General features: G+C 65.5%; 52 protein-coding genes, 2 pseudogenes and 1 riboswitch (1 of these 55 running past the window's edge). Of the genes and pseudogenes, 22 read left to right on the top strand and 32 right to left on the bottom strand.

The annotated features are described in order from the left end of the window. Positions 1-95 precede the first annotated feature (95 nt). On the top strand, positions 96-602 hold the full coding sequence (locus LMA02_RS17440) for an adenylate kinase (RefSeq protein WP_228908899.1): 507 nt from the start codon (positions 96-98) through the stop codon (positions 600-602). 94 nt (positions 603-696) lie between these two features. Here LMA02_RS17440 and LMA02_RS17435 read toward each other — a convergent pair whose 3' ends face one another. Both LMA02_RS17435 and LMA02_RS17430 read right to left on the bottom strand, forming a co-directional pair. Continuing rightward, positions 697-1509 (bottom strand): hypothetical protein, encoded by an 813-nt coding sequence (locus LMA02_RS17435; RefSeq protein WP_228910045.1) that lies wholly within the window; start codon positions 1507-1509, stop codon positions 697-699. 254 nt (positions 1510-1763) lie between these two features. Further along, positions 1764-2579: an AraC family transcriptional regulator gene (locus tag LMA02_RS17430; protein ID WP_228910044.1), complete on the bottom strand. Its 816-nt coding sequence runs from the start codon at positions 2577-2579 to the stop codon at positions 1764-1766. Between the two features lie 120 nt (positions 2580-2699). Between LMA02_RS17430 and LMA02_RS17425 the strand changes: the two genes are divergently transcribed. Beyond that, positions 2700-3359 carry a glutathione S-transferase family protein gene (locus tag LMA02_RS17425; RefSeq protein WP_228908898.1) on the top strand — a complete coding sequence of 220 codons (660 nt, stop codon included), beginning with the start codon at positions 2700-2702 and terminating at the stop codon, positions 3357-3359. A gap of 78 nt (positions 3360-3437) precedes the next feature. Here LMA02_RS17425 and LMA02_RS17420 read toward each other — a convergent pair whose 3' ends face one another. The 10 genes from LMA02_RS17420 to LMA02_RS17375 form a co-directional block, all read right to left on the bottom strand. Beyond that, complete coding sequence (locus LMA02_RS17420; RefSeq protein WP_166721631.1) at positions 3438-4526, bottom strand: porin; 1089 nt, start codon at positions 4524-4526, stop codon at positions 3438-3440. 244 nt (positions 4527-4770) lie between these two features. Beyond that, entirely contained in the window at positions 4771-5106 is a 336-nt protein-coding gene (locus LMA02_RS17415) for a Rieske (2Fe-2S) protein (protein WP_006759991.1), read from the bottom strand. A 3-nt stretch (positions 5107-5109) separates the two neighbouring features. Further along, on the bottom strand, positions 5110-5421 hold the full coding sequence (locus LMA02_RS17410) for a YciI family protein (RefSeq protein WP_012365279.1): 312 nt from the start codon (positions 5419-5421) through the stop codon (positions 5110-5112). A 5-nt stretch (positions 5422-5426) separates the two neighbouring features. Further along, the gene (locus LMA02_RS17405; protein WP_228908897.1) at positions 5427-6299 is read right to left on the bottom strand and encodes an intradiol ring-cleavage dioxygenase; all 873 of its coding nucleotides are present in this window, start codon (positions 6297-6299) and stop codon (positions 5427-5429) included. A gap of 28 nt (positions 6300-6327) precedes the next feature. Next, the gene (locus tag LMA02_RS17400) at positions 6328-7395 is read right to left on the bottom strand and encodes a maleylacetate reductase (protein ID WP_228908896.1); all 1068 of its coding nucleotides are present in this window, start codon (positions 7393-7395) and stop codon (positions 6328-6330) included. Positions 7396-7402: 7 nt separating this feature from the next. Beyond that, the gene (locus tag LMA02_RS17395; protein ID WP_228908895.1) at positions 7403-8869 is read right to left on the bottom strand and encodes an aldehyde dehydrogenase family protein; all 1467 of its coding nucleotides are present in this window, start codon (positions 8867-8869) and stop codon (positions 7403-7405) included. 32 nt (positions 8870-8901) lie between these two features. Then, a complete protein-coding gene (locus LMA02_RS17390) occupies positions 8902-9921 on the bottom strand; it encodes a hypothetical protein (RefSeq protein ID WP_011660141.1) in 1020 nt (339 codons plus the stop codon). A gap of 43 nt (positions 9922-9964) precedes the next feature. Beyond that, positions 9965-10459 carry a hydroxyquinol 1,2-dioxygenase gene (locus LMA02_RS17385; RefSeq protein WP_228908894.1) on the bottom strand — a complete coding sequence of 165 codons (495 nt, stop codon included), beginning with the start codon at positions 10457-10459 and terminating at the stop codon, positions 9965-9967. Positions 10460-10573: 114 nt separating this feature from the next. Beyond that, complete coding sequence (locus LMA02_RS17380; RefSeq protein WP_006752302.1) at positions 10574-11503, bottom strand: LysR family transcriptional regulator; 930 nt, start codon at positions 11501-11503, stop codon at positions 10574-10576. 146 nt (positions 11504-11649) lie between these two features. Further along, positions 11650-12900 (bottom strand): MFS transporter, encoded by a 1251-nt coding sequence (locus tag LMA02_RS17375; protein WP_105831700.1) that lies wholly within the window; start codon positions 12898-12900, stop codon positions 11650-11652. Between the two features lie 748 nt (positions 12901-13648). Here LMA02_RS17375 and LMA02_RS17370 point away from each other — a divergent pair. From LMA02_RS17370 to LMA02_RS17340, 7 genes are all read left to right on the top strand, one after another. Further along, positions 13649-16417, top strand: a complete 2769-nt coding sequence (locus tag LMA02_RS17370) for a type VI secretion system Vgr family protein (protein WP_228908893.1) — start codon at positions 13649-13651, stop codon at positions 16415-16417. Positions 16418-16436: 19 nt separating this feature from the next. Continuing rightward, complete coding sequence (locus LMA02_RS17365; RefSeq protein WP_228908892.1) at positions 16437-18749, top strand: hypothetical protein; 2313 nt, start codon at positions 16437-16439, stop codon at positions 18747-18749. Then, the gene (locus LMA02_RS17360; protein WP_228908891.1) at positions 18746-20227 is read left to right on the top strand and encodes a virulence factor; all 1482 of its coding nucleotides are present in this window, start codon (positions 18746-18748) and stop codon (positions 20225-20227) included. Before LMA02_RS17365 ends, LMA02_RS17360 begins: the two co-directional genes overlap by 4 nt. Positions 20228-20307: 80 nt before the next feature. Beyond that, positions 20308-21789, top strand: a complete 1482-nt coding sequence (locus tag LMA02_RS17355) for a virulence factor (RefSeq protein ID WP_228908890.1) — start codon at positions 20308-20310, stop codon at positions 21787-21789. A gap of 71 nt (positions 21790-21860) precedes the next feature. After that, positions 21861-22118 (top strand): PAAR domain-containing protein, encoded by a 258-nt coding sequence (locus tag LMA02_RS17350; protein WP_006761954.1) that lies wholly within the window; start codon positions 21861-21863, stop codon positions 22116-22118. A gap of 18 nt (positions 22119-22136) precedes the next feature. Next, on the top strand, positions 22137-22451 hold the full coding sequence (locus LMA02_RS17345; RefSeq protein WP_228891702.1) for a TrfB-related DNA-binding protein: 315 nt from the start codon (positions 22137-22139) through the stop codon (positions 22449-22451). A 265-nt stretch (positions 22452-22716) separates the two neighbouring features. Continuing rightward, positions 22717-24201, top strand: a complete 1485-nt coding sequence (locus LMA02_RS17340) for an aminotransferase class V-fold PLP-dependent enzyme (RefSeq protein ID WP_228908889.1) — start codon at positions 22717-22719, stop codon at positions 24199-24201. Between the two features lie 64 nt (positions 24202-24265). Here the strand turns inward: LMA02_RS17340 and LMA02_RS17335 are convergent. Then, positions 24266-24585 (bottom strand): annotated as a pseudogene (locus tag LMA02_RS17335) (thiamine biosynthesis protein ThiJ); the annotation flags it as partial. A gap of 235 nt (positions 24586-24820) precedes the next feature. Here LMA02_RS17335 and LMA02_RS17330 point away from each other — a divergent pair. Continuing rightward, positions 24821-26353, top strand: a complete 1533-nt coding sequence (locus tag LMA02_RS17330) for an amino acid permease (RefSeq protein WP_228908888.1) — start codon at positions 24821-24823, stop codon at positions 26351-26353. A gap of 148 nt (positions 26354-26501) precedes the next feature. Here LMA02_RS17330 and glyA read toward each other — a convergent pair whose 3' ends face one another. The 3 genes from glyA to LMA02_RS17315 all read right to left on the bottom strand — a co-directional run bounded on the left by glyA (position 26502) and on the right by LMA02_RS17315 (position 30129). Then, positions 26502-27749 (bottom strand): serine hydroxymethyltransferase, encoded by a 1248-nt coding sequence (glyA, locus tag LMA02_RS17325; RefSeq protein WP_228908887.1) that lies wholly within the window; start codon positions 27747-27749, stop codon positions 26502-26504. A gap of 319 nt (positions 27750-28068) precedes the next feature. Further along, positions 28069-28848, bottom strand: a complete 780-nt coding sequence (locus LMA02_RS17320; protein ID WP_228908886.1) for an SDR family NAD(P)-dependent oxidoreductase — start codon at positions 28846-28848, stop codon at positions 28069-28071. Positions 28849-28881: 33 nt separating this feature from the next. Then, the gene (locus LMA02_RS17315) at positions 28882-30129 is read right to left on the bottom strand and encodes a D-arabinono-1,4-lactone oxidase (RefSeq protein WP_228908885.1); all 1248 of its coding nucleotides are present in this window, start codon (positions 30127-30129) and stop codon (positions 28882-28884) included. A gap of 237 nt (positions 30130-30366) precedes the next feature. On the opposite strand from LMA02_RS17315, the gene LMA02_RS17310 reads away from it, so the two are divergent. Then, a complete protein-coding gene (locus LMA02_RS17310) occupies positions 30367-31371 on the top strand; it encodes a helix-turn-helix domain-containing protein (RefSeq protein WP_228908884.1) in 1005 nt (334 codons plus the stop codon). Positions 31372-31556: 185 nt separating this feature from the next. On the opposite strand, the gene LMA02_RS17305 is transcribed toward LMA02_RS17310, so the two are convergent. The 10 genes from LMA02_RS17305 to LMA02_RS17260 all read right to left on the bottom strand — a co-directional run bounded on the left by LMA02_RS17305 (position 31557) and on the right by LMA02_RS17260 (position 42110). Then, positions 31557-31985 (bottom strand): hypothetical protein, encoded by a 429-nt coding sequence (locus LMA02_RS17305; RefSeq protein ID WP_011660125.1) that lies wholly within the window; start codon positions 31983-31985, stop codon positions 31557-31559. Between the two features lie 44 nt (positions 31986-32029). Further along, the gene (locus LMA02_RS17300; RefSeq protein ID WP_228908883.1) at positions 32030-33880 is read right to left on the bottom strand and encodes a S10 family serine carboxypeptidase-like protein; all 1851 of its coding nucleotides are present in this window, start codon (positions 33878-33880) and stop codon (positions 32030-32032) included. Between the two features lie 799 nt (positions 33881-34679). Further along, positions 34680-36494 carry an ExeM/NucH family extracellular endonuclease gene (locus LMA02_RS17295; RefSeq protein WP_228908882.1) on the bottom strand — a complete coding sequence of 605 codons (1815 nt, stop codon included), beginning with the start codon at positions 36492-36494 and terminating at the stop codon, positions 34680-34682. A 217-nt stretch (positions 36495-36711) separates the two neighbouring features. After that, the gene (locus tag LMA02_RS17290; RefSeq protein ID WP_228908881.1) at positions 36712-37653 is read right to left on the bottom strand and encodes a CopD family protein; all 942 of its coding nucleotides are present in this window, start codon (positions 37651-37653) and stop codon (positions 36712-36714) included. After that, complete coding sequence (gene copC / locus LMA02_RS17285) at positions 37650-38045, bottom strand: copper homeostasis periplasmic binding protein CopC (protein ID WP_228908880.1); 396 nt, start codon at positions 38043-38045, stop codon at positions 37650-37652. Before copC ends, LMA02_RS17290 begins: the two co-directional genes overlap by 4 nt. A gap of 14 nt (positions 38046-38059) precedes the next feature. Then, positions 38060-38407 (bottom strand): copper-binding protein, encoded by a 348-nt coding sequence (locus LMA02_RS17280; protein WP_228910043.1) that lies wholly within the window; start codon positions 38405-38407, stop codon positions 38060-38062. Between the two features lie 81 nt (positions 38408-38488). Continuing rightward, a complete protein-coding gene (locus tag LMA02_RS17275) occupies positions 38489-39784 on the bottom strand; it encodes a multicopper oxidase family protein (RefSeq protein WP_105833707.1) in 1296 nt (431 codons plus the stop codon). A 1-nt stretch (position 39785) separates the two neighbouring features. After that, entirely contained in the window at positions 39786-41324 is a 1539-nt protein-coding gene (locus tag LMA02_RS17270; protein WP_228908879.1) for a TolC family protein, read from the bottom strand. Then, the gene (locus LMA02_RS17265; protein WP_228908878.1) at positions 41321-41629 is read right to left on the bottom strand and encodes a hypothetical protein; all 309 of its coding nucleotides are present in this window, start codon (positions 41627-41629) and stop codon (positions 41321-41323) included. The genes LMA02_RS17270 and LMA02_RS17265 overlap by 4 nt, the downstream gene beginning before the upstream one ends. Positions 41630-41723: 94 nt before the next feature. Next, the gene (locus LMA02_RS17260) at positions 41724-42110 is read right to left on the bottom strand and encodes a hypothetical protein (protein ID WP_228908877.1); all 387 of its coding nucleotides are present in this window, start codon (positions 42108-42110) and stop codon (positions 41724-41726) included. A 278-nt stretch (positions 42111-42388) separates the two neighbouring features. On the opposite strand from LMA02_RS17260, the gene LMA02_RS17255 reads away from it, so the two are divergent. From LMA02_RS17255 to LMA02_RS17230, 6 genes are all read left to right on the top strand, one after another. Beyond that, positions 42389-43060 (top strand): heavy metal response regulator transcription factor, encoded by a 672-nt coding sequence (locus tag LMA02_RS17255; RefSeq protein WP_175722883.1) that lies wholly within the window; start codon positions 42389-42391, stop codon positions 43058-43060. After that, entirely contained in the window at positions 43057-44466 is a 1410-nt protein-coding gene (locus tag LMA02_RS17250) for a heavy metal sensor histidine kinase (protein WP_228908876.1), read from the top strand. The genes LMA02_RS17255 and LMA02_RS17250 overlap by 4 nt, the downstream gene beginning before the upstream one ends. A gap of 133 nt (positions 44467-44599) precedes the next feature. Continuing rightward, a riboswitch (yybP-ykoY riboswitch) is annotated at positions 44600-44776 on the top strand. An 82-nt stretch (positions 44777-44858) separates the two neighbouring features. Continuing rightward, positions 44859-45869: a sodium:calcium antiporter gene (locus LMA02_RS17245; protein ID WP_228908875.1), complete on the top strand. Its 1011-nt coding sequence runs from the start codon at positions 44859-44861 to the stop codon at positions 45867-45869. 148 nt (positions 45870-46017) lie between these two features. Next, entirely contained in the window at positions 46018-46386 is a 369-nt protein-coding gene (locus LMA02_RS17240) for a hypothetical protein (protein WP_228908874.1), read from the top strand. A gap of 48 nt (positions 46387-46434) precedes the next feature. Next, positions 46435-47295 carry an XAC2610-related protein gene (locus tag LMA02_RS17235; protein ID WP_228908873.1) on the top strand — a complete coding sequence of 287 codons (861 nt, stop codon included), beginning with the start codon at positions 46435-46437 and terminating at the stop codon, positions 47293-47295. 196 nt (positions 47296-47491) lie between these two features. Next, positions 47492-48895, top strand: a complete 1404-nt coding sequence (locus tag LMA02_RS17230; RefSeq protein ID WP_228908872.1) for an MFS transporter — start codon at positions 47492-47494, stop codon at positions 48893-48895. A 22-nt stretch (positions 48896-48917) separates the two neighbouring features. On the opposite strand, the pseudogene LMA02_RS17225 reads toward LMA02_RS17230, so the two are convergent. Continuing rightward, positions 48918-49181 (bottom strand): annotated as a pseudogene (locus LMA02_RS17225) (LysR family transcriptional regulator); the annotation flags it as partial. Between the two features lie 208 nt (positions 49182-49389). Here LMA02_RS17225 and LMA02_RS17220 point away from each other — a divergent pair. Beyond that, a complete protein-coding gene (locus LMA02_RS17220; protein WP_228908871.1) occupies positions 49390-50226 on the top strand; it encodes a helix-turn-helix transcriptional regulator in 837 nt (278 codons plus the stop codon). Positions 50227-50320: 94 nt separating this feature from the next. Here LMA02_RS17220 and LMA02_RS17215 read toward each other — a convergent pair whose 3' ends face one another. After that, positions 50321-50725 carry a nuclear transport factor 2 family protein gene (locus LMA02_RS17215; RefSeq protein ID WP_228908870.1) on the bottom strand — a complete coding sequence of 135 codons (405 nt, stop codon included), beginning with the start codon at positions 50723-50725 and terminating at the stop codon, positions 50321-50323. 156 nt (positions 50726-50881) lie between these two features. After that, positions 50882-51694, bottom strand: a complete 813-nt coding sequence (locus LMA02_RS17210) for a class I SAM-dependent methyltransferase (RefSeq protein ID WP_228908869.1) — start codon at positions 51692-51694, stop codon at positions 50882-50884. Positions 51695-52030: 336 nt separating this feature from the next. Here LMA02_RS17210 and LMA02_RS17205 point away from each other — a divergent pair, with 336 nt between their 5' ends. Both LMA02_RS17205 and LMA02_RS17200 read left to right on the top strand, forming a co-directional pair. Continuing rightward, positions 52031-52516 carry a hypothetical protein gene (locus LMA02_RS17205; protein ID WP_228908868.1) on the top strand — a complete coding sequence of 162 codons (486 nt, stop codon included), beginning with the start codon at positions 52031-52033 and terminating at the stop codon, positions 52514-52516. A gap of 109 nt (positions 52517-52625) precedes the next feature. After that, entirely contained in the window at positions 52626-53978 is a 1353-nt protein-coding gene (locus LMA02_RS17200) for a DUF2325 domain-containing protein (RefSeq protein WP_228908867.1), read from the top strand. A 33-nt stretch (positions 53979-54011) separates the two neighbouring features. On the opposite strand, the gene LMA02_RS17195 is transcribed toward LMA02_RS17200, so the two are convergent. Next, the gene (locus tag LMA02_RS17195) at positions 54012-54335 is read right to left on the bottom strand and encodes a winged helix-turn-helix domain-containing protein (RefSeq protein ID WP_175748219.1); all 324 of its coding nucleotides are present in this window, start codon (positions 54333-54335) and stop codon (positions 54012-54014) included. A gap of 602 nt (positions 54336-54937) precedes the next feature. On the opposite strand from LMA02_RS17195, the gene LMA02_RS17190 reads away from it, so the two are divergent. Continuing rightward, complete coding sequence (locus LMA02_RS17190) at positions 54938-55528, top strand: GNAT family N-acetyltransferase (protein ID WP_228908865.1); 591 nt, start codon at positions 54938-54940, stop codon at positions 55526-55528. 42 nt (positions 55529-55570) lie between these two features. On the opposite strand, the gene tam is transcribed toward LMA02_RS17190, so the two are convergent. After that, entirely contained in the window at positions 55571-56359 is a 789-nt protein-coding gene (gene tam, locus LMA02_RS17185) for a trans-aconitate 2-methyltransferase (protein WP_228908864.1), read from the bottom strand. Positions 56360-56481: 122 nt separating this feature from the next. Here tam and LMA02_RS17180 point away from each other — a divergent pair, with 122 nt between their 5' ends. Beyond that, positions 56482-57378, top strand: coding sequence for a LysR family transcriptional regulator (locus LMA02_RS17180; protein WP_228908863.1), 897 nt, complete (start codon positions 56482-56484; stop codon positions 57376-57378). 16 nt (positions 57379-57394) lie between these two features. Here the strand turns inward: LMA02_RS17180 and LMA02_RS17175 are convergent, their stop codons facing one another. After that, positions 57395-57671, bottom strand: partial view of a GNAT family N-acetyltransferase gene (locus LMA02_RS17175; protein WP_228908862.1) — the 3' portion only. 158 nt of this gene lie beyond the right edge of the window; the window shows 277 of its 435 coding nt (coding positions 159-435); the start codon falls outside the window, past its right edge; it ends in the stop codon at positions 57395-57397.

Genomic DNA, 57671 nt, shown 5'->3' with positions numbered 1-57671 from the left:
GCCGAGCTTGCGCTCCGAGCCGTCGCCGATCAATTGAGCTGCGGCACATGACGATCACGAGATTAGCCGTTAGACCCCACGAGACGAGCCCCCGTATGGATCTGCACAGAACGCTGATAGTGGGAAATTCGGGCTCCGGAAAAAGCTGGCTCGCCGAACGAATCGCGAATCGCTTGGCGGCGCCCTGTGTCGACCTGGATTCGATTCATTGGCTTCCGGGCGGATACAGCGTTGCTCGGGAGCGCAACGATGCCCTTCAATTACTGCGAGATGCCGCGAAAGCTGATCGATGGGTCATCGAAGGCATTTACGGTTCGCTCGTCAATGAGATCCGCGACGACTCCACCGCGCTGATCTGGTTGTGCCTCGACGAAGCGGAATGCGTTGAGAATATTCGTCAACGCGGTATTCGTCGAGGAGGAGACGCGGCGTCATTCGCCGCGTTGCTGGATTGGGCCTCGTCGTATCGAAGTCGTCAGGGATCGAGTTCGTACGTTGGCCACCAGAAATTGTTTGAGGAATACGGGGCCGACAAGCGGATTCTTCAATCACGCGATGACGTACTGGCCTTCCTCCATCGTTGGGACGCGCAGTCTTCCTAGACTCCGCGGTGCGTCAATCGGCGCTCCAAGTCACCGCGGCGAGTCAAGACGGCGTCGGATCTCGCGCGTGAAATGCACTTGATCGCAATACCCCCTACTTCGACAAACTCAACTTCTTCAACACCACCACCCCACTCGCCGGACTCACCAGCGAGATGGATTCGACATCCAGATACAACCTGGAAGTCCTCGTCGTGATGTCGGTCGGCTCGTCGTTGCTCGGCTCGGCGTGCTCGACGTGCTCCGTCAGATACGGCCGGACCAGTCGCCCGGAAATAGCGAACGCGAACTGGCCATGCGTTTGCGCGTACGCGGCGGGTGAAAGGTTCACGCGGCCACGAACGGTGGACTTCCCGCCTTTTCCGGTATCGAGCTCGATGATGTCGATCTGCTGGATATAGCCTTTTGCCTTCGCCTCGGCCGCGATCGCGAGCCCTCGCCCGCGCTTCCCGGTGATGTGCTTTCTGAGCAGGATGCCCGTGCGGCCTTCGCCGTCGCTGTCGACCAGGTCGACGTCCACCTTCAACACATGCTTCTTCGACTGATACAGCAGCCCATACGACACCGGCACCAGGAAAGTCACCTCACGATCCAGATTGATCGCGGCCAGGTCGGCGTTCCGGCCATGCTGGTCGGCCCCGCCGGGGACCAGGCTGCGGACGCGATCGCTCAGGGACGGCGCCGCGCTTTTGATGTGCTGCTTCTGCAAGGCGTCCCGAATGGCAACCGGATCGTCGCCGACAATCGGCCGCGTGGGTGACGTGTCGGGCGACACGGCAGGCGCAGCGCTCGCCGTGTCGCCGACATTGGCGGCCTCTGCACGCGCCGCGACTTGCGCCAGCATGATCGCCACGGCCGCAACGCACACGACATTCCGACGACCCAACATGGATTTCCGGTAAAACACGACACACTCCTGATTATCTGGCTGACCGGCCGACCACGCGATCGGCAGGATGAAATGATGGGCAGCGCGCCAACCGTTCGAGCTCACGGAGCGCCTACGCGACACATCGTAGGTTCAATTGCAGCCCGGCGGCAGGCCATCTCGCCACACTATCGTATTGCCCGGACTACAACAATCCACGACTCGCGAGCAGCGGCGCGACGCGCGGCAGGCAATGACGTTCGGTTGCCCGTCACGCAGCCGCAACCGCCACCTCACTGCTGCCGATCTTCCCGCCGATACTCCGCCGGCGCCTTCCCCACCAGCTTGCGGAAATCGCGCGTGAAATGCGCCTGATCGAAATACCCGAGCGCATGCGCCAGCTCCGCGAGATCGACCGGCTCGCCGCCCGCGAGCTTGTCGGCGGCCTCATGCAACCGGTATCGACAGATCACCCACTTCGGCGTCACCCCCACATGGCTGGAAAAGAGCTGCTGCAGCGTGCGCTCGCTCAACCCCGCACGCTCGGCCAGATCACGCACCTGCGTCAGCGCGAGGTCCTGCTGCAGGATCTGCAAAATGGCATGAATGCGCTCGACCTGCGGATCCGGCGGCGGGAGCACGCGCAACAGCAGCGCCTCGGCCGCCGCCACCATCGCGGCATCATCCTCGGCGCCGAGCACGGCGTTTTCGGCTTCCGCATCGCCGCAGTCGAGCAGCGTCGACACCGGCACCACCTTGTCGGTCAGCACATGCACGGGTTTGCCGAGGAACGCGCGAAACGCACCGGGCCGAAACCGCATGCCGATCACCCGCCCCGTCCCGGCCAGCGTCGTCTCGAACGCCCCCGACACCACACCGAAGATCCCCGTGCGCCGCCGGTCGAACACCAGATTCACGCACGGATACGGCAGCGTGCGCTGCACGTACGGCGGCTGGTCGCGCAGATCCCATTCGACAACCCAGTGGTGATCGAGCACCCCGGCCAGTTCGGCACACGGGTAGTAGCGATTCAGGCGGAAGCGCTGGTTGAAGGCTTTCGGGCCGACGACGCCCTTGGGCGTGTCGGTCACGTTACGCAAGTCGGCCATGGTGACGAACGGGTGGAAGGATTGCGTAATGATGCACCGCCACAGCGGATTTTTCCAAGACGGCGGCCTGCAACCCACCTACATTGGAATCCTTGTCCCGAACGCCCACCGGAGCCCGCAATGCCGCAAGACCGTCACCTGACCCTGTTCCACTCGCCGCGCAGCCGATCGGCCGGCGCCCGCATGCTGCTGGAGGAACTGGGCGCCGACTATGACCTGCACGCGTTCGATCTCTCCGCCGGCAAGCATCACGAATCCGCTTACCTCGCCATCAATCCGATGGGCAAGGTGCCCGCACTGCGCCACGGCGACGTGATCGTCACCGAGCAGGCCGCCGTCTACCTGTACGCGGCGGAACTGTATCCGGAAGTCGGCCTGTCGCCAGCGCCGGGCGACTCGCAGCGCGGACCGTACCTGCGCTGGATGACGTTCTATGGTTCGTGCTTCGAGCCGGCGATCGTCGACCGCTCGATGAATCGTCCGCCCGCACCCTACTCGACGTCTCCCTACGGCGATTTCGATACCGTCATCAACACGCTCGACGCGCAACTGGCAAAGGGGCCGTACCTGCTGGGCGAGCGCTTCACGGCGGCCGATGTGCTGTGGGGCGCGGCGCTGAACTGGACCACGATGTTCAAGCTGATACCCGAGACGCCGCGCATACGCGCCTACATCGATCGCATCCTGGCACGCCCGGCCATCCAGTGCGCGCGAGCCGCAGATGCGGCGCTGGCGGCGGAGCAGGACAAAGCGAAGGAGACCGCCGCGACGGCGAGGTAGTCCGGTGCCGGGCGGACCTTGCCGCAAGCTCCGCCCCGACACCGGCCGACCCGCGCGCCGCGTCCGCCTCCGCCTCCGTCAAAACATCGTATGCAACCCGATCCGCGCCACCGCCTGGGTCGCTGAACTCGACGCGCCGTTCGGGTCGAGCACGCCGTTGATCTGCGCGTTCGCGCCGCTGTTCGCGCGTTGATAGTCCCCGGACACATAAACCATCGTCCGCTTCGACAGCAGGTATTGAAGCGCGACGCTGACCTGATGCGCGTGGTTGTCGTTCACGGCTTCGTTGCCCTTCATGTACATGTACTTCGCGCCGAGAAACACATCCGGCCTGATGCGCCACATGCCACCGGCTTCAGCCATCCACACACCGGCATCGTTGAACGAATTGTGGACGGTGGTCAGCAACGCCTTCGCGGTCACCGCGCCGAAGTCATAGTGCATCCCGACGCCCCAGTTGCGCACACTGGTCGACGGTGTACCGGGCGCCGGACCGTACTTCTCGTTCGTATAGGCCGCGCCGATACCGAAGGCCCCGACTTCGTAGTTCAACCCGGCGCTCACGGCGTTGTCCGCGCCGATGGAACCGGCCACGCCGCCGAACGCATACATCACGCCACCGGAGAAACCGGCAATCGTCGGCGAACTGTATTTCACCGAATTCGCCACCGGCTTGCTGCCCGCCGTTCGATCCCAATCGAATGCGCCGGTCGGATTGTTCGGCAGCGCAAGACGCTGGAACGGGCCATTCCTGAACCCGTACAGCCCGCTGATATCCATCGAAATCGCGTTCCCTTTTGCAAACAGGGAATCGACCATGAAGTCGTACTGGTTCCCGAGCGTGATGTTGCCGAAGCGGTCGCTCTCGATCCCGACGTATGCATTGCGGCCGAAGATCCCGGTGCCGATGATGCTGCCGTTCGCCATCGAGAACTGGTTCACGAGCGCGAACGTCGCGCGATATCCGCCGCCGAGATCTTCCGTGCCGCGCAAGCCGAACAGGTTCGGCGTGAAGATGCCGTCGTCGAACTTGACGTTCTTCCCGCCGCCCTCGTTGCTGACATACGAGATGCCGCTGTCGATCAGACCGAACAAGGTCACGCTGCTTTGCGCGTACGCGCCCTGCGCGATGACAAGCATCGCGGCTGCTCCAAACCTCAGTTTCATTGTGTCTCCGTCTTTTTTCTGTCAATGCGAACGGTCGCCCACTGTTTCGCGGTACTCGACCGATGTTTCGTGAAACAACGACTTCCCCAGCCCGGCGTTGCTTTCATCCGGGTCGGAAAAATAGCCAGTTATTTAGCTTTACTGATTGAAAAGAATGGATGAAATCCCGCTCATTCCCGATTTCATCCACCTTGATGCGATTACCCGATCACCCGAACACGGTTGGGCAATCCCACCTTCCGACTCAAGCGCCCCGACAGACCACCCACGCCGCCGAATCCACCTCGACAGCGACGGCTTCCAGCCCGGCCCCCGAGCACGGTCCATCGATACACACACCATCGTCGAACCGGAACAGCGCACTGTGATGCGCGCACATCAGCACCTGCGACCGGTAACAGGAAACGTTGCCCGGCACGAAATCGAGCGGAACCGAGAAATGCGGACAACGGTTCACGTACGCCCACACCTGCTCCCCACGCCGCACGACGATGACGGGTCGCCCGATGCCCGCCTCATCGACGACCCGCGCCCCGCCATCAGGCACCTCGGAGAAGCGACACAGTTGCGTGGCGCCCATGACTCACACTCTCCGCTCGGGATTGCCAAGGCTCCAGTCCCACGGACGCACCTCGACCCGCGAGAACAACCCCTCCTTCACGTACGGATCGTTGCCGACGAACTGCATCACCGCATCGATGTCGTCCGCCTCGATGACGAGCAGCGTGCCATTCATCGCATCGCCCTGCGGATCGAGCGTCGGCCCGCCGAGCCGCACATAGACGCCGTGCTGCGCGGCGGAACGCAGGTAGGTCCGATGCGTGGCGCGCACGCGGTCGCGCACGTCGCGCATCCCGGGCTGGTCGGTCGCAAACACCGCGAAAAATCGAGCCATGTCGGTCAGCTCCGGTCGAGCACGAAGTCATACGTCGCTTCGCGGTACGCGCCGCTCAACCCGAACCGGCGTGCCAGTTCATCGTCCGCCGCACGCGGCCGATAGGCGACCATCAGCGACGGCTTCACGCCGAACACGGCATCCGACTTCAGATACGCGTCCTCCTCGTCGAACAGATGCGTGACGAGCTTGCGGCAGCCCGGCGCGTCGATCATGAAGTGCAGGTGCGCGGGCCGCCACGGATGGCGTCCGGTGGCATCGAGCATCTTGCCGACCGGGCCGTCGGTCGGAATCGGATAGCTGACCGGCAGAATCGTCGTGATCGCATAACGGCCTTCGGCGTCCGTCCGGTAGCGGCCGCGCAGATTGCCGTGCGGCTGTGCCTTGTCCTGCCCGGAATACATGCCGTTGTCCGCGGTCTGCCACACGTCGAGCACGGCGCCCGACACCGGCGCACCGTCGGTGCCGAGCACACGACCCTGCACGACGACCGGCGTGCCGGGCGTGAATGCCATGTTCTCGCCGTACGCACGCTCGGGCATGCCCTCGATGTAGAACGGCCCGAACACGGTCGTTTCCGTCGCGCCGGTGGCGAAACGGTGGTTGATCGCATCGACCAGCATCGACACGCCCAGCGTGTCAGACAACAGGATGAATTCCTGGCGCACGACGTCGTCGCACATCTGCCCGGTTTCGGTCAGGAAGCGGATCGCGGTCATCCACTCGGCCTCGGTCAGCTCCGTTTCGCGGACAAACGCATGCAGGTGCCGCACGAGGCTCTGCATCAGCACGCGCAAGCGCGGGTTCGGCGTACCGTCGAAGCTGGCGACGACCTGCTCGGTCAGCCGGGTATCGCCGTCATGATGTTCATTCGTCACGTTCGTCTCCTTGGATGCGGCCGGCCGCTCACTGCGGCGCGTGCCCTTGCCACGCACGCTGAAGCAATTCGCGAATCGGCGCGCGCTCGATCGGCCGCGGGTTCGCGTAGGGGTTCCGGCAGGCGAGGTCGGCGGCTTCGTCGAGGCCCGCTTCCGGCATCCCGATATCGGCAAGCGCCGCCGACAGGCCGAGCTGCCGATTCAACCGGAACAACAGCGGGCCGGCGTCGGCCGCGTCAGTGCCGCCCAGCGCCCGCGCGACCCGGCGCAGCGCGTCGGGCGCCGCGGCATGGTTGTAGTGGGCGGTATGCGGCAACATCGCCGCGTGTGTCTGCGCGTGCGGCAAGTTGAAGGTGCCGCCGAGCGTATGACAGAGCTTGTGGTGCAGCGCCATGCCGACCGCGCCGAGACACGTGCCGGCAAGCCATGCGCCGTACAACGCGCGGCTGCGCATCTCGCGGTCGTCGGGCGCGCGCACGATCGCCGGCAGCGCCTCGCCGAGCGCACGAATCGACTCCTCGGCCATCAGGCTGATCACCGGGTTCGCATCTTCCGCATAGAGCGCTTCGACCGCATGCGCCATCGCGTTGACGCCGGACGCCGCCGAAATCCCCGGCGGCAGCGACAACGTCAGGGACGGGTCGTAGAGCACCGTACGCGGCAGCACGCGCGCATCGCGCCCGGTGCGCTTCAGCCGGCCTTCCGTGAGCCCGTAGATCGGCGTCATCTCCGAGCCCGCGTAGGTCGTCGGCACGGCGAGGATCGGCAGGGACGATTCGAGCGCAATCGCCTTGCCGAGCCCGATCGTCGAGCCGCCGCCGATCGCGATGCAGCAGTCCGCACCCAGCTCGGCCGCCCTCTCGCGCGCGGCACGGGCCACCTCGACCGGCACGTGCATCACGGCCTGCGCGCATACGCCGGCCGCCCGCTCGCCGAGCACGGCGCTGACCCGTTCGGCGAGCGGCTGCTGCTCGGGCGTCGACAGAATCAGCGCGCGGTGCGCGCCGAGCGCGGACAACTCGTCGGGCAGCCGCTCGAGCGCGCCCCATTCGAACACGACGCGCGACGGCGTTCCCTGATAGACGAAGCGCTCCATCTCGGCCTCAGCGCTTGAAGTGCGGCGGCACGTTGCCGTCGACGTTGACCCACACCGAGCGCGCTTCCGTGTAGTCGTGCATCGCCTCGAAACCCATCTCGCGGCCGTAGCCCGACTGACCGACGCCGCCGAACGGGCTGCCCGGATTGACGCGCTTGTAGCAATTGATCCAGCACATGCCCGCGTCGATGCGCGCCGCCATCCTGTGCGCGCGAGACAGATCGTTGGTCCAGAGGCCGCTGCCGAGCCCGTATTCGGTCGCGTTGGCGATCGACAGTGCTTCCTCGTCGCTGCCGAAGCGCAGCACGGTGACGAACGGGCCGAACACTTCCTCCTGTGCGACGCGATCCGCCGCGCTCTTCGCTTCGATGACCGTCGGGCGCACGTAGTAGCCGTTGGCGAGCGCCGCATCCTGCGGCACGCTGCCGCCCGTGAGCACACGGCCGCCCTGCTCGCGCGCGACGTCGACGAACGACAGCACGCGATCGAGGTGCTGCTTCGACGTGAGCGGCCCCATCTCGGTGTCCGGATCCAGCGGATTGCCGACACGGATCGACGACGCCAGCGACACGAAGCGCTCGAGGAATGCGTCGGCGATGCGTTCGTGCAGCACGAGACGCGAACCCGCGATACACGCCTGCCCCTGGTTGTGGAAGATCGCCCACGCGGCGCCGTTGATGGCGGCGTCGAGGTTCGCATCGTCGAACACGATGTTCGCGCCCTTGCCGCCCAGCTCCAGCTGCACGCGCTTCAGGTTGCCCTGCGATGCCTCGACGATCCGGCGGCCCGTCGCCGTCGAACCGGTGAACGCGATCTTCCCGACACCGGGATGTTCGGCGAGCCGCTGGCCCGCCGTATGCCCGTAACCGGGGACGATGTTGACGACGCCGGCCGGGAACCCGACCTCGGCCATCAGTTCGACGATACGCAGTGTCGACAGCGGCGTGATCTCCGACGGCTTGAGCACTACCGTGTTGCCCGCGGCCAGCGCCGGGCCCATCTTCCAGCTCGTGAACATCAGCGGGAAATTCCACGGCACGATCTGGCCGACGACGCCGATCGGCGCGCGCTGCACGTAGTTCAGGAAGCCGGTTTCGACCGGAATCACCGAGCCCTGCAGCTTGTCGGCCATCCCGCCGAAGTAGCGGAAGCATCCCGCCGTGCGCGGCACGTCGAGCGCGCGCGAATCGCGGATCGGGTGGCCGGTGTCCAGCGATTCGAGCTGCGCGAGTTCCTCCGCGTTGGCTTCGATCGCGTCGGCGAGACGCAGCAGCAGCCGGCCGCGTTCGGCCGCCGGCATGGCCGACCACTTCGGGAACGCGCGGGTGGCGGCGGCGACGGCCAGATCCACGTCCGCCGCGGTGGCGGCAGCGATTTTCGTGATCAGCGAGCCGTCGTGCGGATTGAGCACGTCGATCGTGCCACGCTCGACGGCGTCAACGAAGCGGCCGTCGATGAAGAGTTGGGTTTGCATGAATCGTCCTCGGTATCGCGCGCATGCGCTGCTTAGAACGCGATCGGATACGGCGCAAGCTCGCCGCTCTCGTATCGCTGCGGAAGGTCCGGCGTCGCGTTTTCCCAGACCAGCAGCATCGAACGCTTCGTCGAGTAGCCCTGGTGCCGGATGTCGGCAGGCATCGCGCAAATGTCGCCGGCCCGCATCGTGATGCGTGCGCGCGGCGCACCGGTGTTCTTGTCGCCGATGTCCCACACGATTTCGTCGGACAGTTGCAGGAACCATTCGACGCGGTCGTTGCCGTGGAACACCGGCAGGATGAATTCCTCGGTGGTCGGGCAGAACAGGCTGCGCCCGCATACGGAGGTGACCGACGGATTCCACGTCACGTCCGAGCGCGACAGGTACTTGAACAGGTTGAACGCGTGCAGCTCGCCTTCGAAGCCGGGCTTCACATGCACCTCCGGCTCGTCCTGGCCGACGTCGCGGAACGCGCGGTTGACCGGCAGTTCGTCGCGCAGCGGCGAGTCGCCTTCGAGGCCCGGCATGCGGCGCGTCGCGATGCGCGTGCGTTCGATCGCCGCGCCGTTCTCGCCATGCTTGCGGCCGAAGGCCGTGCCGGTTTCCTCGGGCGCCGCGAACGGGTCGAAGCCTTCGTTGGTCCAGTCGTGCAGCATCGCCTTGAAGGTCGCCATGATCGTCGGCGTTTCGAAGGTCTCGGTGTAGTCGACGCCGGCTTCCTTCAGGATTCCGTTGAATGTGCCGGCATAGACGTCCACCTTGCCGTAGTGATTGCGCGTGCCGAACACGTGATCGAAATTCACCCAGCCGTAGAAGAAGCCCCACGCCACGTCACGCATCATCGCGCGCAAAAACGCATCTGCGGGTATCGCATGCGTGCGCGTGCTGCCCTTCGCCGGCCAGCTGATTTTCACGAAGTACTCGTCGCGCTGGAACGCGAACGCGCCGAGGTGGAAGCGGCGGTAGCCGGTGACGGCATCGGCTTCGGTGGCTTGCACCAGATCGGCGGCAAAGCCGGCGGAAAGATCGAGGGTCTCGAGAGTGGCCATCACGTGTCTCCTGGAATAGTCGAATGGGGGGCGGTCGGATCGGTCAGTGCAGGCAGATGTCGGCCCACTTCTCGACGGACAGTTCGCCGAGCACGGTCTGCACGAGCGCGACGCCCGGCGTGCCGGCAGAAAACCGATACGCGCAGCCGGCCGGCAGCAGCGCCTGGTGCCCCTTGCGCAGGACGACGTAGCCCATCTCGCGGCCCGCCGGCTGCGTGCCGGCGCTCACGGTGCCGCGGCCGGTGGTCGGCGGGTTGTCGAGCTTGATGAATTCGATGCGGACTTCACCGTCCATCTGGATCGCGAACTCGTCGTGCGCGCAGGCAAACCACGGCGACTGGCCGTCGGTGCGCAGCACTTCGATCACGTATTCGAGGTTCTTGCCGGCGACGACCTTCTCGTAAGGGGCCGACTTCGATGCCACCTCGAACACGTTCGAGAAGGCGTAGTGCTGCGCGCTGCCGCTGGTGATTTCGATCTCGCCCTTGGTGTAGCCGTCGAGCGAGCCAAAGACGGTGTGGAATGCCGTGTCGGTCATTGCTGTCTCCTGAGTTGTACCGCTTGTTGGATTCAACTCTAGGGGCAAGGGCGCCCCTCAACAAGGCAACGGAGCGCGACTACGGCATTTGCGTTTCGCGAATAATCGCCCGGCTCAACGGACCCAGCCGCGCTCCAGCAGCGGACGGTCCCACGGCGACTCGTCGCCGATGTATTCGGCGAGGAATTCGACCAGCGCTTTCACCTTCAACGCCTGTCGCTGCGTGGCGGGATAGACGGCGGCGAAGCTCAGCGGCGCGATCTGGAAGTCGGTGAGGATGGGCACCAGCCGGCCCGCGACGAGCGCCTCGCTCGCGACCAGCGTGGGCAGGCACACGACGCCGCCGCCCGTCAGCGCATACTCGCGCAGCAGGTGCACGGAGTTCGAGCGGATCATGCCGGGCAATTCCATTTCGACGACCTCGTCGCCGCGCGTCATCGTCCAGCGGTTGCGTGATGGATAACCCGAATACAGCGCCGTCGTGTGCTGCAGCAATTCGCGCGGATGTTGTGGCGCACCATGCGCGTCGAGATACGCGGGCGACGCGCAGAAGAGGCGTCGGACCACGAACAGGCGCCGCTCGATCAGCGATTCGGAAATCGGCGGGAAGATCTGGAACGCGATGTCGAACCCTTCTTCGACAGGGTCCACCACACGGTCGTTGACGATGATGTCGAGCTGGATGCCCGGGTAGCGCCGATTGAATTCGGCGAGCGGCACGCCGAAGTGATCGAGCGCGAAACCGGGCAGCATCTGGATGCGCAGCCGCCCGGTCGGTGTCGCGCGCAGTTCGCGCATCTGGTCGGTCAGCTCGTTGACGCGCCCGACCACCTCCGCGCATTCGCGGTAGAAGGTCTCGCCCACGTCGGACAGCCGCACGTGGCGCGTGCTGCGATGGAACAGCGGCGCGTTGACGAACTTCTCCAGCTGCTGGATGCGGTTCGTCACGACCGAACTGGTGACCCCAAGCTGTCGCGCCGCTTCCGCAAAACTGCTCGCCTCCGCGACCCTGACGAATGCCTCGATGCTCAGAAAGCGGTCCATTCGGCGCCTTTTCCGGAAAGCGAAACCGCCAGTCTAACCGCACCTGCCGGCCGGTTGGAGCATGCGCAAAGCGTCACACTGTCACCCGACAGGTGTCAATCTCGCAGGGCCGCCGGGCGCGGGTGCAGGTGCGACCGAGCCGCATGTTACGGCTGTTCGCCCGCCGTCAGCTCCGGCTGCACGCCCACGCGGCGCTGCAGCACGGCCGGCGCGGTTTCCCGCAGCAGCATGCTGACCACGATGCCGAGCAGCACCGCAATCATCGGCAGCCACAGAATGTTCTGGATCCCGAAGTGCGCGGCGACGTAGCCGCCCAGCGCCGGCGCGATGCCGCCGCCGAAGATCTCGCCGCAGCCGACCACCACGCCGATCGACGTCGACACGAGGCCGACGGGCGCGGCTTCGGTCGCCACCGGGCCCGACAGCAGCGACACCAGCCCGAGCGTGAAGAACGACGCGACGAACAGGACGACGAACAACACGACCGGCTGCGGGCCGAGCCCGCGGAAAATGTAGAGCATCACCGCCGTGCCGGCGAAGCCGACGATGCTCGCGAGGCGCCGCCCCACCAGGTCGGACAGGCCCGGCAGCCCGAACTGCCCGAGAAAGCCGCCGAAGCCGATCGCCGACACCACGAGGCCCATCTTCTGCGTGCCGAGCGACAGGTAGTCCGTCAGGTACAGCGGCAGCAGCGCGCCGAGCACGAACACGCCGGTCATCGCGCAACAGAGCGCGGCCATCGCGACGAGGATGTTGCGGCTCTTGAGCACATGGCCGAGCGAGGCCGGCGCGTGTTCCGACGCGACCTCCTTGGTGCGCTTCGGTTCGCGAATCACGAAGAACATGATCGCGCCGAGGATCAGCCCGGGAAGGGCCACGAGCGCGAACACCCAGCGCCACGACACGACGTTGAGCAACTGGGTCGCGATGATCGGCGACAGCGCCAGCCCGAACAGCGCGAAGCCGCTTTGCTGCAGCCCGAGGTTCAGGCCGCGCCGCCGCGGGTGCGACGCGTCGGCGGTCGCCGCGAAGCTGGTCGGGCAGAACGAACCTTCTGCCACGCCCATCAGCCCGCGGATCGCGATCAGGCCGAGCAGCCCGCCCGCGAGCCCCGAGAAGCCGGACAGCAGCGAGAACGCGACGATGGCGGGGATCAGCACCTTGCGGCGGCCGATCTTGTCGGAGATGCCGCCCATCAGCGCCGCGAAGATGCCCCACGACAGGCCGAGCACGCCGATGCAGTTGCCGACGTCCTGCGCGGTCAGGTTCAGGTCCTTCATGATCGACGGGAACAGCGGCGCGATGAGCCAGCGGTCGAGGCCGACCAGCCCGAAACCGAGCGCCAGCAGCGTCACCGCCTTCCACTCATAGGAGGTATCCCACTCGTTTGCTTTCATGTCTGTCTCCGTGGATTGGTCCGCCTGCACGCGCCGGAGCGTGGGTGCATGAAGCCAGGTCCGTTGTCTTGTGTGCGATGCGACGCGAGAGTCGCGAGGAAATGGCGGCCGCCTTTCCGGTTGCAGGCGTCGAATTCAATCAGCCGACGCCCGAACGATAGGGGCGCGGCCGCCGATCGGGTATGGAACAACCGGCGAACGCGCCATTCGCGAAATGCAAATAATCGGGAGCCGGAGGTGGGAAGCGTCGGCGGGAAAGCGCCGGACGGTGGGCCACGGGCGTCCACGTGACGTTCACCGGCGTGTTACGGGGGAATCCCTCATAGACATCATGCGTTCCCGCACATTGCCTGCGCAGGCACGAGTGCGATCCCGTTCGCATCTTTTCCGATACTGCAACATGCAGTCATTCGCCTTTATGTCTGACAAATCGAGTTTTTAAAAATCCATACTTGCTTTATTCGGACAAAAGAACCCGACCGCCCACCGCGCAGTCCACCGAACAATTGTCGAGACAGCATCAATCCCCTCCCAACATAAGATTTTTAAAAAACAAACAGATCGCGACAAACGCAAAATACTGTTTCTTAAAGACAAATCGCGCAATCTCGAAATAAAAATACATTTTCCGAGCCCGAAAAACTTGCTAATCTCCGCCGCGCGATTTAGCGGCTTTGCGTCTTTAACCATACCGATATTCAATTTCAAATAAATCAGAATTCTGAAACAAAGCAATGAGATTAGCGTGATGTCGATAGCAAAAACGCTCCGTAATTTTGCGTCTGGTCTGATTGACGGGAACCCGCGGCCAGTCGATCTCCATTTCGGGCGCGCGCAACGCGCGGTCGGCCATCTGCTGGCGCTCCATCACGCCGATATCCACGAAGGGCTGATGTCCGGAATCGAAGGGCAGCTGACCTGCGTGTCCACCCACGACCATCTGTCGCCGGCGCTGTTTCTCGGCCTGCCCGTGTCGGTTCGGGTGACGACCGATCGGGGCGGCGTACGCGCGATCAATGCGATCGTGCGCGAAGTGCGGACCGGTCAATCCGACGGCGAACTGACCGTCTATCAACTGCAGGTGTGTGACGCGCTGTCGTTGATGGAAGGTCGCACGAACGCCCGCGTATTCCGCTCGCGCAGCGTGCCGGAAATCCTCGCGACGCTGATGAACGAATGGAAACAGCGCAGCTACGCACTTGCGCGCGCGTTCGATTTCGACCTGTCCGGGCTGCAGGCCGATCGCTATCCGCTGCGCGAGCTCACGCGGCAGGTCAACGAATCGGACGCGCGCTTCATCCGGCGTCTGCTGCGCCGGGAAGGCATCACGGTCTTCGTGAAGGCCGCGCCGGTCGGACGCGTGCACGGCATGGCTGACGAGCAGCCGGTTCACACGCTCGTATTTTGCGACGATCCGCATTGCCTGAAAGAGGCACCGGCCGGTGCGCTGCGCCTTCATCCTCGCGACGCGGGCGCTGCGCAGCGCGACACGGTGACGCTCTTTGCGCACCGCCAGAGCCTGTCGTCCGGCAAGGTCCGCCGTCCGTCGTGGGACTACAAGACGGCGCGCATCGACGATTCAACGGCCGTCGCCAGCCTCCATCAGGGTGAATCGGGAAACGATCTGGCACACCTGCTGACCGACGTCGCGATCGACATCCCGCATGTTGGCGATTCGTGGAACGATCACGACCGCATCACGCGCGACCGGATACTGGCTCACCAGTTCGAAGCCGAGCGATACGACGGGATCAGCAACGTGCGCGATTTGCCGGTCGGCCACTGGTTCACGCTGACGGGCGACCCGGAGCTGGATATGAAGCCGATCGAGCATCGTCGGTTCGTCGTCACGTCGGTTCGACACGATATCCGCAACAACCTGCCAACGCAGCTTGCGAGTCGGGCCCAGGGACTCTTCGCGGCGAGCCGTAACCTGGCGCAAACCGCTGGTCCGACGCCTGCCGATGGTGCGGAACAAGCGGACACGCGTTACGAGAACCATTTCACGTGCGTGCGGCGCGGCGTGCCGCTCAAGCCCGCCTACGATCCGAAGATCGATGTGCCGCCGGTTCACCTGCTCACCGGCACGATCGTCGGTATGCAGGGCGAGGAAGTGTTTTGCGACAGCGCCGGCCGCGTGCGCGTGCGGATCCACGGTTACGATCCGGCCGATCATGCGCACGCTCAAGGCGCCGGAACGAACGGCCGGGCCGGTGACAGCGCACCCATCCGCGTCGGGGCAAATCTGGCGGGCGGCAACTTCGGGACGCTGTTCCTGCCCCGCGTCGGCATGGAAGTCCTGTTGGGATGTCTTGCAGGCGACCCGGACCGGTTGGTCATCATCGGCGTGCTGAGCAATGGCGCGAACCCGCCTGCGACCTTCAGCCATACCGGTGCGCTTCCCGGCAACCGGTTCCTCTCCGGCATCAAGACCAAGGAAATCAACGGCAGGCGTTATAACCAGCTTCGTCTGGACGATACGCCGTCGCAAATCTCGGCGCAGTTGGCGAGCGAACATGCGCATACCGAATTGAATCTCGGGTATCTGACGCAGCCGCGAGAAAACGGGCATGGGGAGGCGCGCGGCGAAGGCGCGGAGCTGCGCACCGATGCCGCCGCCGCGTTGCGCGCCGCGCGCGGCATCCTGCTGTCGACCTATGCGCGCACACGGGCCACCGGTGGTCAGCTCGATCGCGATGAACTGGTTCGCCTGCTCGATCAATGCACCGAACTCTTCAAATCGCTCGGCGATTACGCCGGCCAGCACGGCGGGCAGTCCGCCGACACCCGCGGTCAGGACAACGTCGCCAGTGCATTCCGTAACTGGACGCCCGGCGGCGCGCAAGCCGGCGCGGCCGACGATGCGTGCGCGCTGCTCGCATTTGGCGCGCGGTCCGGGGCGCTCCACGTCACGCCCAAAACGCACGTCATCCATGCGGGCGAGAACATCGATCAGGTCGCGCAACAACATGTGCAAGTCACGAGCGGCGAGCGCATCAATCTGCATGCCGGTCGCGGCGTCGCGATGTTTGCGCACGGCGACGGCGTGTCGGCGATCGCGAATCAGGGGAAGGTCACGATCCAGTCGCACAACGACGATACGCGCGTCGACTCGGCGAAGAACATTCAATTGAGCGCGGCGGGCGGAAAGCTCGTTGGCACCGCGAGTGATGAAGTCGTGCTCGTTACGTCCGGTGGCGCGTATCTCAAGCTGCGCGGCGGCGATATCGAGCTGGGATGCCCCGGCACGTTCACGGTGAAGTCGGCCGGTCATGCTTGGGATGGTCCGGCGAGCATGAACGCGGACATGCCGGCGTTTGGTCAGGACACGCTTGAGCTCGTGCCTAAGCTGGTTCGCGCTTCGGACGGCAACGCAGCGCCAGGATTCGACGGGCAGATTCAAAAGACCTCCGGTGCGCAGTCGGACTTGACGACCGACGCGGCGGGCGAACTACCGTCCGTCGATACCGACCAGTTCGAGCGGCTGGCGGTGCAGTTCATCAAGAAGAATGTTTAAGGCACGTGCAGGAGTCTGGATGACCGATTCGATTCTCGATCCGCGGCCGACAGCGGACTCGCCCGCCGGCGAACCAGTTGCGAAAGCCGATACACCCGGCGCGGTTGCACCGCGCCCGGAGCCGCCGCCGATCGTCGTCGGCCGGGGCGAAGGCGTGACGAGGTTCACGAAAGGCATACGCCTTATCTGCGTCAAGCAGATGCCCTTGCCCGGCATCGTGATCTTCGTGCACGGCGTGAACTCGGAGGGCGAATGGTTCGATGCAACGGAGGAAGGGCTGTGCAAAGGGCTGAATCGCCGGCTCGGGCGTCTGGACGATCAGATGATGTATCACGGCATCGACGCCGGGCAGCTGACGCCCGCGAAGTACACGGAAAGCGTGACGCCGGATGGGTTCTTGAATCCCGATTTTCTGCCGGACAATTACATCAATCCGGATCCATCGTTTTCGCCCGTCATTCATTTCCGATGGGGCTATCGGGCGACCGCGGCCGAACTGAAGGAATACGGCGACAAGATCTTTCTGAACGAGAAGGACTATTGGGGTGGCGGCCCATTCACGAACGGCTGTGCAAGCCTGCCCGATCTCTGGCACGGCGGTCTGGATGATCGAACGATGGGGTGGATGACTGTGCAAGGCATCAATCCGACCAATCGGCCGCTGTACCGCGCGCCGCCTCGCGCGTATGGCGTACTCGCGGCGTTGCGACTGGCCCGGCTGATCGAGTCGATTCGCCGCATGCAGGCCGATGTACCGATCACCGTCGTATGTCATAGCCAGGGCAACATCGTGGGACTGACAGCAGCGTTCTTCGGTGACGCCTTCCCCGATGTCGAAGATCCGTGGGGACGCACTGGACATTGCGTGGCAGATGCCTACGTATTGGCGAATGCGCCGTATAGCCTTGCGAATGCGGACGGCCCGTACAAATCCGACACGTTCATGGATTCATGGTCGCAACGCGCGACGAAGGACGCGAGCGGTCAGCGCGGAAGGCAGACCTACGCCGCGCGCACGAAGACATTCGGCACGTTTCTATCGATCATCGGCGCTCGCAGGGAGCACGAGTTGCTGGCAAGCAAGATCGATGAGGACATGGCAAACGAGCGGGTATCGCCGACGAGCAACAGGTCGTATGCAGCGCAAGAGGATCGCGCGCGGCATGGCTTGAATGGGTCGACGTATGGGCGCGTCTCCGCGTATTGCTGTCCGCACGATCAGGTGATTTCAGCGGTGACGGTGCAAGGCATCGGCTGGCGCGGGATCGGCAAACACGAACTCGACGATATCGGTGCCGCAGGCATCCTGGCGCAGCGGGTGTTCGCATCGGGTTTCCCGATCGGCGTGCAGAAACCCTACCGATATTGGGAAGACGATTGGCGGCATGGCAAGCAAGGAACGAAACCAGGCTTCTGGTATCCGCCATCGCCACCCGCCAAATTCAATCTGATCGGTGCGCTCAAAGGGAATGAATCAGTTTTGGGCATGGCAGCGACGCTCGTGACCGCACCGCTCATGTTCGTCGTGACCGGTATCAGCTCGGCGTTGAACATGCTCCGAGTGAACGCCGATCCGCCGAAAGGCTGGACGGTGGTGGCGGATGCGCCGGCCCTTGACGAGCCTTTCCCGCCACAGGCGTTGCGATTCGGCAAGCCCGTCGAAACAAAGGACGGCGACGCAGTCAGCGACTTCAACGAAGGCAACGATCCACCAGCCGCATGGCGCGACGCGAGCAAAGCCGATGCGGACAAGCGGGCCGATGATCCGTACGACCAGTACAACGCAAAGAACGCGGATAGCGTCGCGCAAGGTACAGCGGAAACGGAAGCCGGACAGCGCTATGAAGATCGCGCGTTGATGCGCATGGAAGCGCGTCGAACGCTGAATACGGAATGGTTTGATAGCGACGGCCACGTGATCGGCGAGGACGGCAAAAGCGCCGTGCCGGAGGGCTACAAGGAATGGCGAGACAAGCAGATTGTCGACTGGCTCGATCGCGGTGCGACCAATAGCCCAACCAACCACTCTACGACGATGACCAATCCCGAGCATGCCGAGAAGGCACTTGCCTATGACGTTGCTGTAGGCCTGTGCTACCTGACGCCCGATCAACTTTACGGCTTGCGGATCGAGGCCGATTGGCGGATGGGGGGCGGGATTCCATTGAATCACTTGAACAAGAAGTATGCCGAATATTTTGATTCCGGAAATCTTGATCGCCGGTCGATGTACGAATGGATCCATGTGCACGATAGCGAAGGAAAGATGCCGGACGCGATCGTGAATGAGCGTGAAGGCCAGCTCTATTTGAACGTCGGTGGTGTCGTATGAAGATGCTGATCGCTACATGGCCGCGACGTGTCGCCGCCGCCGTTTCGGCGTGGGTCATCGCCACCGTGCTCATAGCCACGCTGATGGCGCATGTAGAACAACCGGATCCCGCACATTTGGAAATAGGAGATTGGATGAAACGATTCGTTGTGGTTCCCGGCTTGATCGCGCTCATGGTGTTTCTCTTCACCACGGCCATCATGCGTCCGGCTCAAGCCGTGCCGGTTAGTGAGCGTACCGGAAATGCAACGCCAGCAGCCGAAGGGCCGGCCAAGCCGTTCGTCGCGCAGGTTGTCGGCCTCATGTGGCTGAATCCGTTGCAACGTATGGACTATCCGACCGAATGGCAATTGCTGTGGGCACAAGGGCTTACCGTACCGAACAAGAACGATGACATGGTGCGCACCAAACCCGAAAAATTTTCGTCGCTTCGATCGATCGGTGCGTTGGTGTACGGCAATCGTGGAACGGAAACGTTCAACGGGTTCTATGCGAAGTACATCGATAAATTCATTTTATTGCTGCGATCCCGCTATTTCAGCAACGCAAAGTATCTCTACACGGTGCGCTCCGATCGCCAGAACGATTGGCGCGAACTCGCCGGCATACACGTCGAAATTGCCATTCCGCCCCGACTTGATCCGACCTTTGCCAAGTCGCGCATGGTTGATCGGATGATGAATTTCTTCGAGATCGGGCCGCCGTCGCCCAAGACGCTTTGGAGCCGCGACACGCCGCCCGATGTCCGAATCACCCAAGGCAACGCGAACGCCGGCTTCACATCACTGAACAACGCGCTGGACTACTTGCAGGCAAACCCCGACAAGACCGTATGGGCGATGAACTGGGACGCGCCGAACTTCCCGCCCACGGATGCGCAGATCAACGAGAACCTTGTCGTGCTGTTTCTCGCCGGCCCCAACTTCAACACCGAGCGCGAGCCGCTCGCATGGATCGGCAAGGCCGCGGCCGGCGACACGAAAGCATTTTCGCCGAAGGTCGGCACGACGCGCGCCGTCCAGGCGTGGAAGGCAACCATCGCCGAAGCGGCCCGCAATGCCGGCGTCGCTGTCACTGACCTGAATTACATCGTTCACGATGCAGGCCACGGCAGCGATGCAGCGTCGTCACGACTCGTCGCACTCACGCAAACCCTGACCGAAACGCTGCCGGAATACGACCACAAGAAGCAGACATTCAACACCGCCGCCCTGCTCGGTGACATGGGAACGGGCAGCGCATTGACCGACGTCGCGCTCGCGATCGGTCGAATCAACCACTTCGGCGGCAACGCACTCGTCGCCGGCACGACCGACGCTGAGCACCCCGTCGCCGTCGTCGTCAGGCCGCCATCGAAGCTCACGCCGATCGATCCAACCAAGGACTGGTTCCGCGCGCGCGGCGGAAACAACGCCTATCTCCCGTGGTGGGGACGCCGACACGATGTCGATTACGGCATGCAGGGCTATTCGTGGTGATGCAACCGGTGCTGAGACGCATGACCGCCGATAACGGATGAACGCGAAGGTGAGTTTTATCTGAAGGTCGGAGGTCTTGTATGAAGGCCCTGATCGCCACGTGGCCGCGACGCGTCGCCATCGCCGTTTTGACATGGCTCATCACCACCGTGCTCATGGCATCGCTGATGGCGCACGTCGAACAACCCGACCCGGCACATTTGGAAATAGGAGATTGGATGAAACGATTTTTTGTCGTACCTGGCTTGGCCGCGCTGACGGTGTTTCTGTTCACCACGGTCATCATGCGTCCAGCACAAGCCGCCCCTGTTCGAGAGCCTGCGGGGATTGCAGCGCCAGCGGTCGAGGAGTCTGCTAAGCCGTTCGTCGCGCAGGTTGTCGGCCTGATGTGGTTGAATCCGTTGCAACGCATGGACTATCCAACCGAATGGCAATTGTTGTGGACGCAGGGACTTTCCACACCGAACAAGAATGACGACATGGTGCGCACCAAACCTGAAAAATTTTCGTCGCTTCGATCAATCGGTGCGTTGGTGTACGGCAATCGTGGCACGGAAACATTCAAGGGTTTCTACCACAAGTACGTAAGCAAGTTTCTCGTGTTGATGCGTTCGCGCTACTTCGCGAACGCGAGCTATTTCTACACCGTGAAATCCGAGAATCCCAAAGATTGGCGCGAGCTTGCCGGAATACATATCGAGCTCGCACTGCCTCCAAGGCTTGATCCGATCGACGCGAAGACGTACTTTATCAATGAGTTTCTCCAATGCTTCGAAATCGGTCCGCCATCACCCAAGACCCTTTGGAGCCGCGACACGCCTCCCGATATTCAGATCACCCAAGGCAACGCGAACGCCGGCTTTACATCGCTGAACAACGCGCTGGACTACTTGCAGGCAAACCCCGACAAAACCGTATGGGCAATGAACTGGGACGCGCCGAACTTCCCGCCCACGGATGCGCAGATCAACGAAAACCTTGTCGTGCTGTTCCTCGCCGGCCCGAACTTCAATACCGAGCGCGAACCGCTCGCGTGGATCGGCAAGGCCGCGACCGGCGACACGAAAGCATTCGCGCCGAAGGTCGGCACGACGCGCGCCGTACAGGCGTGGAAGGCAACCATCGCCGAAGCGGCCCGCAATGCCGGCGTCGCTGTCACTGACCTGAATTACATCGTTCACGATGCAGGCCACGGCAGCGATGCTGCGTCGTCACGCGTCGCCGCTCTCGCGCAAACCCTGACCGAAACCCTGCCGGAATACGACCACAAGAAGCAGACATTCAACACCGCTGCCCTGCTCGGCGACATGGGAACGGGCAGTGCATTGACCGATGTCGCGCTCGCGATCGGCCGGATCAACCACTTCGGCGGCAATGCATTGGTCGCCGGCACGACCGACGCTGAGCACCCCGTCGCCGTCGTCGTCAGGCCGCCATCGAAGCTCACGCCGATCGATCCAACCAAGGACTGGTTCCGCGCGCGCGGCGGAAACAACGCCTACCTGCCGTGGTGGGGACGCCGACACGATGTCGATTACGGCATGCAAGGCTATTCGTGGTGATGCAGACCGGCGCTGCGGCACAGTGCGAGCAACACGCGACCACCACACGAATCATTCGGAGGACGAGTCATATGCGCGGAATTATCCGGGTAGGCGACATGCATACCCATGGCGGCCGGGTCGAATCCGGCGCCGGAATCAGCAAGGTCATGGGGCGCGCGGTCGCGCGCTTCGGCGACGCCTGCTCGTGTCCGATCCACGGCGCCTGCACGATTGCAGCAGGCGACCCTGCCTTCAACGTTGAAGGCCAAGCCGCCGCGTTCGACGGCCACGAAACGACCTGCGGCGCGAAACTGATTTCCTCACTTCCGAATTCGGGGCGAATTTGAATGCAGAAGACACGACGCATGACTGCCGAACAGTTCCGGCTGTTGCGGCTTCAAGATACCCGAATCAAGCCGGTGAACCAGTGGGCGCTGCACGAGATTTTCGTGAAGGGCCGCCCACAGCGTGAACTTGCCGCGAAGCTGGGCATGAATCGCTCGGCAATGTCTCAACTCGTTCGCAAGGCGTGGCAGCGGTATCTGGACCTGCCGGGTAACGTCACACGCCTCACCACGGTCACGATCACGATCCCGGCGAAATACGAGCGCGCGCTGCACGCATGGGTGCAGGACGCGCATCGTTTATCGAACCGGCCCGATCAAAACGAGTCGGCCTGACCGACTCGCGCGCCGACGCGCTAACGGCATTCGGTTGGTCGCAGGCCGGCCCACGCGCCACCACCGTGCGCCGCGCCATGCGGGCATCCGTATGACCAATCCCCGATGCTCCGCTACGCCAAGAAAGAAAATTCATCCCCCAATATCGGATTCAGATAGATCCATATTCCATATCAAGCTGAATTCTCAGCCCCTTTTGGATCCTTTTTCCCCACCCGACCTCGTATCATTTCTCCCATTCCGAAGAGAAGAGCAAGAGAAGGACATGAGCGATACCACCCCGCTGCACTACCTCGACTACGCAGCCACCACCCCGGCGGATCCCCGCGTGATCGAAGCGATGACGGCGTGCCTCGGTGCCGACGGCATCTTCGGCAATCCCGCGTCGAGCTCCCACGCCGCCGGCCGGCTGGCGAAGGAAAAGGTCGAGCACGCACGCGCGCAGGTTGCCGCGCTGATCGGCGCGCACGCCGACGAGATCATCTGGACATCGGGCGCCACCGAATCGAACAACCTCGCGCTGAAGGGCTACGCGGAGGCCGCGACCGACAAGCGCCACCTGATCACGAGCCGCATCGAACACAAGGCCATCCTCGACACGATGGCGAACCTGTCGAAGCGCGGGATGACGGCCGCTTACCTGAGCCCCACCGCCGACGGCGAAATCACCGTCGACGCCGTGGCCGCGGCGATTCGCCCCGATACGGGCCTCGTGTCGCTGATGCTCGTCAACAACGAGCTCGGCACGCTGACGGACATCGGCGCGATCTCGCGCATCGTGCATGCGGCGGGCGCGCTGCTGCACGTCGACGCCGCGCAGGCGCTCGGCAAGACGCCGATCGACGTGCGCGCGCTCGGCATCGACCTGCTGTCGATGTCCGCGCACAAGGTGTATGGCCCCAAGGGCATCGGCGCGCTGTTCGTCCGCCGTGACATCGCCGATCGCATCGCGCCGCAGATTCACGGCGGCGGACACGAGCGCGGCCTGCGCTCGGGCACGCTCGCGACGCATCAGATCGTCGGGATGGGCACCGCCTGCGAGCTGGCCGCCGACAAACTCGAGCGCGAAGCCGAGCGGATCGCGGCACTCAGCGCGCGCCTGAAGGACGCGCTGCTCGCACTCGGCGACATCACGCACAACGCGGCCGCGGCGCGCCGCATCCCGCACACGTTGAGCCTCACGGTGAACGCGCCGGGCTTCTTCCCGTTCATGCTCGGCGATTCGCTCGCCGTGTCGTCGACCTCCGCATGCAACTCGACCAGCGGCGCGCCGTCCCACGTGCTGACCGCGATCGGTCTCGATGCGGAAACCGCCGGCCGCACGGTGCGCATCAGCTTCGGCCGCTTCACGACCGAGCAGGACGTCGATTTCGCGGTCGCGTGTTTCGCGCGCGCGATCGAGCAATGCCGGGCCGCGGCCGCCACCGGGTTCACCGCGTCGCGACAGATCACGCCGGCGGACCTGAAGGCGATCCGCAATGCAGGCTTTCGCGCGGTGATCTGCAACCGGCCGGACGGCGAAGGCGCCGATCAGCCGGCCTTCGACGAGATCGCGGCCGCCGCGCGCGAACTCGGCCTCGACGCGCGCTATCTGCCGGTCGAACGCGACCGGATCGGCGAGGCGGAAGTCGACGCGTTCGGCGCGCTGGTCGATGCGCTGCCGAAGCCCGTGCTCGCGTATTGCCGCAGCGGGAGCCGCTCCGGGATGCTGTGGAACCAACTGACGGCGCGGCGGACGGCAACGGCCTGAGCGCAACGCCGTTTCCGGGCCGGGAAGCGCGGTTCGCGTCGGGCGACGCGCAAGCTCTCCGCCGCTACTTCGCATACTCCAGTTGCAGCGCCACCCAGTCTGACGTCGCGTCGCCGTAGCGCGCCGCGACGTCTCCGAGCACACCGGGCAGCACCGCGTCGCAACGGCACGCGTGGTCAATCCGAACCGGCTGCCGTCGTGCACATCGCTCCATCCATCCGCGCCGATGTTGCGCGCCGACGTTGCGCGACGCGCCGCCGCCGGCCCCACCTGCGCATTCACCCATGCAAGCGACGCGCGAATCGACCCGGCCACGCCGGTCGTCGTCATCGCATTGCCCTCCATCACGTAACGGCGATCGGCGACCCACGCCGTACCGGCAAAACCGCCCGCTCGATGCCCCCGAAAGGTGCATCCACCCGGAGTTTCCGGTGCATTGCCGAAATCCGATAGCGCCGCGAGATTTGGCTTCATACCGTTCCCGCATCGGACCGGAACGCGACGTGTCATTCACCCATGACGTCGCGTGCCGCCGACGAATTCCCAGGGGCGGGCCGCAATGCCGGGCCCGGGCAGCGATGACGGTCCTGCCATGCAGGACATTCGTGACGGAGCGAACATGGACGCGAAAATCCAGCCTGACGCAGGCACCGACAGTGACGTAAGCCTTCTCCACAAGATGGGATATGCGCAGGAGCTGTCGAGACGCATGAGCGGTTTCTCGAACTTCGCCGTGTCGTTTTCGGTGATCTGCATTCTGTCGGGCGGCATCACGGCATTTCAGCTCGCGTTTTCCGCCGCCGGCGGCGCATCGATCGGCCTCGGCTGGCCGCTCGGCTCGCTGTTCGCGCTGATCGTCGCGGTGTCGATGTCACAGATCGCGTCGGCGTTTCCCACCGCCGGCGGCCTCTATCACTGGGGCGCCATCCTCGGCGGGAAGCAATGGGGGTGGATGACGGCGTGGCTGAACCTGATCGGCCTGATCTTCGTGATCGCCGCGATCAATTTCGGCACCTACGATCCGTTCTTCAAGACGCTGATCGCCCCGATGTTCGGCGTCAGTTCGGACAGCCTGACGTGGTGGCACCAGACCGCGTTCATCGCATTCATCACGCTGTCGCAGGCGATCCTGAACGCCCGCGGCATCAAGATCGCGAGCAAGATCACCGACCTCTCCGGCTACCTGATCTTCGTCGTGACGATCGCGCTGGTCGTGTCGCTGCTGGTCTACTCGCCGGTCGCGTTCGACCTGCATCGGCTCGTCACCTTCACCAACTTCACGGGCGTCGACGGCGGCGCATGGCCGAAACAGACCCTGCCGCTCGCGTTCCTGTCCGGCCTGCTGCTGGTGACCTACACGATCACGGGCTTCGACGCGTCCGCCCACACGTCGGAAGAGACGCACGACGCGGCGAAGAACGTGCCGCGCGGCATCATCGGCTCGGTGTTCTGGTCCGCGGTGTTCGGCTACGTGATGGTGTGCACGTTCGTGCTGGTCATGCCGGACCTGACGGCCGCGATGAAACAGGGCACCGGCTTCTTCGAAGCGATCCTCGCGCCGATCCCGAAGACCTTGCGCGTGTGCCTCGAACTCGCGATGTTCTTCATCAACTACGTGTGCGGGCTCGCCGCGATCATGTCGACGTCGCGCATGGTGTATGCGTTTGCGCGCGACGGCGGGCTGCCGGCGTCGAAGCTGCTGCGCAGCGTGAATCACAACCATCGGACGCCCGGCCCCGCGATCTGGACGTGCGCGGTGCTCGCGATCGTCGTCACGCTGTACGGCGACGCGTTCTCGGTGTTGAGCGCGGGCAGCGCCGTGTTCCTGTTCATCTCGTATGCGATGCCGATCGGCTCCGGGATGCTCGCCGAAGGGCGCACGTGGACCGAAAAAGGCCCGTTCCAGCTCGGCATCTGGTCGAAGCCGTGCGCGTTGCTCGGGCTGGTGGGCGCCTGCGTGCTCGCTTACGTCGGCATCCAGCCGCCGAACGAGAAGGTGCTCTACGTGCTGGTTGCGTTCGTGGTCGTGCTGATGGTGATCTGGTACGGCTTCGGGGTGCGCAAGTCGTTCGCGGGGCCGCCGGTGCTCAAGGACACGCGCAACGACGCGCGCATTCGCGAACTCGAGGCGAACGTCGATGCGTCGGTGTGAAGCGATAGCGGCTCGCACCTAGGCTCACAACGCAAAAATCCGGCTCGCACATACACGGCGAGCCGGATTTTTTTACATCGCTTCGGACCGGACGAAGTTCAACCGCCTGAGCAGTTGAACGCCCGACCGAGTGCCCGATTGCAGCGCGTTAGCCGTAGACCGGGAAACGCTGCGTCAACTCCGCGACGAGCCCGCGCACGCGCTCGATCGTCGCCGCATCTTCCGGGTGCTCGAGCACGTCGGCGATCAGGTTGCCGACCTGCTCGGCTTCCGCCGGGCCGAAGCCGCGCGTCGTCATCGCCGGCGAACCCAGACGGATGCCGCTCGTCACGAACGGCTTTTCCGGATCGTTCGGGATCGCGTTCTTGTTCACCGTGATGTGCGCGGCACCGAGCGCTGCTTCCGCTGCCTTGCCCGTGATGTTCTTCGCGCGCAGGTCCACCAGCATCACGTGGCTTTCGGTGCGGCCCGACACGATCCGCAGGCCGCGCTTGACCAGCGTTTCAGCCAGCACGCGCGCGTTCTCGACCACCTTTTCCTGGTATGCCTTGAATTCCGGCGACAGCGCTTCCTTGAACGCCACGGCCTTCGCCGCGATCACGTGCATCAGCGGGCCACCCTGGATGCCCGGGAAGATCGCCGAGTTGATCGGCTTCTCGTATTCCGACTTCATCAGGATCACGCCACCGCGCGGGCCGCGCAGGCTCTTGTGCGTCGTCGTCGTCACGAAGTCGGCGTGCGGCACCGGGTTCGGATACACGCCCGCCGCGATCAGGCCCGCGTAGTGCGCCATATCGACCATCAGGTACGCACCGACCGACTTCGCGATCTTCGCCAGACGCTCGAAGTCGATCTTCAGCGCGAACGCCGAGGCGCCCGCGACGATCAGCTTCGGCTTGTGTTCCTGTGCGAGCTGCTCGGCGGCGTCGTAATCGATGTCTTCCTGCTCGTTCAGCCCGTAGCTCACCACGTTGAACCACTTGCCCGACATGTTCACCGGCGAGCCGTGCGTCAGGTGACCACCGTGCGCGAGGCTCATGCCCATGATCGTGTCGCCCGGCTTGAGCATCGCGAAGAACACGCCCTGGTTCGCCTGCGAACCCGAGTTCGGCTGCACGTTCGCGGCTTCCGCGCCGAACAGCTGCTTCACACGGTCGATCGCCAGCTGCTCGACCACGTCGACGTATTCACAGCCGCCGTAGTAGCGCTTGCCCGGATAACCTTCCGCGTACTTGTTCGTGAGCTGCGAGCCCTGGGCGGCCATCACGGCCGGGCTCGTATAGTTTTCCGACGCGATCAGCTCGATGTGATCTTCCTGGCGGCGGTTCTCGTCCTGAATGGCAGTCCAGAGTTCGGGATCGACGTTGGCGACGGTGCTGGTAGTGCGATTGAACATGATGATTGATCAGAAGAGAGTGATGGATTGATGCTGGTATGCCGGACTTGCCCGGATCCGCGAAGCCGAGCGCCGGAGCGGCGCTCGATGACGTCGACAACCATGCCGCCTCGCGATGCCGGCTGAACGGTGACTCGTCATTGCCATTCCAGCAGACGCCCGATCGTTCAGATAGAAGGATTGCGACATTCCGCTAGGACACATCGCGCGACGCCCGGCCAAAAAAATCGAAGGTCCGCATCGCTGCGGAACCTTCGACCGAACCTGCCGCTCCTGGAGAGGTCGTGCCTGCCTGTCGGCTTCTTGCGAATATGGGGGCCTAAACGGCGGAAAAACAGTTGTCGACGAACAGCTGGGTGCCGTTGACGAAGCTCGCTTCGTCGGACGCAAGGAACAGCGCGGCCGCGGCCACTTCCGACGGCTCGCACAGCCGGCCCTGCTGCACCGCGATGGCCGCCTCGGTCGCGTCCACGCCCATCGCCTGCAGATCCTTCAGCTCGCGCATTCCGTGTGGCGTGCGGATGAAGCCCGGCGCCAGCGCGTTGCAGCGGATGCCGCGGTCGCGGTATTCGACGGCGATCGCCCGCGCGAACATCTGGCAGGCGCCCTTGGTCGCGTCATACAGCACCTCGCCGGGCGTCGCGAAGACGGCCGAGATCGACGACGTACACACGATGCTGCCGCGCCCTTTTTCCAGCATCTGCGGCAGCACCGCCTTCGTCATCAGGAACATGCTCTTCACGTTCACGCCCATCAGCCAGTCCCATTCCGACTCCTCGATGTCGAGGAACGGTTTGACGATCAGCGTGCCCGCATGATTGAACAGGATGTCCGCGTTGCCGTACTGCGCGCGGGCTGCATCGACCGCCTGCTGCACGTCCGGCTGCTTCGACACGTCGGCTGGCAGGCCGATCGCCTGCAGGCCGGCATCGCGCAACCGCGACGCGAGTGTTTCGGCTGCGTCGCCGTCACGGTCGATGATCGCCACCTTCGCGCCCTGCGCGGCGAACAGCTCGGACGCAGCGGCGCCGCATCCGCCCGCGCCGCCGCTCACGATGGCGACCTTGCCGGCAAGGCGACCGTCAATCTTGGCATTCATGCGTCGTTCTCCAGTGTGATTCGTCAGGACCCCTCAGCTGAACAGGGTCCGAAGATGATCGTTGAGGAAACGGCCTTCCGGGTCCACGCTGCGGCGCAGTTCGCGGAACGCCTCGGCCTTCGGGAACCAGCGGTCCACGTCGTCGCGGTTCGTGAAGTGCAGCTTGCCCCAGTGCGGACGCGAGCCGTAGTCGCGCAGGATGTCGTCGACATCCTTCAGGAACGGCCAGTAGTCGACACCGTTCGGACCGCCCGAGCACGAGATGGTCACGCTGTCCTGGTGATTGAACGGGCTGATCCACGCCGGGTCGCCCTTCGTGAAGCGGTACTCGACCGGGAAGATGCAGTCCCGATGCTTCGTGAGGATCAGCTCGCGCACGCGGCGCAGCGCTTCCTTGCCGTGTTCGGCGGGCACCGCGTACTCGAGCTCGTGGAAGTTCGCGACGTAGTGGATCGCGTAGACCTCCGAGCTGTACGCGATCTTCTCGTGCTCGCCTTCGTGGTACGTGCGCGCGTCGGTGACGTCCATCACCTTGACTTCGCACACGTCGTAGTCCTTCTTCGCGTTCGACACCGCGGTGGTGTCGGGCAGGCAGTACAGGTGGCGGCTCTCGGGCGTCGGGCACCAGAAGAAGCCGAAATGCCGGTGCGTCGCCGCGAGCTCGTCGTACCGCTCCATCAGCGCCTCGAAGTCCTCGCGCCACACGCGGTCGTGCAGCCAGAACGCGTCGGTCACCTGCAGCGTCAGCTCCGAGACCACGCCGAACATGCCGATATTCACCTGCGTCGCGTGCAGCAGGTCGAGGTCCTGCTTGTCGCTCACTTCCATGATCGAGCCGTCGGGGCGGACGATGCGCATCCCGACCACCTGCGACGACAGGTTGCTCAGCGTCGTCCCCGTGCCGTGCGTGCCCGTCGCCAACGCACCGGCAATGGCCTGCGAATCGATGTCGCCCTGGTTGACGAGCGAGAAGCCGATTTGCTTCAGGTGCTGCGTCACCGCGTTGATCCGCGTGCCGGCCTTCACCGTCACGCGCTTTTGCTGCTCGTCGACCGCGACGATGCCGTGATAATCCTTCAGCGACAGCAGCAGGCCGCTCGTCGCGACGATGGGCGTGAACGAATGTCCCGATCCCGCGCAGCGGACGTTCTTGCCCCGGCTCGTCGCGGCATGCACCAGCTCGGCAATCTCCGCCTCGCTGGTGGGGGCCGCCATGTGCGCGGCGACGCACGACTGATTGCCGACCCAGTTCCGCCAGAATCCGCCACGTGGAAGCTCCATCAACGTCTCTCCAGAAGTGCGCCGGCCGTCCCGCGCCGGCCGCCGTGTTCGGCTCGGCCGGCACCAAAGCGGGAGATGCCCGGTGCCGGCGCGATGCGTCGTGTTCATGCCAACGATATTTCGCCGGCCGGCTTTGCACTATCGGATTTCGGCAAGCGAGGGTTTTCTCCGGGGTTTTTTGACCGGCGCGTGCAGCGACTACAATGAATCGATCCGCCCGCTCCCCTCCCGACTCCGATGACGCCGTCTGCCGATCCGAGCGATTACTCCGGCGCCCCGCCGCTCGCGCGGAGGGTGACGTTCTGCGCGTTCACCGACGTGGAAGAGCAGGCGCGGATCTTCGACGGCTGGCATCTCAACTACACGCAGATCTCGGGCGGCCTGTTTCATGGCTCGTCGTCCATCGTGTCGCTCGGCGGCATCCGGCTGCTGGTCGAAGACCTCGACAAGGTGATCCTGCAACAGGGCGCGGTGCCGTCGGACCGCGTCGCCGTGGCCGTGCCGCTGGAGCTCGAAGGCCATGCGCGCATGTGCGGCGAAAAGAGCGGGCGCGACAGCCTGCACGTGTTCTCGAGCCAGCCCGTGTTCGAGTTCTACTCTCCCGACCGGCACGTGCTCGTGAACGTCGAGATCGCGCCCGACAAGCTGTCGACGCAAGCGCTGCGCACGTTCGCCGCGTCGCTGCGGGCCCGCACCTTCGCACCGCTGATCCCGATGACGGCCCAGGTCGCGGATCGCCTGCGCCACTTGCTGCGCCATGCGATGGCCGCGGCCGCGAAGAGCACGCCGATCGACGACGTGACGACGCAGGGCCGGATCGAACTGCTCGAGCGGACCGTGCTGTATGCGATTTCCGAAGCGATGACGGTGCCCGCGCCGGACGCGGACACCTTCGCGACGCGTTCGACGAAGTACTGGTCGCTCGTCAACGCGGCGCAGGCGCGGCTGCAGGATGCGTCGACGTGCCCGCTGTCGATCGCCGAACTGTGCGTGCAGCTCGGCATCAGCCGGCGTACCGTGCAATACGCGTTCAATGACACGCTCAATCTGAATCCGATCGCCTACCTGCGCGCCGTCCGCCTCAATCACGTGCGCCGCGAGCTGCGGCTCGGCGGCCCCGTGACATCGGCCGCGACGAAGTGGGGCTTCTGGCACCTGAGCAGTTTCGCGCAGGACTACCGCGCGATGTTCGGCGAGTTGCCGTCGGCGACGGCGAGGCGCTACGCGCAGCGGGAAGCGTGAGCATCGATCGTGCGAGACGTGACGCGTAATGCGTGATGCGGCTTCGCGTACGCGTGCCGAACTGCCATGAAGAAGGCCGCGGCCGAACATGCGCCGCGGCAGGTTGAACGCAGGTCGCCGCCGCGGTGGGGAAGCCGGCACCGAACCGGCACCGGCCGCCCTCCCCGCACGACCTCGCTACACCGTCACTCCTGCTGTTCCTGCTGCGCCTGCACCTGCCGCTGCTGGATGAACTGCCGCACATCGCTCATCGTCACGCGACCGGTATGTTTCGCATCGATCTCGTCGAAGTGCTTCGCGACGAACCCGAGCCCGCTGCTCTGCGCCTGCGCTTTCGTCACCGCCGCGCCGTTGCCCAGCACCGTGTTGCCGCCGAGCCGGGCATCGACGCGCTTCTGCGCCTGCTGCTGCAGCGTCGCGCCGGTCGACGGCAATACCGGCGCCACGCGGGTCGACGGAAAGAACGGACCGTCGACGCCGTGGCCGCCGTGCGGCAGCTTCACCGGCGCCACCGCCTGCGGTGGCAGCGCATAGGCGGCGCTCATCACCGCACCGAGGACGATCAACGAACACATACGTCGCATCAAGTTGATTGGAGACATGATCACTCGCATTCAATGGATGAATAGAGGGTTCCTTTTCGCAAGGAGTCCGTCGTTTACGGTGCCGCTGCCAGCGAAGTCGACGCCGTCGCGCCCGGCGCGCTGCCGGTCGGCGTGCCGGCCGGATTCTCGTCCGGCCACGGCGGCGGCAGGGTCTTCAGCGTCAGCGCCGTCGGAATCCGCGCGCCCTTGTAGAAGGTCGCCAGGTCGCGCTTCATCTGCGGACGTGCCACGTCATCCAGATACGTCATGTGCCCGCCCTGGAAGAAGTTCACCTGCAGCTTCGGATTCAGGCCCTTCACCGTCTGCAGACGGGCGAGCTGCTTCTCCGTGTTGAAGAACGGCGTGGCCAGATCGTGGAGGCCGTTCTCGGCGAGCACATGGAGCTTCGGATTGAGCTGCAGCGCGCCGAGCAGATCGGGGATCGTGTCGGGCATCGGCTGGCCGTCGTGCGAGAAGTCCCACACCTGGATGATGTTGTCGTTCAACGGCAGGTAGGTCGCGTTCGGCGCGGTGTAGCCGAGGTAGTCGGGCATCTGCGTCGCGAGCGCGTTCGTGAACGGCTGCGAGATCAGGATGTCCGACGGGTCGCCGTCCGCCTGCAGCCGCGGATCGCTGTTCGGCAACGACACGCGTCCGTCGTAGCGGCCGATCGTCGTGCCGGGCACCAGGTTCGTGCCGTACGGGTTCGCGTTGAAGTAGTCGCGCAGCGCCTGTTGCGTCAAGCTCGACGGGATCGACCACAGCTTCAGCGTCGCATCGCTCGGGAACACCGGCGTGCCGAGCGCATCCGGAATGCCGAGCTGGCTCAGCACCCACGACTGCGAGTACTTCTGCAGCTGGTTGTAGATCAGCGTCGTGAACAGTTCGGTCTGCAGTGCATACAGGAATGGGTTGACCGGCGCCGGCGACACCTGGTTGAAGTACGCCGCGACCGCCGCATAGCCGGGCAGATAGCCGGCCACGGTATCGGTGTCGAGCAGCAGCCCTTCGGTCGACTGCGTGATCGCCACCGCCTCTACCGCATCCGCGAAGTAGTTCAGGATCGCCGACTGCAGCACGATACCCGTCAGGTGCACGCCGGCCGATTCGAGCGCCAGCGCGAGCATGTCGGTGCGCGGCGTGCCGTACGATTCGCCGTACAGGTAGATCGGCGACGTGCCGCGGCCGTTCACGTTCAGGTAGCGCTGGATGAAGTCGCGCATGATGTTGACGTCCGCGTCGGAACCCCAGTACTTCTGGTTGGTGTTCGGCAGCACGGCTTCCGACAGCCCGGTTCCCGGCGGGTCGATGAACACGAGGTCGGTGGTGTCGATCAGGCTTTCCGCGTTGTCGACGAGCGGATAGTTCGGCCAGTTGCTGCCGAACAGCGGATCGGGCGTCGCGACGCGCGTCGGCGCGAACGAGCCAAGCCGCAGCCAGATCGACGACGAGCCGGGGCCGCCGTTATAGACGAACGTGACGGGACGCGGCTTGCCGTTCGTGCTCGGCGCGGTGTACGCCACATACGACATCGACGCCTCAGCATTGCCGTTCGCGTCCTGCGCGGTCAGGTGGCCGGTGGTCGTCGTGTAGTTGACCGTCGTGCCGCCGGATTTCCACTGGTAATGCATCACCGCGGCCTTCTCCGACACCTGCGCGGCCGCGAGGCCGTCGGTCGCGTTCATCGAATAGGCAACGGGGTCGACGTAAGGCTGGTTCGCCGCGGGTGTCTGATTGCCGGCCGCCTGTTGCGCGCCGGCCTGCTGGCTGGCGGTGGCCTGCGCCAGGCTCGACGCGCCGACCGACGACGAATCGTCGCCGCCGCAGCCCGCGAGCACCATGGTCAAGACGGTCAATGCGCCTAGCCCGGCCAGCCGGCCGCGGCGTTCGCGGCGGCTGCCGGTACTGCTCCTGTCTGGTTGCATGCCTCTGTCCTTGTGGGTCGAATATCGCTTCACACACAGGCCGCCATCGCCGGCGAAAAACGCGCAGGCATACCCGCCACTCGCGTTGCACGATCGGCAGACGGCGGTTGGGGATTGGACTTCTTCGAGAGACTGAACTTGATACAGACACAGCAAACTGCTGGCGGAGAATGATGCGGGAACGCCGCCCCCTTGCAGTTTTGACGACTTTTGTATTACCTAAATTTACGACACCACAAAAATAGGCGGTGTTGCGCCGCGTTGTCAAAGATCATTCCGATATTAAAAAATCTCCGATGATGCGAACGGAGATCAGTGTCTGAAATTTGAAAGAAAACATGATTGTTCGCATCCGGCACGCCATCCGAGTCGTTTATCCTGGAATGCCGCGGCTTTGTCGCATGTCGCATAACCCTTTGCGGGCATTGGCCGTGCGCATGGAATGCCTTCAAATCGACAGGGTTATTCTTTCATTTTAATTACCCGAAGCCGATTGACGCGAATTGCTGAGTAAAACCCGGCTCCATCCACGAAATACCGATTTCTAGTATTTTCAGGATACGCAGCGGAATTATTTACCCGATATCGGAATAAAGCCGCACAGTTGCGTAATACGCGGGTTATTCACAAAGAAGAAGCGATCATTCGCCCCGCGCATTGCGGATTGCATTGCGGCAATCACGAATCGGGCACGTGATGCGTGGGAACGGAGCGGCCGCGCGAGCGAGCGGCAACGCCCCCGCTCACGCGACGACGTGCGGCAGCGCCGCACGCCGTTCTTCGAACGTTCGAGCAGCGATCAGCGCCCGCCGCCCGGCAGCGCGATATCGATCAGCACCGGATCGTGATCCGACGAGCGATACGCATCCGGCGCGTAGTACGTCTTCTGCTGCTCGGCCGACTTGTACGCGAGCGTGTACTGCAGCGCGAGCGGCTCATCCGCGTTGATGTGCCATTCGTGCACGGCCTTCACGTGCGACGCGAGCGGCAGCGACGCGAGCGCGTGATCGAGGTAGCCGGCTTCGCCGTTGTACACGTAGCTGTACGCATTGGCGCCGATCCAGCGCGATACGAGGTTGCGGTAGCCGCGCGATTCGAGCAGGCGGATCGGGTCTTCATACGTGTAGCTGTTGAAGTCGCCGATCAGCAGCGTGCCCTGCCCCGCGACGCCCGTCGGCGTGCCGGCGAGCCAGTCCGCCAGCTTCGCCGCCGCGCGCGTGCGCGTCGGGTTCCAGCAGCCCTGGCCGTCGCCCTGGTCGAGGTCGTCGTTCGCTGCGTCCGGGCAGTTCTTCGACTTCAGGTGGTTGACCGCGATCGTCAGCGCCTGCTTGTTGCCGCCGACGCGGCGGAACGACTGCGCGAGCGGCTGGCGGTTCTTGTCGTCGATCGCGAGCGTCGACGCGCGGCCGACCGGTTCGACCGTGCGGCTGTCATAGATCATCGCGACCGTGATCGCGTCGCCGCCGAGGCGCGACGTGCCCGGATCGACGACGCGCCAGTTGCTGCCGAGCTTCGCCGCGAGCTGGCGTACCGCGCTCAGTTCGCCGTAGCCGTTGTTCTGGATTTCCATCAGGCCGATCACGTCCGCGTCGAGCGCCTTCAACGCGCTGACGATCTTCGCTTCCTGACGCTGGAATTCCTGATAGTTCTTCGCGCCGCGGTTGTTCGGATCGTCGAAGCCGCCGCCCATGCCGTTGCCGTTGAAGTAGTTGAGGACGTTGAACGACGCGACGCGCAGGTTCGATTTCGGATCGCGTGCCGGTGCGTTGGTGCGCGGGTTCGAGCGCGTGTCGAACGTCGGCGCGGCCGCGCCGGGCAGCGGCTGCACACGCCATGCGCCGTAGCGCACCTCGAGCACGCCTTCGACGTTGCGCACGGTGTAGCCCGAGCGCAGCGTGTTCGCGGCCGACAGCTCCGGCGCCGGATACGGCACGCTCGCCGGGTTCTGCTTGTTCGAGCCGTCGTCGAGGATCAGCCGGTTGCGTGCGTTCGCATCGATCTGCGTCTGCGCCTGCGACGGCGGCACCACGCTCGTCGGCGTGCGCAGTCGGCCGTTGCTCAGCATCGTGCTGCCATAGCGGCCGAGCTCGTAGTTGTCGGTGACGGTGAGCGTCTGCGGCAGGCGCACCAGCATCCCTTCATACGCGGCGAACGCGCTCGGGCTGTCGACCGGCAGCGTGAGCGTCGCCGGCGTGACCGTCTGGCCGTTCGCGCACACCGCGATCGCGCCCGACAGCGTGAGCTGCGTCTGCCCGTATTTCTCCTCGACCTTGCCCGTCACGTGCACGAGATCGCCCGCCTTCGCGCGCACTTTCGGCGCATAGACGAACAGCCCTTCGGACACGCCCGGCTGGTTGCGGCGCTGCGGGTCCGCCTGCTGGACGAAGAAGCCGCCGAAGCCGTCCGTGCCGCCGAAATCGGCCGTGACGACCGCTTCGATCGACGCGTTCTGGCCGGCGAGCGGCGACGGCGCGCCCGGCCCCTGGATGTCGGCGATCGGCGTCGTGCTGCCGCCGCAGTTCGGGCTGACGGGGGCGGCGGTCGCCGCGAAGACCGGTGCAGCAAGCGTGGGCAGCAGCAATAGCGGGGCAAACAGGCGGATTGTCGAGCGCATGACGGGGAATCCCGGTTGTGAGGGTGGCGAAAGCTTAGCGGCGCTCGGTGACAGTTTTTAGTAACCAGAAGACAGGCATATGTAATTCCCGGTATCGCTGCACGATTGCGCTCGGCCGCGCGCTCACGCTCGAAAGAAGCGGGAAATCGTCTGATAAAAGCCGGCTCCGTTCCGACGATTTCCCGCTGCCGGCTTCTCCAGTCAGCCAGCCGCGACGCTAGACCGTCCCCGGCAACGCGCTCGACACGAGCACGGCCGCCACCATCAGCACGCCGGCGAGCACGACCGCCTCGATCCGCAGCACCGCACCGAACCCGCGCAACGCGATGACCGGCATCGCAGCCGCCGGATCCTTCAGCGCGGCCAGCAGCTTCGGCATCCCGAAGAACCGGTTGTGTCCGCCGAGCGCCGCCGCGATCAGCACGAGCGCGAGCTTGAGCAGCAGGATCTGCCCGTACGTCGATGCGAGCAGGTTGTCCGGCGTATCGACGCCGCGCCATCCGTTGTATGCCCCGGTCGCGAACAGCACGGCCAGGGCAACCGTCGACGCATCGGAGAGCGACTGCACGAACGACGCGCCGGTCGTGCGCTCGCTCGCGGGCATCCCGACGAATCGCGGCATCACGCCGAACGCCGTCACGAGCACGAGCCCGACCCACGCGCTGATCGCCAGCAGATGCAGCCAGTCGACCCACACCGGCACGCTGAACAGCCCCGCGTCGACCGGATGGCCGCCATTGCTGCGTGCCAGCGCGGCGCATGCGAGCGCGGCCCACATCGCGAACGGAAAGCGCGTATCGGTCACGCGCCGCACGAACGACAGGATCACGACCGCAAGCATGAACACGGCGCCGGCCAGCCACGCATGACCGAACCCCGTGCCGGCGAGCATCGCGCACACGGCCGGCCCCGCGTCGAGCAGCGGCACTTCGCTCATCAACGCGCAGTGCGCCCAGAACGCCGTGATGCTCGCGAGCAGCGACACGACGGACGCACCGCGCAGCGTCGCGAGGAGCCGCCGCGCGATGCCGTGCTGCCACGCCGACGCGCCCCGCGCGAGCCAGCGGCTGCCGAGCAGCGTGCCGACGACGACGGCAAAGCCGGCGTTCTGGATCGCCACGGCCGCCAGCCGCAGCATGCCGACGAAGCCTTCGTTCACCCTTTCACCTTGAACGTATAGGTGCCTTTGGTGCGATGCGCGTCGGCCGTCATCACCGCCCATTGCACCGTGTACGCACCCGGCGCGAGCTTCGGCATCGCGACGGTCATCACGCGCGGCGTCGCCGGATCGACCTTCGCGCTATCGTGCGCGACGGGCTTGCCGTTCGCGTCCGACACCTTCACCGAACTGAATGTGGGTTCGAGGTCTTCGTTGAACGCGAGCCGCAATGTGTCGGGTGCGGTGTCGACCGTGCTGCCGGTCGCGGGCGTCGCGCTCTCCAGTTTGCCGTGCGCCCAGGCCGCAACCGGCGCGGCGGCGATCAGCGCGCCGGCCGCGACGAAGCGGACGCCGCGGACGAACCGCGTGAGCATCGTGATCTTCGTGTGCATGTTCCGCCCCGGCTTCACGGCTTGCGCAGTTCGACGACGGTCAACGCGCCGTCCACGTCCTCGGCGACGAAATCGATCTTGTCGCCGGTCTTGACCTGCGTGAGCATCGCCGGGTCCTTGACCTTGAACACCATCGTCATCGCGTCCATCCCGAGGTTCTCGAGCGGGCCGTGCTTGATCGTCAGCTTGCCCGCGGCCGCGTCGACCTTGCGGATCTCGCCGTGCGACATCTCGCGCGCCGCGTCGGCACCCTGCTTCGCGTTGCCGCCCATCTCCATGCCGGCCATGTCGCCGGCCGCGTACGACGCCGTGGAAAACACCAGCACGCAACCCGTTGCAATCGAAACCAGTCCCTTCTTCATCATGCCTGCTCCATCCAGAGTGAGTGAAATGAAACCGGCGGCCGCACCGCGCGGCCACCGCTTGCCACTGTTGACCGCCGCTCAGCCGTCCGGCAATTCGCCGGTGTATTCGTAGGCGACAGTGCCCTTCGGATGCCGGAACCAGCCCGGATCGCGATAGTCGTTGCGGCCGAGCCCCTGCCGGACCTTCAGCACCGTGAACATGCCGCCCATCTCCAGCGGCCCGAACGGGCCGGTGCCCGTCATCATCGGCAGGGTGTTGTCGGGCAGCGGCATTTCCATGCCGCCCATCGCGCCGCCGGTGCTGCCCATCGCCATGTAGTCGGGCACGAGCTTGCCGATGCGCTGCGCGAGATCCTTCTGCGGCACGCCGATCAGGTTCGGCACCTGGTGGCCCATCGCATTCATCGTGTGATGCGACTTGTGGCAATGGAACGCCCAGTCGCCGGGGCGATCGGCGGTGAACTCGATCGCGCGCATCTGGCCGACCGCGACGTCGGCCGTCACCTCAGGCCAGCGCGCCGCCGGCGGAATCCAGCCGCCGTCCGTGCCGGCGACCTCGAAGCTGTAGCCGTGCAGGTGGATCGGATGGTTCGTCATCGTCAGGTTGCCGAAACGAATCCGCACGCGGTCGCCCGCCCGCACCGGCAGCGGGTCGATGCCCGGGAACACGCGCGAATTGAACGTCCACATGTTGAAGTCGGTCATCTCGTTCACGCGCGGCGTGTAGCTGCCCGGGTCGATGTCGTACGCGGCGAGCAGGAACACGAAGTCGCGATCGACCGGCATCGTCGCGCGGTCCTTCGGGTGCACGATGAACATGCCCATCATCCCCATCGCCATCTGCACCATCTCGTCGGCGTGCGGGTGATACATGAACGTGCCGTGCGCCTCCAGCTGGAACTCGTAGACGAAGGTCTTGCCCGGCGGGATGTGCGGCTGCGTGAGGCCGCCGACGCCGTCCATCCCGTTGGGCAGCCGCAGCCCGTGCCAGTGGATCGTCGTGTGCTCGGGCAGGCGGTTGGTCACGAAGATGCGGACCTTGTCGCCCTCGACGGCCTCGATCGTCGGGCCCGGCGACTGGCCGTTGTAGCCCCACAGGTTCGCGTTCATCCCGGGCGCCATCTCGCGCACGACCGGCTCGGCCGTCAGGTGGAATTCCTTCCAGCCGTTCTTCATCCGCCACGGCAGCGTCCAGCCGTTCAGCGTCGCGACGGGTGTGTACGGACGGCCGTTGGGCGGCACGAGCGGCGGCTGCGTGCCGGCCTTCGCCATCGTGGGCGCTTCGGGCAGCGACGCAGCGCCGGCCTTGCTGACCATCGCCGCACCGAGCAGCGCGGCGCCCGAGCCGCTGAGAAATTGTCGACGGGACACCATGTCAATGACCTTCCGGATGCGTTGCGGGCGCCGGTTGCGCCACGGGAGAGGAAGCCGGCTGCGGTGCAGCGTCGGGCATGGAAGCGGCCGGCGCGGCCGCGTGCGGCGCGGGCTGCGGTGCCGGCTGCGGTGCCGGCTGCGGTGCCGGCTGCGGTGCCGGCTGCGAAGTCGGCTGCGGGGTCGGCAACCGGCCGCCGACGGCCATCTGCAGATCGGTTTCGGCGAGCCAGTAGTCCTTCAGCGCATCGATGTAGCCGTTGACCGCGCCGACCTGTTCGCGCGCATCGGTGAGCAGCTCGAACACGCTCGCGAGCATCCCGTTGTAGCGCAGCAGCAACTCGTCCGAGATCGTCTTGCGCAGCGGCACGACTTCGTCGCGATAGTGCGTCGCGACGTCGTAGCTCGTCGTGTACGCCGCGTACGCTTCGCGCACTTCCGAGCGGGCGTCGATCGCGGTTTGCGCGAGCCGGTTCGCCGACTGCATGTAGACGGCCTCGGCCCGCGCGACCTTCGCGCCGCCCCAGTCGAACAGCGGAATCTCGATGCTGATCTCGTAGCCGTGCTCGTGCCCCTTGTCGGTCTCGTAGTTGTTCACGTAGCCGAGATCGACCGCGTTGACGAAGCGCGTCGCCTTACTGAGTCCGAGCGACGACGCGACGCCCTGCGTCTGCAGCTTCGCGGCCTGGATGTCGAGACGGTTGCTCATCGCGTAGCGTTCGAGATCGGGCAGGTCGGGACGCGTCTTCGGCAGATCGGGCAGACGCTCGGGCAGCGCGTACCGCGTGCGCTCGCCCCACAGCCCCATCGCCCGCGTGAGCTTCTCGCGCGCAGCCACGGCCTGCTGATGCGCCTTCGCCTGCTGGGCGACCGCGTCCGCATGGAACGCCTGTTCGCGTGCGTAGTCGAGCCGGCTGAAGTTGCCGGCCTGGCGCATGCGCAGCGCGAGCTCGGCGGCGGCGCTCGCGGCGTCGCGCACCTGCTGCGCATAGTTGGCGGCCTGTTCGGCGGCGACGGCCTCGACATACGCGCGGCGCGCGTCGGCCGCGACCTTCAGCATCGCGTCGGCCGTCTCGAGCTTGGTCTGCTCGAAGCGGCGGCGTTCGATGTTCGTCGCGAGCGGCAGTGTCAGAAGCGCGAATAAGTTGGCCGAGAACGTGCGGCCGAGGCTCAGCTCGCCGTCGCCGGCTCGCGTACGGCTGAACGAGAAGCGGGGGTTCGGCAGCCGGCCGGCCTGCACGAGATCGGCCTCCGACAGCCCGAGCGCCGCGTACGACGCCTGCAGGCCGCGGTTGTTCAGCAGCGCGAGCTGCACCGCGTCGTCCATCGACAGCGGTTTCGCGAGCAGTTTCTTCGTCCGCGCGTCGACGGCGTCGCGGTCGGCGTCGGTCCTGACGATGACGGCGTCTTTCCCGATGCGCTCCGATGCGGTGGACGACACGGCGTCGAAGCCGCCGTCCTTCGAGAACGTCGTACAGCCGGCGAGGAAGGCAAGCACGAGCGCGGTCGCGCCGATTCGCGGTGACATCGCAAGTCTCATCATTGCGCGGCGTCTCCGTGCATCGAATGAGCCGCGCCGCCCGCCGTGTTTTCAGGCTTCGCGCTTCCAGGCTTCGCGTGTCCGGTCGCGTGCCCCTTCGCGGGCCGCTCCGTCACGTCGCGGTTCAGTTGTTTCCAGCCCGGGCCTGCATCGTCCCGATACGGCACGTAGCCGTCGAACGCGGACGGCACGGTGACGTCCTGCACCGGCGCGGCGGCATCGGCCGGATCGGGACGCGGAGTTTGCGCAGGCGCGAGCGACGGCACGAGGGCCGCCGCGCCAAGCAGCGCCGCAGTGATCAATCGCATGGGTGTTTCTCGTCGTGAGTCGTGCGACGGGCGTCGATTGACCGCCGGCACGGTTTGCGGATCGCGGCCGGTCGGCCGCGGACAAGGACAAGGACTAGACGGGAAGCCGGCGCGGCGGCCGCTCGATGCCGCCGGTCAGGAACGACACGACGACCGGCGACGGCGCGAAAGAAACGATCGCGATACCGATGCCCGACGCCACGGACACCGCGGAAGCATCGGCCATGCCGGTGCCGAAGCAGCAGGCTCCGCACGACGAACACGACGATGCATGCCGCGCGTGGTCTTCATGCGCATGCTCGCCACCCTGCGCGCTCGGCATCGCACGCGCCGCGGCCGGGTGATCGGCGCTCGCACCATCCTCCGCATGCGGCGCGACAGCGACAGCGCCCGCGCACTGCATCGACACGGTCGCGAACGACTGGATCGGCAGGCTCAGCGCCAGCAGCACGACGAGGATGAATTTGCGCCAGTACGACATGGATGCGGAATCAGGCAGGCTACGACCGGATGAACGGGAGCAACACCGCAACGGCGCGCTCCGGACACAAGACGGTCGCAGCTTATCGCCGCCGGCGTGACCACGACATGGCCGAAACATGACCGGTTTTTCATGAAGCGCGGGCGCTGCATCGCAAGCCTGCTTCATGACAATTTCGTCATCCGCCGGTCATCTTTCGCGCACGCGCGGCGCCCTAAGCTCACGCGTTACACTGACCGGCTGGAATCACGGATGAATCACGAACGGCCTGCTCCACCATGCGGATACTGATAGTCGAAGACGAACCCAAGATGGCGTCCTACCTGCGCAAGGGGCTGGCGGAGGCGAGCTATACGGTCGACGTGGCCGAGAACGGCAAGGACGGGCTGTTCCTCGCGCTGCACGAGGATTTCGATCTCGTCGTGCTCGACGTGATGCTGCCCGAGCTGGACGGCTTCGAGGTGCTCCGGCGGCTGCGCGCGCAGAAGCAGACGCCGGTCCTGCTCCTGACGGCGCGCGACGCGATCGAGGACAAGGTCACGGGGCTCGAACTGGGCGCCGACGACTACCTGCTCAAGCCGTTCGCGTATGCGGAGTTCCTTGCCCGCATCCGTTCGCTGCTGCGGCGTGCGCCGCGCAATGCGCGCGACCTCCTGCAGGTCGCCGATCTCGAGGTTGACCTGATCAAGCGCCGGGTACGGCGCGCGGACAACCGCATCGACCTGACCGCGCAGGAATTCGCGCTGCTGCAACTACTCGCGGAACGCGAAGGCGAGGTGCTGACGCGCACCTTCATCACGTCGCAGATCTGGGACATGAATTTCGACAGCGACACGAACGTCGTCGATGCGGCGATCAAGCGCCTGCGCGCGAAGATCGACAACGCCTACGAGAAGAAGCTGATCCACACGATCCGCGGCATGGGCTACGTGCTCGAGGATCGCTCGTGACCGGCGGCCCCGCGCCGTATTCGCTGCTCCGGCGCCTGACGCTCGCGTTCGCCGCCGTCGCCGCGCTCGTGTTCGCGCTGACCGGCGCTTACCTGTATCGCTCGCTGTCCGCCGAGCTGACCCGGCGCGACGACATCGAGATCGCCGGCAAGCTCAACCAGTTCCTGCAGCTCGCGCACGCGAGCGGTTCGACGGCGGCATTGCGCGCCGATCCGGCCGTCTTCCACGAAGTGCTGCTGTCGCATCCGGGCGTCTATCTCGGCATCTATGACGCCGCGAACCGCCCGCTTGTCGAACACACCGACGAAGCCGGCAACACGCTCGCGTCGGTGATCGCGCGGCCGCGGCCGGCCGACGCAGCGGCCGCCAGCCCGTTCACCTGCGCGCCGCCCGGCATCGGCACGTCGCGCTGCGTGCGTGCGCGCGCCACGCTGCCGTCGGGCGAAACCATCCAGGTCGCGCTGGCGCGCACGGCAACCGATCGCCAGTCGCTGCTGGAAAGCTATCGCGTCGACATCTGGCTCGCGGCCGCCCTCGGCGCGCTGCTGGTCGGCGCGCTCGGCTACGCGGTCGCGTCCCGCGGCCTGCGCCCGGTCGAGAGCCTCGGCCGGCAGACCTCGCGCATCGAGGCACACAACCTGAACGCGCGTCTCGATGCGCGTGGCGGTCCGGTCGAGTTGCACGAGCTGGCCACGTCGGTCAACCGGATGCTCGACCGGCTCGAGCGCGCGTTCGTGCGGCTGTCGCAGTTCTCGTCCGACCTCGCGCACGACATGCGCACGCCGCTCGCGAACGTGATCAGCTCGTCGCAGGTCACGCTGTCGCGCGCCCGCACCACCGAGGAATACGAAGCGCTGATCGATTCGAACATCGAGGAATGCGAACGGTTGCAGCGGATGATCGAGAACATGCTGTTTCTCGCGCGCACCGACAATGCACGGCAGCACCTGAAGACCGTCGAACTCGATGCGGGCGCCGAGCTGCGCCGGCTCGCGTCGTATTTCCAGGCGCTGGCCGACGAGGCCGGCGTGCACCTCGCCGTGCAGGGCGAAGCCGCGGTCGTCGCGGACGCGACGCTGTTCCGGCGCGCCGTCAGCAATCTCGCGTCGAACGCGCTCGAACACGCGCAAGCCGGGTCGACGATCGAGCTGACCGTATCGACGCGGCCCGGCTACGCGGTCGTCGAAGTCACGAACCGCGGCGCGGCAATTCCGCCCGAGCAGATCGAGCGGATCTTCGAGCGCTTCTACCGGATCGATTCGTCGCGGCACGGCGCGGCGCGCAACGCCGGGCTCGGGCTTGCGATCGTCAAGTCGATCATCGAGCTGCACCGCGGCAAGGTCGAGGTCGAGAGCCGCGACGGACGCACGACGTTCGCACTGTATTTCCCGGCCCGCGCTGCGTGACACGCGCGTGACGCCCGCGCACGCCGATTGCTTCCCGATACGGCATGCGCATCCGCTGTCGCTCGACTTGTCTTCCCGAATGAAAGGGTATGACCGCACAAGCTTGCCGAAAGCGGCCGGCTCGGCTAGACTGCCCTTCGTCTTTGGGGAGTAGCCTGCTTTCCATCCCCCGGAAAGCGAACACGTCAACACACTCGGCCTGCGGCCGTGGCGCGTTCGGCCGAATCGGTCTGGCGAGACCATCGACGCATCGCGCCGTTCCTGGTCGGACGTCGGCAGATGCGTCATGGTTCGTCCACGTCCGACCACGGAGTCCCCATGTTCCTCCTTGCCTATCCTTCGCGTTTCATCAGTTCCATGACCGCCTGCATGCCTGCCTGCGGAGGTGCCGCATGACGTTGATGCTCGTCGAACTGGCGTTCATGCTGATCGTCATCCTGGTCGCCGCCGAGTTCTTCACGAATGCGCTCGAACATCTCGGTGAACGGCTGAAGATTTCCGAAGGCGTCACCGGTTCGCTGTTCGCAGCCGTCGGCACCGCGCTGCCCGAAACGATGGTGCCGCTGCTCGCGCTCGCGGGCGGCACGTCGAATGCGGCCGTGAACGAGGAAATCGGCGTCGGCGCGATTCTCGGCGCGCCGCTGATGCTCGCGACGCTGACAACCTTCCTGATGACGATCGCCGTAATCCGCTCGCGCGGCCTGACCGGCACGATCAAGCCCGAGCGGACCGGCTTCGTGCGCGACCTGAACTACTTCATCGCCGCGTTCGCGCTCGCCACCGTCGCGATGTTCGTCCCGCATCACGTGTGGGGCGTCCGCGCGCTGCTCGCCGCGATGCTGGTCGGCATCTACGTGCTGTATGTCGTGATGACGTTCCGCGCGTCGACGCAGCTCGTCGATGCCGGGCACGGCACCGAAGCGCCGCACGCAATGTTCCTGTCGCGCGTCGGGCTGCCGACCAACCTCGCGACCATCGCGCTGCAGCTCGCGATCGGCGTCGCGCTGCTCGTCGGCGGTGCGAAGGGCTTCATTCATGGCGTCGAGGGCGTATCGCAGTTGCTCGGCATCTCCGCGCTGCTGCTGTCGCTGATCATCGTGCCGATCGCAACGGAGTTGCCCGAGAAGGTCAACAGCGTGCTGTGGATCCGCCGCAAGAAAGACACGCTCGCGTTCGGCAACATCACCGGCGCGATGGTGTTCCAGGGCACGCTGCTGCCGGCGATCGGCATCATGCTGACGCCGTGGGAGCCGCGCCCCGAAGTGCTGACCGGCGTGATCATCACGCTCGCGGCGGCGGCCTGGCTGCGCGTCAATGCCCGCGCGCAGGGGCTCGCGATCTGGGCGTTGCTCGCGAACGGGGCCGGTTACGTCGGCTATCTGTTCGTGACGCTGACGCGCTGAGTCCGCCGGCCGCGCCGGTGACGACCTGCGCTTCGCGCAACACGATGCGGATGCGCACACTCGGCGGACGCTGCTCGTGTCGCATCTGCTCGACGGGGCGAAGCGCTTCGGCGCCCCGCCCCGATAACCCCCCATCGAGAGGAACATCATGGAACTACACGCCACCGTCGGCGCGGCCACGTCCGACATCGACGACGATGAAAGCTGCGCGAACATCTATTGCCACGACGCGGAGCAAAACTATTGCTTCTCGTTGCTGCGCTTTCCGGAGGAAACGACGATCGAGGTGATGGTGCTCGACCAGCTCACCGCGCACGTGAACGATCTGTCGGTTCACCTCACGGGCGACACGATCGACGTCGAGCTCGACGCACGTACCGCCGCGCGTCTCGACGGCAATACGCATTACGTGATCCATCTCGCGCCCGGCGAACACGATCCCGTCGCGCTGCGCGCCGCGCTGAAGGAAATCTTCGACGGCAAGAGCGGGTATCGCGACGACAGCGCAGGCGCGTAAGCCGGCCGGCTCGACACACCATCCAGCACACGCGTTCGCACTCCGCTCATGACACGCCCCTCGCGATTCCAACCGCTCCTCCGCCGCTGCGCGCTGCTGATCGCGTGCTGCGCGTCGGCTGCCGCCGCGCATGCGGCCAAACCGCTGCTCACGTTCAAGGTCGACGACGCCGTCACGGCCCGTGTCGAACACGCCGACGGCACGCGCATCACGATCCGCTTCCTGCCGAGCGGAAAAACGCAGGTGCTCGACGTCGGCATCTCCGACGAGGAAGGCCACTACCGGCTCGCATCCGACGACTACAACTTCGACGGTCACCGCGATCTCGCCGCGTATGCGCTGCTCGGGATGGTCAACGAGCGCTACGGCATCTTCCTGTACGACGCCGCGCATCAGCGGTTCGAGCCGCTGAGCCTGCCGGCGGCCAGCATGCCGCACGGCAACTGCGACGACCTGATCAACGTCCAGGCGAAGCCGAACGAGCACACGCTGTACAGCTCGTGCCGGGGCGGGCCGATCTGGTACACCGACGCCTACCGCTTCGACGGCAACGGCCGGATGTATCTCCATCAGTCCAGCGACGCGATTCCGGACGATCTGCACGACCTGTTCGACGGCGACTCGGGCCCGCCGTCGATGCTGCTGACCTATGACGCACAGGGCAAGCGCGTCTCGCGCCGCCCCGACGCATACGGCGGCGGCAAGGTCACGTTCAAGGTGCGCCCGGCGCGCCTGCCGTTACACGACGCGATGAACGACGCGCCGACGCGCCGCTATGTCGTCGCCGGCGATACGCTCGAACTGATCGACGCCAGCGCCGACTTCCAGTGGCTGAAGGTGCTGTATCGCAATCCGCATGGCGGCAGTTCGCAGGGCTGGGTCAGCGCGAAGGAAGCGACCGGCAACTGAGCCACGATGCGGTGCCGGCGTTCTCCGCGCGCGCACCGCCCTTTCCCACATACTGAGCGCATCACATCCCATTAATAGGGATGCCTGTTCAAATGTTGACGCGCTTCGCTCCACGGCCCTAACGTTCGCCCAATGCCATTGGATCCGGCCGCACCACCACGCGGGTGCCGGCCGGCACAGAACACAGGAGACGACCGTGGCCCAATCCGCGTCACGCACGCATGCCAACCCGTCGGCGCACACGCGCGCCGACACCGCACCCGACACCGCCCACGATTCCGCAGCCCGCGCGTCCGCGCCCGCAGCCGCCACCTTCACCGCGCCGCCGAGCCGCAAGCGCCTGATCATCCTTGCGCTGCTGTTCGTCACGGTGGTAATCAACTATCTCGACCGCAGCAACCTGTCGATCGCCGCGCCCGCGCTGTTCAAGGAACTGAACATCGACCCGGTTCGCGCGGGCCTCGTGTTTTCCGCGTTCGGCTGGACCTATGCGCTGATGCAGATCCCTGGCGGCTGGCTCGTCGACAAGGTGTCGCCGCGCGTGCTGTATGCGGGCGCGCTCGCGCTGTGGTCGGCCGCGACGCTGCTGCTCGGCTTCGCCGGTTCGTTCGTCGGGCTGGTCGTGCTGCGGCTCGCGGTGGGCGCGCTCGAAGCGCCGGCCTATCCGATCAACAACCGCGTGGTCACGACGTGGTTCCCGACCCGCGAGCGCGCCAGCGCGATCGGCGGCTACACGTCGGGACAGTTCGTCGGCCTCGCGTTCCTCACGCCGGTGCTCGCGTGGCTGCAAGTGCATCTCGGCTGGCACATGGTGTTCGTCGCGACCGGGTTCGCCGGCATCGCATGGGCCGCGATCTGGTATGCGGTGTATCGCGAGCCGCGCGCGTTTCGCGGTGTCAATGCGGCCGAGATCGCGCTGATCCGCGACGGCGGCGGCCTCGTCGATCTCGAGGATCGCGTCGCCGCGCGCACCGAACGCACGCCGTCGACGTGGCGCGACCTCGGCGTCGTGCTCGGCCGGCGCAAGCTGTGGGGCATCTATCTCGGCCAGTTCGCGCTGAACTCGACGCTGTGGTTCTTCCTCACGTGGTTCCCGACTTACCTCGTCAAGTATCGCGGGATGGACTTCATCAAGTCGGGCTTTCTCGCGTCGCTGCCGTTTCTCGCCGCCTTCGTCGGCGTGCTGTGCTCGGGCGTGCTGTCGGACTGGCTGATGCGGCGCGGCGCGTCGCAGGGCTTCGCGCGCAAGCTGCCGATCATCTCGGGGCTGCTGATCTCGACCTGCATCATCGGCGCGAACTATGTCACGTCGACGGGCTGGGTGATCGCGTTCATGACGATCGCATTCTTCGGCAACGGCTTCGCGTCGATCACGTGGTCGCTCGTGTCGGGCCTCGCGCCCGCACGACTGCTCGGCCTCACGGGCGGCGTGTTCAACCTGATCGGCAACCTGTCCGCGATCGCGACGCCGATCGTCATCGGGTTGCTCGTCGACGGCGCGGACTTCTCGCGCGCGATCACCTACATCGCCGCGATGGCGCTCGCGGGCAGCCTGTCGTACGGGCTGCTGGTCGGCAAGGTCGAACGCATCGACGCGTGAGTCGTCGCACGGGCGGCACGCGCTACGCGGACAGCGCGACCGCCTTGATGTTGAACGCGCGCAGCAAATCCTCGCAGAGCGCATTGACGATCGGCTTGTCGCTCACGCTGCGCTTCATCGCGAGATGCAGCGGCACGTCGAAGCTGAACGTCGTGCGGCCGACGGCCTTCACGAGCCCGCGCTGCTCGAACGGCTCCGCGTAATGCGCGGGCAGGTAGCCGAGATGCCCGCCCGACAGGATCAGGATCGTCGCTGCCTCGATGCTGTCCGCGCTCGCGGTCACGCGTCATCTCGCCGTTCCACGCGATGTCGGCGTCGCATTCCACGTCGGTCGTCGTTACCCATTTATACTGCCCCGGTATGCCCCCTTCGTTGGGGGACAAGCCGCGTTTTCCGGGGCAGGACGGCTGACAAGACACCTGCCGGTATTTCCCCTGAATGACGATTTCGGCTTCCGGCGCTAGAATCGCGCCCGCTTTTCATCGGCGAACCGCATGCTGCTCGACGTGAACCCCTCCCACCGCGACACCGATCGCTTCAACGTGTCGTTCAAGGCGCTCGGCGAATTGATCGAGACAGTCGGCACACCGCACTTCGTGCCGCGTCTCACGCGACTGCTGAACGACGTGGTGCCGCTCGACGTCGCGCACGTCGAACGCTCACGCGTCGATGGCGCGATGCCGACCGGCTACCGCTGCGAATGGATCGGCAGCAGCGGCATCGGCGCCGAGACCGAGACCGCCGAAATCTCCGACGTGATGACGCTCTACTACGAGCGCTTTCTCGACAGTGATCCGCTGTTCGCGGGGCTGCGCGGCAAGACGGGCACGATGCTCGTCGTGCGCGACATCGCGGCTATCCCGCCCGGCGAGTTCCGCCAGCGACTGTTCGACGACGTGCGTATCGGCCACGAATGCGTACTCGCGCGCGGCACCCGCTACGCGCAGCATTCGATCGCGCTCGAACGCGGCCGCGACCGTCCGCCGTTCACGCTCGCCGAGATGAGCCGCTTTCGCAGCATCAGCGACGTGCTGTTCCCGTTGCTCGAGCTGCACGCGTCGACCACCGCCGCGCGGCGCATCGCGCATCCGACGCCCGACGTGCATCCGCTCGCGCGGTTCGATGCGCGGATCGCGGCCGACGGCGTGAAACTGTCGAAGCGTGAATACGAAACCTGCAAGCACCTGATCTCCGGCAAGACCGTACCGGAGACCGCCGAGATCCTCGGCGTGGGGGTCGCGTCGGCCGAGTCGTACGTGAAGCGCGCGTTCGCGAAGCTCGGCGTGCGCACGAAGCGCGAGCTCGCCGCATGGGGCGCGATCGCCGGCTAAGCGCCAACGATGCGGACGATCGATTGACCGGGGCGGCCGTTCAGGCCGTGGGCGACGACCGTGGTTCGTCGGCAGCCAGCTGCGTGCGGCGCCGTCAGTATCGATGTGCGGCCGCTTCGGCGGCGGTATCGTGATACTCGGCAAACGTCGTGATCTTCCCGCTTTCGATCGTGAACAGGTGCACCCAGTCGTCCTCGTACGTGCGCCCGGTCGACAGGACATGCCAGCGCTGCGTGCCGAGCACGACGACCCGGTTGCCGCTGGCGATGAACTCGAGCGGCTCGAACCGTTCCGCGGTCTGCGTCGACGCAAGCGCAGCGAAGAACGTCGCGACCTCCCGCGGCCCTCGTCTCCTGCCGACGAACGGTACGACGTCGGCCGGCCCCGGGATGAACCAGTCGACGTTTTCGGACAGTGTCTGCAGGACGCCGCCGATATCGCCCCTGCCGAACGCCGCGTACGCCTCTTGCACCAGTTGCACATTGCTTTGCCCGCTCATCGCGCCCTCCCGCCATCGCCGGTTCGCCGCGTTGCGGCGCGGAAATCCGGCCGCAGACAATTCAGCATAGTCGAACCGCGGAACAGCACGCATTGGGCTCGCGAGCAATCGGGTGGAATAGGTTTGGTAAGACGGTATGAGCAATTCGTGGTACCGCTATCCTGCCGCCACGATCACATGCGCCTGTATCTTGCCGACTACCGGCCCGTCGCCGTGGCGAGCGGCAATGGCCTCGGTAGCGCGGTCCACCGCCAGTTCAAGCGAGCCGGCATCGCGCGCGACGATTTCGTCGTGCAGCGGCGTGCCCACGCAATAGGCGGTGGCGGCATCGCGTGCCGATGCCGCGCAACTGGTCTTCTCGCGCGTCGCGATGTCCACGTCGGCGAAGCCCGCACGGAGTAGCTCCTCGCGGATCAGCGCGATATCGTGATAGCCGTGCGGCGTGCGGGCGAGAAATCGCGGCGGGTCGTGCGGAAACAGCGCCGCGACGGCGTGGGTGATTTCGTCGGCAAAAGCGTTTTCCTCGATGCGATCCCAGACACTGAAGACGAAGCGCCCGCCCGGCAGCAGAACACGCCTTGCCTCCGCATAGCCGGCGACCCGGTCGGGAAAGAACATCGCGCCGAACTGACAGCAGACGACGTCGAACGACGCGTCGTCGAACGGCAGGTCGAGCGCATCGGCCTGCCGCCATTCGATGCGACTGTCGGGGCTCTGTCTGGAGACGGCATAGTCGAGCATCGGCTGGTTGAGGTCGGTCACCGCGTAGCGCGCGCGAGGGCCGAGTCGCGCCGCGAGCGCCCGCGTGAGCGCGCCGCTGCCGGCGGCCGTTTCGAGCACCGAGCCTGGCGAGAAAGCGGCGATGCGCTCCGCCACGTCGACGGCATAGGCCTCGAAGATCAGCGGGACCATCAGCGTGTCGTAGAACGCCGGGATCGAGCCCGCGAACACCTCGTCGCGATCGGTCATCACCCCCCCCTTGCAAACGTCGAGCGACGCGTTTGTTTGCGCGTGCGTTCCAGGTCAGCCAGGCCATGCCGGCAGGCTTTCGACCTGCTCGTCCCTGGGCGGCCGGCGCGGCGGCCGCGCATGCCCGAGCAGGACCGGCTTCCTACATGATAGGCGTTGGAACTGCCGAACGGCGCGGGCGACGGATGCATGCCGACAGTCGCGCTTTCCGGGGGAAACGCGTCACGGCAACGGACCGGTCAGCGACATCGATCGAAATCCGCAAAACGCGTTCGCCGCGTTTTCGTTATATTCCATAGAATATATTGATATCTGCCCCTCCTCCGGAGACACGCCATGCCCCGCACGCCGACGGATCGCGCCTCGCCGCGCACCGCACGCGCCCCGACGCTGACACTGACACTGACGCGTGAGATCAGCACGCTGCGGCCGTTGCCGAGCGACGGTCGCGCGCAGCAGGTCACGGACGTCGTCGATGCGTTTCGTCGCCTGCGCGGCAGCGTGATGCGCTTCGTCCGGGTGTTCTCCGCCGCGACGGACGACACGCTGTCCGCGCTGAGCCTGCACGACCTGCTGGCGATGCTCGAGCGCGACGCGCGCGCCGCCCACTTCACGCGGCTGTCCGATCTCGAACGCACGATCGGGGTGGCGCGCAGCCTCGAACGCACACGCGACGACGTGTTCTCCGACACGTTCAGCAACGACCCGGCCGCGATGCGCGACGCGGTCGCGGCGCTGGAGCGCGTCGACGTGCTGCTGGTCGGGCTGTGCGTCGAACACGTGATCGAGCGGCACACGCCCGAATCCGCCGCCCTCTGCTGAGCAGCGAACCGGGCGATTCTCCGGCATTCCGACCGTTATATTCCGTGGTATATTTCGCTGATCTTTCGCGCATCCGTCTCCGGGCCGTCGGGCCCGGATCGAGGTCCACATGCACGCTCCGCCCTTTCGCCTGGCCCGCACGGCGGGCCTGCCGTCGTCCGGCAGCCCTTCGCCCGCGAGCGCCGGGCGGACCGACGCCTGCTGCGCACCGCCCCGTGCGTGGCAATCCGAGCTGAAGCGCCGCGCGCGCCTGTCTGAGCTCGATTCGAACCTGCACTGCTCGATCATCGGCACCTGCTTGACCACGCACGAACTGCGCAAGCTCGTGCCTAGATTCACCGATCTCGACCGCCAGCGCGCGACCGACCTGGAAATCCATCACGCGGCCGTCGAGCTCGCGATCGCGGGCGCGGCCGGCGGCAAGGCGCTGCACAAGGCGCTCGACGAACGCTATGCGGGCGCGATCCGCGCATTCGACAACGCGAAAGACGCCGACGCGCTCCTCGCGCTGTGGCAGGACGCACTGAAACGCGGCGACATCCCGCCCGCGTACTGGGCGCTGATGACGCATCCGCACGCGACGATGGGCGTGCGCCAGACCGCGTTCGGCGATCTGCACATGCTGTCGCACCTGGTCGGCGCGGCGAATCGCGCGGATATCCGCCGGCTGGTCGCGCTCGAGGAAGAGAATGCGGCGCTGCACGCGAAGATCGAGCGGCAGCAGGCGCGCCTGCACGAGACGAGCATGGAGCGCGATGCCGCGCTGAGGGAACGCGATGCGTGCATCGCACGCCAGAACGCGCAGCCGACGAGCGCCGAAAGCGTGTTGCGCGACGAAGTGCGCGAACTGCGCGAGGCGCTGGCCGCGCGCGACGAACGCGTTGCGTTGCACACGAGCCGCCGCGAGGCGGCGGAACAGCGGATCGCGGCGGAACAGGCGAGCGCCCGCGCGATGCGCGCGCGGCTCGACGACCTGATGGCGATGGTGAAGACGCTGCGCGCGGAGGCGAGCGCGATCGAACAGGCGGTGCAGGCGGTGCAGGCGTCGACCGACGATCCGGCCGCGCCCGTGGCGCAGTCACTGTCGATGCTGCGGGGCAAGCGCGTCGTCTACGTCGGCGGCCGGCCCGGTTCGAACCGCGCGATCCGGCGGATCGTCGAGACTGCGGGCGGCGAACTGACGTTGCACGATGGTGGCCTCGAGGATCGCAAGGGCTTGCTGGCCGCCGCGCTGCCGGGCGCGAACATGGTGGTGTTCCCGGTCGACTGCGTCGACCACGATTCGGTGAATCTGCTCAAGCGTTTATGCGAACGCCACCAGATCGCGTACTACCCGCTGCGGACCGCGAGCGTCGCCAGCTTCGTCGAATTGATCGGGCGGCTCGAAGCGCATGCGCGCCAGGTCATGCCGCCGGATGGGCAAACGGGCGAAGCGCCGCGCTTCTGCCTGCGGCACGGCTAGGCTCCGCGCCGGCAACGCCCGACAGCGCCAGCTTCAGCGGCGCACCATCTTCGTCAGCGCGGCGATCTCGCCCGCGCAGGCCGCGTAAGCGCGTGCCTCGATCTCGCGATAAAGCCGGATGATCTCCTCGCCGACCGGCGTCAAAACGCTGCCGCCGCCGCTCTGGCCGCCGTGTTCGGAAACCGTCGCAGGCGACTTCAGCGATCGGTTCAGTTCGTCCATCAGCAACCACGCACGCCGATACGACATCTCGAGACTGCGCGCCGCCGCCGAGATCGAACCATGCTCGCGCACGGCCTCGAGCAGCGCGACCTTGCCCGGCCCGAGCGCGATCGTGTCGGCCTGCTGGATACGCATTCTGAAGCGCACCTCTGGCTTGGGATGTGCCGAAGTCTTCATGTTTTTTGCTGGTTGAATGATGCGGGCAAGCATACACGATGGATCGCGCGGCAATCACGCGCTCGTCGATAGGAGTGTCGAACAATTTATGCCATGAGCACGTGATCGCGTAGCCGTCGTGCCCCGACGACGTCGCCACCTTGTTCGAATACGGGATGCAACGACGACACATTGCCCCTGCGATCCCGGACAGCATCTCTGCCGGCTGTCGTGGAGCAGTGGACGACGTGACGCCTGTCGGCATCGCGACCTTCGATATCTCTTGCAGAACATATCGAGTTTTCATCAATCGGAAATCAATTATTCGGATTCCTCTTTATCTTCTTCAACCGGCGCGTGCACCACCTTCGACAAATCTCAGTCCGATGGTGGCAAATCGACGTGCGGCGGGGTCCGCGCCGATATCCCGCATAATCGGGCGTTGAACGGCGCCGCGGGGAAAGCATTGTGCGAGCGCAACAACTCACGCCGGGAATGGGCGCGATCCGGCTCGCCGCGCGGCGGCGGCGCTCGCCCCGAGGGAACACCAGGCAATCCCGCTGAAGACAGGACACCGACACATGGACCGAGCCGAGCACATCAGCATCGAACAGGCGGTCGATCTGCCCACCGACGAACTGAACGGATGCGACTTCTCGTTCGAGATCGCGTGGGAACTGAACGCGCCGTACCGGGATCTGCTCGATTTGCGCGCGCTGCCCGTGCGGCGCAAGGACTACGGCTTCGACCCGGCCGGCTGGGCGCGCGAGGCGTCCGGCGGCACCGCGCTGTTCCGCGCGACTGCGGGCGGGCGCCTCGCGGGATTCGTCGCGATCACCGAAAGCTGGAACGGGATGGCCGAGATCGCGGAACTCGCGGTCGATCGCGCGTGCCGGCGGCAAGGGATCGGCCAGTACCTGCTGGCGGCCGCGGAAGCGTGGGCGCGCAGCCGCGGATTCGGCTTCATGCGGCTGGAAACGCAGGCGAACAACGTCGCGGCCTGCTGCACGTACGCCCGCGCGGGCTTCGTCGTGGGCGGCCACGACCGCTTCCTGTACGCCGACGGCGTGAACGACGGGGAAGTCGCCCTCTTCTGGTACAAGGATCTGCGCGACGGGCAGACCGCGAAGAGCCGGACCGTCGATCCGGAATCGATGCGCCCGCTGTCCTGACGCGCTACAACCTGCCGACCCGACACCGGTCTTTCTGTCGAATTACTTCCGCGTCGCGACGATGAACAGGCGCGGGAACGGCAGCAGCACGGTGCCGTCGTCGAGCACCGGATAGCCGTCCGGTCCCGCGAGCGCATCGCGATAGCGCGCGATGAACGCGTCGCGTTCGCTGTCGTCGTCCAGCGCCGCAAGGAACGGCCGAAGCGCGCTGCCCTTGAACCATTCGACGACCGCATCGGCGCCGCCGCTCAACGGATGGTAGTAAGTCGTGCGCCACACATCGACTCGCGAACACATCGGCGACAGCAACGCGTAGTAGTACCGTGCATCGAACCGCTCGGTGCGCGCGGCGTCTTTCAACTTGTCCGCCCACGGCCCGGCCGCGGCGACTTCGCGCATCAGCCGGTGCGCGGGTTCGTCGAGGTTGTCGGGCATCTGCACCGCGAGATGGCCGCCCGGCGCGAGCCAGCCGACGAGGGACGGAAACAGTGTGTCGTGCGCGGGCACCCACTGCAGCACCGCGTTCGACAGGATCAGGTCGTAGCCGCCCGGATCGTCCCACGTGGTGACGTCCGCGAGATCGAAACGCAGCGCGGGCAGGCGCTTGCGCGCAGCTGCGATCATGTCCGGCGACGCGTCGATGCCGCGGACCGTCGCGTCGGGTGCACGCGCGATCAGCGCCTCGGTCGAATTGCCGGGGCCGCAGCCGATGTCGATCGCGGTATGGATCGGCGTATCGGGCACCGCGGCCAGCAGGTCATGGACAGGTCGCGTGCGCTCGTCTTCGAATCGCACGTACTGTCTGGCGGATTGATCGAGCGGGGTCGTCACGGTATGCCTCCTGGTCGGCGTGGACGGCGTCGGGAGATCGACAGCCGTCGATGCAGCACATTCTGCGATTTCGGCGTTCGTCAGTAAAATGAATTCAATATCGCTATTGATTCATATTTCTGATGAAAATCGATACGCTTGGTGTCCAGGCTTTCGTCGCGATCGCCGATGGCGGCAGCTTCCGGCAGGCCGCCGACACGCTGCACGTCACGCAAACGGCGATCACGCAACGGCTGCGCAAGCTCGAGTCGTTTCTCGGCGTCGCGCTGGTCGAGCGCACGACGCGCCGCACCACTCTCACCGAAATCGGCCGACGTTTCCTGCCGCAGGCGCGCCGGCTGCTGAACGAGCTGTCGGATGCGCTGACCGAAATCCGCGAAACGGGCCTGAGCCAGCGCGGTGACGTGACGATCGCTTGCGTGCCGACGGTCGGTGTGCAGTATCTCCCCCGCATTCTGCGCGCGTTCTCCGGGCACCGGCCGCACGATCGCGTGAAGATCCTCGATCATGCATCGGCGTCGGTGTTGCAAGCCGTGCTGCGGCGCGAAGCGGAATTCGGGATCAGCATCGCCGGCGACCAGCATCCCGAACTCGTCAGCGTGCCGCTCACGCACGACCCGTACGTGCTCGTCTGTCGCGACGATCATCCGCTCGCGAAGCGGCGGCGGATCCGCTGGGCAGCGCTGCAGCCGCATCCGCTGATCTTCGCGGGTGAAGTGAGCGGCAATCGCGGGCTGCTCGACGGTGCGCTGAAGACGAGCGGCGTGTCGCTGCATTCGTTCTACGAGGTGCAGCGCAGTTCGACCGCGCTCGGGCTCGTCGCGGAAGGTCTTGGCGCGGCCGTGGTGCCGAAGCTCGCGATCCAGAAGAACGCGTATCCGATGATCCGCACGATCGAGCTCGTCGAACCGTCGGTGTCGCGCACGCTCGTGCTGGTCAAGCGCAAGGCCGCGCAGTTGTCGCCCGCGGCGCAAGCGCTGTACGACATGATCGTCGAGCGCGCGACGGCAGGGCGGTGACGTCAGGCAACGTCGCTCAAAGCGTCTTGACCATGAACACGCGCGCCGCGCCTTCCGGCTCGCACGGCACTTCGCCGAACACCTCGTACCCGTGCTTGCGATAGAAATCCGGCGCCTGGAACGTGATCGTGTAAAGCACCGCGCGGGCGCAACCGCGCCGCTTCGCCTCCGCTTCGGCCTCGCGCAGCAGCCGGCTGCCGAAGCCGCCACCGCGCAGCGATTCCGGCAGGTAGAAGAGATCGATGAAGAACAGGCCGAGCGACGTCCGGCCGGTGAGGCCGCCCAATACCTCG

This window comes from Burkholderia sp. B21-005 (assembly GCF_020843965.1).
GTDB lineage: Bacteria > Pseudomonadota > Gammaproteobacteria > Burkholderiales > Burkholderiaceae > Burkholderia > Burkholderia ambifaria.
This window is presented reverse-complemented; position numbering and strand designations above follow the sequence as displayed.

Excerpts from the sequence above, each read along its gene's own strand:
- LMA02_RS17420 (WP_166721631.1), bottom strand. The coding sequence starts at position 4,526 with ATGAAACTGAGGTTTGGAGCAGCCGCGATGCTTGTCATCGCGCAGGGC.
- LMA02_RS17365 (WP_228908892.1), top strand. The coding sequence starts at position 16,437 with ATGACCGATTCGATTCTCGATCCGCGGCCGACAGCGGACTCGCCCGCC.
- LMA02_RS17330 (WP_228908888.1), top strand. The coding sequence starts at position 24,821 with ATGGACGCGAAAATCCAGCCTGACGCAGGCACCGACAGTGACGTAAGC.
- LMA02_RS17340 (WP_228908889.1), top strand. The coding sequence starts at position 22,717 with ATGAGCGATACCACCCCGCTGCACTACCTCGACTACGCAGCCACCACC.
- LMA02_RS17315 (WP_228908885.1), bottom strand. The coding sequence starts at position 30,129 with ATGGAGCTTCCACGTGGCGGATTCTGGCGGAACTGGGTCGGCAATCAG.
- LMA02_RS17430 (WP_228910044.1), bottom strand. The coding sequence starts at position 2,579 with ATGGCCGACTTGCGTAACGTGACCGACACGCCCAAGGGCGTCGTCGGC.
- LMA02_RS17370 (WP_228908893.1), top strand. The coding sequence starts at position 13,649 with ATGTCGATAGCAAAAACGCTCCGTAATTTTGCGTCTGGTCTGATTGAC.
- LMA02_RS17355 (WP_228908890.1), top strand. The coding sequence starts at position 20,308 with ATGAAGGCCCTGATCGCCACGTGGCCGCGACGCGTCGCCATCGCCGTT.
- LMA02_RS17320 (WP_228908886.1), bottom strand. The coding sequence starts at position 28,848 with ATGAATGCCAAGATTGACGGTCGCCTTGCCGGCAAGGTCGCCATCGTG.
- LMA02_RS17350 (WP_006761954.1), top strand. The coding sequence starts at position 21,861 with ATGCGCGGAATTATCCGGGTAGGCGACATGCATACCCATGGCGGCCGG.
- LMA02_RS17360 (WP_228908891.1), top strand. The coding sequence starts at position 18,746 with ATGAAGATGCTGATCGCTACATGGCCGCGACGTGTCGCCGCCGCCGTT.
- LMA02_RS17215 (WP_228908870.1), bottom strand. The coding sequence starts at position 50,725 with ATGAGCGGGCAAAGCAATGTGCAACTGGTGCAAGAGGCGTACGCGGCG.
- LMA02_RS17310 (WP_228908884.1), top strand. The coding sequence starts at position 30,367 with ATGACGCCGTCTGCCGATCCGAGCGATTACTCCGGCGCCCCGCCGCTC.
- LMA02_RS17180 (WP_228908863.1), top strand. The coding sequence starts at position 56,482 with ATGAAAATCGATACGCTTGGTGTCCAGGCTTTCGTCGCGATCGCCGAT.
- LMA02_RS17415 (WP_006759991.1), bottom strand. The coding sequence starts at position 5,106 with ATGGGCGCCACGCAACTGTGTCGCTTCTCCGAGGTGCCTGATGGCGGG.
- LMA02_RS17220 (WP_228908871.1), top strand. The coding sequence starts at position 49,390 with ATGCTGCTCGACGTGAACCCCTCCCACCGCGACACCGATCGCTTCAAC.
- LMA02_RS17200 (WP_228908867.1), top strand. The coding sequence starts at position 52,626 with ATGCACGCTCCGCCCTTTCGCCTGGCCCGCACGGCGGGCCTGCCGTCG.
- LMA02_RS17195 (WP_175748219.1), bottom strand. The coding sequence starts at position 54,335 with ATGCGTATCCAGCAGGCCGACACGATCGCGCTCGGGCCGGGCAAGGTC.
- LMA02_RS17390 (WP_011660141.1), bottom strand. The coding sequence starts at position 9,921 with ATGGCCACTCTCGAGACCCTCGATCTTTCCGCCGGCTTTGCCGCCGAT.
- LMA02_RS17245 (WP_228908875.1), top strand. The coding sequence starts at position 44,859 with ATGACGTTGATGCTCGTCGAACTGGCGTTCATGCTGATCGTCATCCTG.
- LMA02_RS17255 (WP_175722883.1), top strand. The coding sequence starts at position 42,389 with ATGCGGATACTGATAGTCGAAGACGAACCCAAGATGGCGTCCTACCTG.
- LMA02_RS17300 (WP_228908883.1), bottom strand. The coding sequence starts at position 33,880 with ATGCAACCAGACAGGAGCAGTACCGGCAGCCGCCGCGAACGCCGCGGC.
- LMA02_RS17295 (WP_228908882.1), bottom strand. The coding sequence starts at position 36,494 with ATGCGCTCGACAATCCGCCTGTTTGCCCCGCTATTGCTGCTGCCCACG.
- LMA02_RS17235 (WP_228908873.1), top strand. The coding sequence starts at position 46,435 with ATGACACGCCCCTCGCGATTCCAACCGCTCCTCCGCCGCTGCGCGCTG.
- LMA02_RS17375 (WP_105831700.1), bottom strand. The coding sequence starts at position 12,900 with ATGAAAGCAAACGAGTGGGATACCTCCTATGAGTGGAAGGCGGTGACG.
- LMA02_RS17275 (WP_105833707.1), bottom strand. The coding sequence starts at position 39,784 with ATGGTGTCCCGTCGACAATTTCTCAGCGGCTCGGGCGCCGCGCTGCTC.
- LMA02_RS17305 (WP_011660125.1), bottom strand. The coding sequence starts at position 31,985 with ATGCGAGTGATCATGTCTCCAATCAACTTGATGCGACGTATGTGTTCG.
- LMA02_RS17400 (WP_228908896.1), bottom strand. The coding sequence starts at position 7,395 with ATGGAGCGCTTCGTCTATCAGGGAACGCCGTCGCGCGTCGTGTTCGAA.
- LMA02_RS17270 (WP_228908879.1), bottom strand. The coding sequence starts at position 41,324 with ATGATGAGACTTGCGATGTCACCGCGAATCGGCGCGACCGCGCTCGTG.
- glyA (WP_228908887.1), bottom strand. The coding sequence starts at position 27,749 with ATGTTCAATCGCACTACCAGCACCGTCGCCAACGTCGATCCCGAACTC.
- LMA02_RS17440 (WP_228908899.1), top strand. The coding sequence starts at position 96 with ATGGATCTGCACAGAACGCTGATAGTGGGAAATTCGGGCTCCGGAAAA.
- LMA02_RS17385 (WP_228908894.1), bottom strand. The coding sequence starts at position 10,459 with ATGACCGACACGGCATTCCACACCGTCTTTGGCTCGCTCGACGGCTAC.
- LMA02_RS17265 (WP_228908878.1), bottom strand. The coding sequence starts at position 41,629 with ATGCGATTGATCACTGCGGCGCTGCTTGGCGCGGCGGCCCTCGTGCCG.
- LMA02_RS17410 (WP_012365279.1), bottom strand. The coding sequence starts at position 5,421 with ATGGCTCGATTTTTCGCGGTGTTTGCGACCGACCAGCCCGGGATGCGC.
- LMA02_RS17205 (WP_228908868.1), top strand. The coding sequence starts at position 52,031 with ATGCCCCGCACGCCGACGGATCGCGCCTCGCCGCGCACCGCACGCGCC.
- copC (WP_228908880.1), bottom strand. The coding sequence starts at position 38,045 with ATGCACACGAAGATCACGATGCTCACGCGGTTCGTCCGCGGCGTCCGC.
- LMA02_RS17280 (WP_228910043.1), bottom strand. The coding sequence starts at position 38,407 with ATGAAGAAGGGACTGGTTTCGATTGCAACGGGTTGCGTGCTGGTGTTT.
- LMA02_RS17210 (WP_228908869.1), bottom strand. The coding sequence starts at position 51,694 with ATGACCGATCGCGACGAGGTGTTCGCGGGCTCGATCCCGGCGTTCTAC.
- LMA02_RS17395 (WP_228908895.1), bottom strand. The coding sequence starts at position 8,869 with ATGCAAACCCAACTCTTCATCGACGGCCGCTTCGTTGACGCCGTCGAG.
- LMA02_RS17380 (WP_006752302.1), bottom strand. The coding sequence starts at position 11,503 with ATGGACCGCTTTCTGAGCATCGAGGCATTCGTCAGGGTCGCGGAGGCG.
- LMA02_RS17345 (WP_228891702.1), top strand. The coding sequence starts at position 22,137 with ATGACTGCCGAACAGTTCCGGCTGTTGCGGCTTCAAGATACCCGAATC.
- LMA02_RS17240 (WP_228908874.1), top strand. The coding sequence starts at position 46,018 with ATGGAACTACACGCCACCGTCGGCGCGGCCACGTCCGACATCGACGAC.
- LMA02_RS17425 (WP_228908898.1), top strand. The coding sequence starts at position 2,700 with ATGCCGCAAGACCGTCACCTGACCCTGTTCCACTCGCCGCGCAGCCGA.
- LMA02_RS17260 (WP_228908877.1), bottom strand. The coding sequence starts at position 42,110 with ATGTCGTACTGGCGCAAATTCATCCTCGTCGTGCTGCTGGCGCTGAGC.
- LMA02_RS17190 (WP_228908865.1), top strand. The coding sequence starts at position 54,938 with ATGGACCGAGCCGAGCACATCAGCATCGAACAGGCGGTCGATCTGCCC.